Annotated in this window: 39 protein-coding genes, 1 tRNA gene and 8 pseudogenes (1 of these 48 cut by a window edge); 21 read left to right on the top strand and 27 right to left on the bottom strand. The window is 57.5% G+C overall.

Annotated features, from left to right (window positions below):
* Positions 1-99: 99 nt before the first annotated feature.
* Both MUO32_RS17555 and MUO32_RS17560 read right to left on the bottom strand, forming a co-directional pair.
* Complete coding sequence (locus MUO32_RS17555; RefSeq protein WP_257949675.1) at positions 100-5,088, bottom strand: tetratricopeptide repeat protein; 4,989 nt, start codon at positions 5,086-5,088, stop codon at positions 100-102.
* 390 nt (positions 5,089-5,478) lie between these two features.
* A pseudogene (locus MUO32_RS17560) lies at positions 5,479-5,838 on the bottom strand (transposase); the annotation flags it as partial.
* A gap of 168 nt (positions 5,839-6,006) precedes the next feature.
* Here MUO32_RS17560 and MUO32_RS17565 point away from each other — a divergent pair.
* Positions 6,007-7,902, top strand: coding sequence for a GSCFA domain-containing protein (locus tag MUO32_RS17565; protein WP_257949676.1), 1,896 nt, complete (start codon positions 6,007-6,009; stop codon positions 7,900-7,902).
* A 22-nt stretch (positions 7,903-7,924) separates the two neighbouring features.
* Here the strand turns inward: MUO32_RS17565 and MUO32_RS17570 are convergent.
* Positions 7,925-8,284 (bottom strand): annotated as a pseudogene (locus MUO32_RS17570) (transposase); the annotation flags it as partial.
* Positions 8,247-8,393 carry a hypothetical protein gene (locus tag MUO32_RS17575; RefSeq protein WP_257949981.1) on the bottom strand — a complete coding sequence of 49 codons (147 nt, stop codon included), beginning with the start codon at positions 8,391-8,393 and terminating at the stop codon, positions 8,247-8,249. The pseudogene MUO32_RS17570 and the gene MUO32_RS17575, both read right to left, overlap by 38 nt.
* 396 nt (positions 8,394-8,789) lie before the next feature.
* Here MUO32_RS17575 and MUO32_RS17580 point away from each other — a divergent pair, with 396 nt between their 5' ends.
* Positions 8,790-14,237 (top strand): tetratricopeptide repeat protein, encoded by a 5,448-nt coding sequence (locus MUO32_RS17580; RefSeq protein ID WP_257949677.1) that lies wholly within the window; start codon positions 8,790-8,792, stop codon positions 14,235-14,237.
* Between the two features lie 26 nt (positions 14,238-14,263).
* Entirely contained in the window at positions 14,264-15,421 is a 1,158-nt protein-coding gene (locus MUO32_RS17585) for a class I SAM-dependent methyltransferase (protein WP_257949678.1), read from the top strand.
* 73 nt (positions 15,422-15,494) lie between these two features.
* On the opposite strand, the gene MUO32_RS17590 is transcribed toward MUO32_RS17585, so the two are convergent.
* From MUO32_RS17590 to MUO32_RS17610, 4 genes and pseudogenes are all read right to left on the bottom strand, one after another.
* The gene (locus MUO32_RS17590) at positions 15,495-16,559 is read right to left on the bottom strand and encodes a DegT/DnrJ/EryC1/StrS aminotransferase family protein (RefSeq protein ID WP_257949679.1); all 1,065 of its coding nucleotides are present in this window, start codon (positions 16,557-16,559) and stop codon (positions 15,495-15,497) included.
* A 62-nt stretch (positions 16,560-16,621) separates the two neighbouring features.
* Positions 16,622-17,260: an acyltransferase gene (locus tag MUO32_RS29310; RefSeq protein ID WP_308311306.1), complete on the bottom strand. Its 639-nt coding sequence runs from the start codon at positions 17,258-17,260 to the stop codon at positions 16,622-16,624.
* Positions 17,253-18,332 (bottom strand): Gfo/Idh/MocA family protein, encoded by a 1,080-nt coding sequence (locus tag MUO32_RS17605; protein WP_257949680.1) that lies wholly within the window; start codon positions 18,330-18,332, stop codon positions 17,253-17,255. Before MUO32_RS17605 ends, MUO32_RS29310 begins: the two co-directional genes overlap by 8 nt.
* 243 nt (positions 18,333-18,575) lie before the next feature.
* A pseudogene (locus tag MUO32_RS17610) lies at positions 18,576-18,932 on the bottom strand (transposase); the annotation flags it as partial.
* Between the two features lie 6 nt (positions 18,933-18,938).
* Here MUO32_RS17610 and MUO32_RS17615 point away from each other — a divergent pair.
* Positions 18,939-19,175, top strand: a pseudogene (locus tag MUO32_RS17615) (IS481 family transposase); the annotation flags it as partial.
* A 337-nt stretch (positions 19,176-19,512) separates the two neighbouring features.
* The gene (locus MUO32_RS17620) at positions 19,513-21,174 is read left to right on the top strand and encodes a GSCFA domain-containing protein (RefSeq protein ID WP_257949681.1); all 1,662 of its coding nucleotides are present in this window, start codon (positions 19,513-19,515) and stop codon (positions 21,172-21,174) included.
* Positions 21,175-21,211: 37 nt separating this feature from the next.
* Here MUO32_RS17620 and MUO32_RS29375 read toward each other — a convergent pair.
* Together MUO32_RS29375 and MUO32_RS17625 are read right to left on the bottom strand one after the other, a co-directional pair.
* Positions 21,212-21,360: pseudogene (locus MUO32_RS29375) on the bottom strand (IS3 family transposase); the annotation flags it as partial.
* 236 nt (positions 21,361-21,596) lie between these two features.
* Positions 21,597-22,724 (bottom strand): annotated as a pseudogene (locus tag MUO32_RS17625) (IS3 family transposase).
* Positions 22,725-22,916: 192 nt separating this feature from the next.
* On the opposite strand from MUO32_RS17625, the gene MUO32_RS29380 reads away from it, so the two are divergent.
* Positions 22,917-23,189, top strand: a complete 273-nt coding sequence (locus MUO32_RS29380; RefSeq protein WP_374708674.1) for an N-acetyltransferase family protein — start codon at positions 22,917-22,919, stop codon at positions 23,187-23,189.
* 16 nt (positions 23,190-23,205) lie between these two features.
* Here MUO32_RS29380 and MUO32_RS17630 read toward each other — a convergent pair whose 3' ends face one another.
* Entirely contained in the window at positions 23,206-25,668 is a 2,463-nt protein-coding gene (locus tag MUO32_RS17630; protein WP_257949682.1) for a M10 family metallopeptidase C-terminal domain-containing protein, read from the bottom strand.
* A gap of 771 nt (positions 25,669-26,439) precedes the next feature.
* Here MUO32_RS17630 and MUO32_RS17635 point away from each other — a divergent pair.
* Positions 26,440-26,991: a hypothetical protein gene (locus MUO32_RS17635; protein ID WP_257949683.1), complete on the top strand. Its 552-nt coding sequence runs from the start codon at positions 26,440-26,442 to the stop codon at positions 26,989-26,991.
* A gap of 267 nt (positions 26,992-27,258) precedes the next feature.
* Here MUO32_RS17635 and MUO32_RS17640 read toward each other — a convergent pair whose 3' ends face one another.
* Positions 27,259-29,508 (bottom strand): cadherin domain-containing protein, encoded by a 2,250-nt coding sequence (locus MUO32_RS17640; protein ID WP_257949684.1) that lies wholly within the window; start codon positions 29,506-29,508, stop codon positions 27,259-27,261.
* A 569-nt stretch (positions 29,509-30,077) separates the two neighbouring features.
* On the opposite strand from MUO32_RS17640, the gene MUO32_RS17645 reads away from it, so the two are divergent.
* Positions 30,078-30,530, top strand: a complete 453-nt coding sequence (locus MUO32_RS17645) for a hypothetical protein (protein WP_257949685.1) — start codon at positions 30,078-30,080, stop codon at positions 30,528-30,530.
* 266 nt (positions 30,531-30,796) lie between these two features.
* Here the strand turns inward: MUO32_RS17645 and MUO32_RS17650 are convergent, their stop codons facing one another.
* Both MUO32_RS17650 and MUO32_RS17655 read right to left on the bottom strand, forming a co-directional pair.
* A complete protein-coding gene (locus tag MUO32_RS17650) occupies positions 30,797-33,739 on the bottom strand; it encodes a putative Ig domain-containing protein (RefSeq protein ID WP_257949686.1) in 2,943 nt (980 codons plus the stop codon).
* 100 nt (positions 33,740-33,839) lie between these two features.
* Positions 33,840-34,067 (bottom strand): hypothetical protein, encoded by a 228-nt coding sequence (locus tag MUO32_RS17655; protein WP_257949687.1) that lies wholly within the window; start codon positions 34,065-34,067, stop codon positions 33,840-33,842.
* Between the two features lie 109 nt (positions 34,068-34,176).
* Between MUO32_RS17655 and MUO32_RS17660 the strand changes: the two genes are divergently transcribed.
* Positions 34,177-34,250, top strand: a tRNA-Gly gene (locus tag MUO32_RS17660).
* 207 nt (positions 34,251-34,457) lie between these two features.
* Positions 34,458-34,568: a transposase gene (locus MUO32_RS29385; RefSeq protein WP_374708675.1), complete on the top strand. Its 111-nt coding sequence runs from the start codon at positions 34,458-34,460 to the stop codon at positions 34,566-34,568.
* A 57-nt stretch (positions 34,569-34,625) separates the two neighbouring features.
* On the opposite strand, the pseudogene MUO32_RS17670 reads toward MUO32_RS29385, so the two are convergent.
* A pseudogene (locus MUO32_RS17670) lies at positions 34,626-35,356 on the bottom strand (transposase); the annotation flags it as partial.
* A gap of 152 nt (positions 35,357-35,508) precedes the next feature.
* On the opposite strand from MUO32_RS17670, the pseudogene MUO32_RS17675 reads away from it, so the two are divergent.
* The 6 genes and pseudogenes from MUO32_RS17675 to MUO32_RS17700 all read left to right on the top strand — a co-directional run.
* Positions 35,509-35,844: pseudogene (locus tag MUO32_RS17675) on the top strand (IS481 family transposase); the annotation flags it as partial.
* A 225-nt stretch (positions 35,845-36,069) separates the two neighbouring features.
* Positions 36,070-36,381: an SAF domain-containing protein gene (locus MUO32_RS17680; RefSeq protein WP_257949689.1), complete on the top strand. Its 312-nt coding sequence runs from the start codon at positions 36,070-36,072 to the stop codon at positions 36,379-36,381.
* A gap of 222 nt (positions 36,382-36,603) precedes the next feature.
* Positions 36,604-37,350: a transporter substrate-binding domain-containing protein gene (locus MUO32_RS17685; protein ID WP_257949690.1), complete on the top strand. Its 747-nt coding sequence runs from the start codon at positions 36,604-36,606 to the stop codon at positions 37,348-37,350.
* A gap of 151 nt (positions 37,351-37,501) precedes the next feature.
* Positions 37,502-39,157: an amino acid ABC transporter permease gene (locus MUO32_RS17690; protein ID WP_257949691.1), complete on the top strand. Its 1,656-nt coding sequence runs from the start codon at positions 37,502-37,504 to the stop codon at positions 39,155-39,157.
* A 16-nt stretch (positions 39,158-39,173) separates the two neighbouring features.
* A complete protein-coding gene (locus MUO32_RS17695) occupies positions 39,174-39,821 on the top strand; it encodes an SDR family oxidoreductase (protein WP_308311310.1) in 648 nt (215 codons plus the stop codon).
* A 97-nt stretch (positions 39,822-39,918) separates the two neighbouring features.
* Positions 39,919-41,937 carry a beta-galactosidase gene (locus MUO32_RS17700; protein ID WP_257949693.1) on the top strand — a complete coding sequence of 673 codons (2,019 nt, stop codon included), beginning with the start codon at positions 39,919-39,921 and terminating at the stop codon, positions 41,935-41,937.
* Positions 41,938-41,947: 10 nt separating this feature from the next.
* Here MUO32_RS17700 and MUO32_RS17705 read toward each other — a convergent pair whose 3' ends face one another.
* Positions 41,948-43,897, bottom strand: coding sequence for a glycosyltransferase family 2 protein (locus MUO32_RS17705; protein WP_257949694.1), 1,950 nt, complete (start codon positions 43,895-43,897; stop codon positions 41,948-41,950).
* Between the two features lie 57 nt (positions 43,898-43,954).
* Here MUO32_RS17705 and MUO32_RS17710 point away from each other — a divergent pair, with 57 nt between their 5' ends.
* On the top strand, positions 43,955-44,836 hold the full coding sequence (locus MUO32_RS17710; protein ID WP_374708676.1) for a transporter substrate-binding domain-containing protein: 882 nt from the start codon (positions 43,955-43,957) through the stop codon (positions 44,834-44,836).
* Positions 44,837-44,847: 11 nt separating this feature from the next.
* On the opposite strand, the gene MUO32_RS17715 is transcribed toward MUO32_RS17710, so the two are convergent.
* Both MUO32_RS17715 and MUO32_RS17720 read right to left on the bottom strand, forming a co-directional pair.
* Positions 44,848-45,504, bottom strand: a complete 657-nt coding sequence (locus MUO32_RS17715) for a helix-turn-helix transcriptional regulator (protein WP_257949695.1) — start codon at positions 45,502-45,504, stop codon at positions 44,848-44,850.
* A 95-nt stretch (positions 45,505-45,599) separates the two neighbouring features.
* Entirely contained in the window at positions 45,600-46,505 is a 906-nt protein-coding gene (locus tag MUO32_RS17720; protein ID WP_257949696.1) for a DMT family transporter, read from the bottom strand.
* 197 nt (positions 46,506-46,702) lie between these two features.
* On the opposite strand from MUO32_RS17720, the gene MUO32_RS17725 reads away from it, so the two are divergent.
* The 4 genes from MUO32_RS17725 to MUO32_RS17740 all read left to right on the top strand — a co-directional run bounded on the left by MUO32_RS17725 (position 46,703) and on the right by MUO32_RS17740 (position 50,695).
* Positions 46,703-47,584: a DMT family transporter gene (locus tag MUO32_RS17725; protein ID WP_257949697.1), complete on the top strand. Its 882-nt coding sequence runs from the start codon at positions 46,703-46,705 to the stop codon at positions 47,582-47,584.
* Positions 47,585-47,699: 115 nt separating this feature from the next.
* Complete coding sequence (locus tag MUO32_RS17730) at positions 47,700-49,196, top strand: CHASE3 domain-containing protein (RefSeq protein ID WP_257949698.1); 1,497 nt, start codon at positions 47,700-47,702, stop codon at positions 49,194-49,196.
* Positions 49,193-49,639: a response regulator gene (locus tag MUO32_RS17735; RefSeq protein ID WP_069060116.1), complete on the top strand. Its 447-nt coding sequence runs from the start codon at positions 49,193-49,195 to the stop codon at positions 49,637-49,639. Before MUO32_RS17730 ends, MUO32_RS17735 begins: the two co-directional genes overlap by 4 nt.
* Positions 49,640-50,695 carry a sensor histidine kinase gene (locus MUO32_RS17740; RefSeq protein ID WP_257949699.1) on the top strand — a complete coding sequence of 352 codons (1,056 nt, stop codon included), beginning with the start codon at positions 49,640-49,642 and terminating at the stop codon, positions 50,693-50,695.
* 121 nt (positions 50,696-50,816) lie between these two features.
* On the opposite strand, the gene MUO32_RS17745 is transcribed toward MUO32_RS17740, so the two are convergent.
* The 9 genes from MUO32_RS17745 to MUO32_RS17785 form a co-directional block, all read right to left on the bottom strand.
* Complete coding sequence (locus MUO32_RS17745) at positions 50,817-50,993, bottom strand: hypothetical protein (protein ID WP_257949700.1); 177 nt, start codon at positions 50,991-50,993, stop codon at positions 50,817-50,819.
* Between the two features lie 160 nt (positions 50,994-51,153).
* Complete coding sequence (locus MUO32_RS17750) at positions 51,154-51,378, bottom strand: hypothetical protein (RefSeq protein ID WP_257949701.1); 225 nt, start codon at positions 51,376-51,378, stop codon at positions 51,154-51,156.
* 72 nt (positions 51,379-51,450) lie between these two features.
* Complete coding sequence (gene rpsU / locus MUO32_RS17755; protein WP_257949702.1) at positions 51,451-51,687, bottom strand: 30S ribosomal protein S21; 237 nt, start codon at positions 51,685-51,687, stop codon at positions 51,451-51,453.
* A 74-nt stretch (positions 51,688-51,761) separates the two neighbouring features.
* Positions 51,762-52,052: a cold-shock protein gene (locus MUO32_RS17760; protein ID WP_257949703.1), complete on the bottom strand. Its 291-nt coding sequence runs from the start codon at positions 52,050-52,052 to the stop codon at positions 51,762-51,764.
* A 192-nt stretch (positions 52,053-52,244) separates the two neighbouring features.
* A complete protein-coding gene (locus MUO32_RS17765) occupies positions 52,245-52,454 on the bottom strand; it encodes a cold-shock protein (protein ID WP_257949704.1) in 210 nt (69 codons plus the stop codon).
* A gap of 337 nt (positions 52,455-52,791) precedes the next feature.
* On the bottom strand, positions 52,792-55,002 hold the full coding sequence (locus MUO32_RS17770) for an FAD-dependent oxidoreductase (RefSeq protein ID WP_257949705.1): 2,211 nt from the start codon (positions 55,000-55,002) through the stop codon (positions 52,792-52,794).
* A gap of 29 nt (positions 55,003-55,031) precedes the next feature.
* Positions 55,032-55,430, bottom strand: coding sequence for a YbaY family lipoprotein (locus tag MUO32_RS17775; protein ID WP_257949706.1), 399 nt, complete (start codon positions 55,428-55,430; stop codon positions 55,032-55,034).
* A gap of 2 nt (positions 55,431-55,432) precedes the next feature.
* Positions 55,433-56,641, bottom strand: coding sequence for an acetyl-CoA C-acetyltransferase (locus MUO32_RS17780; RefSeq protein ID WP_257949707.1), 1,209 nt, complete (start codon positions 56,639-56,641; stop codon positions 55,433-55,435).
* 99 nt (positions 56,642-56,740) lie between these two features.
* Positions 56,741-57,671: the 3' portion of an acyl-CoA dehydrogenase C-terminal domain-containing protein gene (locus tag MUO32_RS17785; protein WP_257949708.1), read on the bottom strand. 866 nt of this gene lie beyond the right edge of the window; the window shows 931 of its 1,797 coding nt (coding positions 867-1,797); its start codon lies off the right edge, out of view — the gene reads right to left on this strand; the stop codon is at positions 56,741-56,743.

Here is a 57,671-nt window from a genome sequence, read left to right on the forward strand (position 1 = left end):
ATCAACAGATCAATTTCGGGACGCGCGCTGGAAATCATGCACACTGCGAGTGGCCACGGTCGTATTCGACGTCTGGCCACGACATGCCGGCGGTTGACATCAAGCCTGGTATCTATTGGGCTCGAAGCCATCCGAGTCATCATCATCGGCACGGAGATCGGCTTTGACGGCTTCGTAGACCTCTTCCAGCGAGATTTCAGCAATACAGGTGCATTGTTCCAGTTTGGTGGCGTCGAACTGGCAAGGCGAGCAGTCCTTCTGAATCTTCACGACGCGGCTGGTTGCTTTCAGCGGCCCATTCTTGACGACCGATGTTGGCGCAAAAATCGTCGTCAACGGCACCTCGAGCGCATCGGCGATGTGCATCAGCCCGCTGTCGTTGGCCACGAAATAGCCGCAAGACGCGATATTGCGCGCCGTCGTTTCCAGATCCGTCGCCGTCCAGTTCGTAGTGCCCTCGACATATTCGTCGGCGCTGCCGAAGGAGCAGACCTCAAAACCGTCACTTTGCAAACGCGCAACCAGTTCTTCGAAGTAGGGCCAGCGCTTGGCCATCCACACACCGGTCTTGCAACCCGCGTGGACGCCAATTCGGCGCTTCTCTCCCTGCATCGTAAGATTACCGAAGAAGTACTTCGCGGCATCCTCGGTTGTGTAAGGAACGCCGAGAAGTTCCTTGGCGCACATCAGATAGAATTCGGATTCATGCATGTTGCGTGTCATGTTAAAGGGGAAGCGCCGTCTCGCGACAAGCAACTTGTCGGTGTTGAAATGCGGGATCAGAGCTCCGAAGCAATCGAGCAAAAGAATCGCGTCATAATGCGCTACGGATGCGTAGCTGTCCGCCGGCATCACCGATCCGACCCATTCGGAGCCTTCGAAGATGCTCTCACAGCCAGGAAAATCCTGCCGAAGGATGATGTCGACCGGTGCGCCAAAATACTCCGCGACCCGCCGAATGACCGGCGTGCACTGAATAATATTGCCGATACCGGAGCCGACGCCAATTGCGATGCGCTTCAATGAGGTGCGCACCAATCGGTCAATTCTCGTTTTCTGCTCTGCATAGGGATAGAGGTCTGAGTTCTTCAGCGCCATCCGCGAGCGATTGTGCCAATAGGCATCATCCGAGAACAGCCGGTCAATTTCTTCGACCCAGCGATCCGTCTCTTCCGGCAGATGGATGCCGGAGGCCTCCAACAGGATCGGCACGTTGCCGCGGTCGCTCCCGATAACGGGAATACCATGGCGCTGCGCTTCGATGACGACGCGCGAGAACGTCTCAATGAAGGAATAGCTCGGAACCAGCACGACGCGTGAATTCCGGTAAAGGGTTGCCGTGTCATCCGTGAAGTCGATCACGGACACGTTGTTCAAACCTAGCTCGCTAATCTGACTCTCAACCCGTTCGGCAGAAACCTGTGACGCAACGATCTTGAAGGGGACATCGGGTAGGCGGGTGGCGGCTTGGAGCGCGATATTGAGCCCCTTGTCAGGTCGCCCGTTCATCAGCAGGACGTATTCACCAGGCTGGCTGATGTTGTCGTTTCCGGCGGCATCGAAGGGCAGCGAATAGACGATCGGCTGCGACATGCCGAAATGAGTACGGATCGCGTCGCGTGTATAGACCGAGTTGGCATAGGCCTGATCGACACGCGCGCACAGCAACCCGAATTCTCCGCGAATACGGCCGTTTATGTCGATGTTCTCGAAGGATCCATTACCATGGAACATATCACGCCAGAAATGCGTGCCGTAGATGAGGCGAGATTGAAGTCCGTTCAGCGCACCGATCATCTCATAACCGATGCCGGTCGTGGCGTGAACGATTGCCGGGTTTCGGTGCAACGCCAATTCGCGGAAGTTTGAAACGTTGCGGCGCAGATTGATAAATGGGATACCATCAACCTCACCTTCCTGCAGATGATCATCCGTCTTCTCTAAGAGCCCGACAATCACCGGCTTGAAACCGAGCGAGCGATAGACCGGCACCATACTGCGGAGAAACTGCTCGACACCGCCAAAAAGCTTGATGCCAGACGACGATATCAGCCAAGCCTCCTTACCCTGCCCGATATCGCCCGGTGATAGCGGCTGGGGCAGGTCCTGGCGGTCAAGATACCGAACCCTTAGACTTGTCAAGCTACGCGAGATCAGTTCGTCGTAGGTTTGCGGATGGAATGCGTCAATACAGCTTTCAAGGCATTCGCGCTGCCAGCAGCAGAGATCGAATTGATCGGTCGTTGTGATGATTCCAACACCGATGCCGGCACCCTTGAGGAGGTCGTCACATTTTTCCAGCCCATCCGGAGATTTGGCGATAACGACATCCTTCGCGGCGCCTGCGAGCACTTGCTGTTTCCAGTCGCCATCTCCGTGAAGCTGGATGATGTTCGGCACGCTCTCAAGCACCGCAGCATCGACGCTGCCGCAAACAATCACCTTCGCGAATTTAAGGGCTACAGTTTTGACCAAGGCAAACTGATCGACAGCTATCGGCGCAAGAATGCAAAGATCGAATTCGCGGGTTCTTGTCGGCATCGCATTACCGAGTCTGATCAGCGACAACTGGCTCTGGATGCGGGTATTTTCCGGATCCAGAGCATAAGCCGCCTCGCAAGTAACGAGGGCTTTTTCGAGATTACCCATCTCGTAGTTGATTCTAGAATCGAGGAGATAAGCCCGAGCCATTGTCTTGCTCTGCTCCAGCGCCTTTTCCGTATAAAAAAGAGCGTCTTGCAGATCTCCCGCGATCAACCTCAAATCGGCGAGATCAAGCATGGTGGCTACACGCAGGGGATTGATCTCAAGGGCTTTCCTGAAGAAGGCCTCGGCTTCCGAAAACATCGCCAAGGCTCGCATGGATTCGGCCGCAAAATGATAAGCGTCGCGGTTTTCCGGATCCAGCTGAATTACACGTTGGCTGGCGGCCAGCGCAAGCTCGGGGCGTTTTGTCTTTCGGTAGATCTTGGCGACACGCAGATGAGTACCCGCGTCATCCGGCTGCTCGGCAAGCACCGCCAAATTGTATTGCAACGCCTCTTCGTGAAGCTTTGCCTCTTCATAGGCAAGCGACTTCACCTCGTTAATCGAAATCTCCTGCTGACGTGCAAGCTCCTCGAAGATCGGCTCGACATCGTCAAGACGGTTGAGCGCTACCATCAAGGTTGCTCTCAGTCGCATTTCGCGAAGCTGGCCAGCCGGCCCGCGATCAAGAAATGCGAGAGCTTCTTCGGCATGGCCCCGCTGCCACAGCATCTGCGAGGCCTCAAGGGCTGCCGATGCCATAGCAGGATCGATATCAAGCGATCTACCGAAGGCGGACAAAGCGCTCTCGATTTCGTTGAGTTTGCGGAGGTTCCTACCAATCTCAAAATGCAGTTTCGCTGCACCTGCTCCGGCACTTTCGGAATCGGCCAAAGTGCCGAGTACCTTCAGCGAATCCTGAAACTGCTTGCTACTGTGCAGGATGCGACCGTAGTCGAGAACAATGTCGAGATCGTCGGGCGCAAGGCTGAATGCCTCGGCCAAGGCCGCTATCGCGGCCGTCGGATCGGTCGACTTCAGCGCGATGCCGCGCTCGCGCAGAATACGCGCCTTGTGCGACGCGACGGTGTGCGGCGGAGCTTCGGCTTCAACGCTGGCAAGCAGGTCCCAGGCTTCGTCGAACCGCTTTTCCCGCCGCAGGATCTTGACAGCCTCGAAAGCCGCCGGGGTGCTGGCGGCATCTAACGCCGCCGACTTGCGGAAAGCTGCAACCGCATTCTCGGCGCGCCCGAGCTTGTGGAGGTTTTTGCCAATCTCGAAATGCAGTTTCGCTGCACCTGCTCCGGTGCTTTCGGAATCGGCCAAAGTGCCGAGTACCTTCAGCGAATCCTGAAACTGCTTGCTGCTGTGCAGGATGCGACCGTAGTCGAGAACAATGTCGAGATCGTCGGGCGCAATGCTGAATGCCTCGGCCAAGGCCGCTATCGCGGCCGTCGGATCGGTCGACTTCAGCGCGATGCCGCGCTCGCGCAGAATACGCGCCTTGTGCGACGCGACGGTGTGCGGCGGAGCTTCGGCTTCAACGCTGGCAAGCAGGTCCCAGGCTTCGTCGAACCGCTTTTCCCGCCGCAGGATCTTGACAGCCTCGAAAGCCGCCGGGGTGCTGGCAGCATCGAACGCCGCCGACTTGCGGAAAGCTGCAACCGCATCCTCGGCGCGCCCGAGCTTCTGGAAGTTCCTGCCGATTTCATTATGGAGCTTTGCAGACGTCCGCTTCTTCGACTTTACTTTGGACGCGGGGAGAAGCACATCAAGAGCCGCCTGATATTGCCTAGCCTCATAAAGGATGAGCCCATAGTCCAGTGCAATCCACGAATCCCGAGGCGCCAGTTCATAGGCTTCCATTAAAGCCGAACGTGCCCCCTTTCTGTTGCTCGCTTTCATGAGCTTGGCCCGATGGCGCAGTACCCGCGCCCGCTGAAGGGACAAGACGTCGGGCGCCAGATGCTCGCCGTAACGATCCAGCACCTTTAGAGCATCTTTAATCTTGCCTCCGGTCGCAAAGGTTTCCACGAGGTCGACTATAGCGAAGATTCCGCTAGGGTGAACGTCGATGGCCTCGCGGAAATCGGCAATAGCCTTGTCATCCTGCTTCAGGGCGCGAAAGCTCATGCCACGCTCGTATCTAAGCTGGGCCAGTTTTTCCTTGGCAAATTCGACGCTGTCGGGCGGCGACAGAACCGATATCGATTGAGAGATGCTCTGACCTGACCTTAGGGCCCGACCATAGCCGAGACGGATCTGGGCACTGTTCGGATTTAGTTCGAACGCCCGCTCGTATGAAGCGAGAGCATCCTTCTTGAAGCCTTTGTCGTGCTGTCCGGCAGCAATCTTGGCATAGAGTGAGGCTGATTCACTCGCATCGCGATCAAGCTTGTCGAGCGCTGACAAGGCACTCGTATATTCCCCACGCCTGATTCGCGCCCTGACCTTTGAGACCGCATCATCGTTCTTGCTGGGGGGGCTGCCAAGCAACCCAGCTACCGTAACATAAAATTTTGATTTTTGGCGCACGCCGAAAAACAGCAGCGTTCTGAGCATGATGTTCTTCTCAGAGCGATTCTTATTGCGCTTAATCACAAACTTGTCTCCCCGGTAGGGCTTGCAGAAAGCGGATGTCCTTTTGGCATCATCCCCAAAAAGTTCCGAACAGGCCAGGCTCGATCACGGCCACAGCCGGATCGGATGCGTGAACCTCGCCTTGCGAGGGCTCATCAATACGAATTTACCTTTCATATGTCTGCCAAGACTTATCAAGCTCAAAGTGTATTTTCAGGCAGCCGCAGCCCTTGGAATTAAACCCATCTCCTAAGCCCGATGGAGAAATTCGCCAACCCAATTGCAAGGCCCTGTTTATTAGATACGGTTCGATGCTCTTTACCTCCGACCTTTGGAGTGCGGTGCAGTTACCCCTCAGTTCGCATGCCACGGTGTGCGGTCGATCATTTCTTTCCGTCCCGGCAATCCCGCCTTGCCGAGCCAACCGGACAAAAAAATCGTTCTCCAGTGTCAGTTCACCGAACTTGGCGCAAACGCAGTTTGTCGCCGGGCGTGAAGCATTTTCACATCGACCGCTGGTGTCACCGGTTCTGCCTTGGTCTCATCGCCGAAGACGCCCCCTCAGGGAGTTTTTCTTTCCATTGCTTGATCTGATTCGCATGCACTTCAAACTGCTGGGACAATTCCACCAGCGTCTGCTCGCCCCTGATCGCGGCAAGTGCTACTTTCGCCTTGAAAGCCTGTGTGGTTCCGGCGCGGTCCTCCCGTCATGCTCTCTCCTGTTTCCGGCATTCCAGTCAAAGTCAGGCGGAAATCCCACTTATCCTAGCTGTTCCAGTTTCCCGAGCTACCTTTGGGGGCGAAGTCATGGGCTTGTCCTCAATTGACTCTTTAGTAGACTGATGAGCACTAGGCGGCAGCTTGGAACACTTGCCGCGGCGATCGCGAATTGGGGGAATCATGAAAGTTGCAGTACTTGGGAATTGCCAGTCACATACGTTCGCGCGCTGCGCGGACCTCCTGGTGAGGGACACGCGATTCGATGCAAAAGAAATCCAGTCAAGCGATCAAAACGTCTCCGAAATTCTCCTCGGGTACAAAACCGCGTTCGTTCAACCCCAGTTAGTCAAAGACATCGACCCATCTCTCACGAAGAAAATTCGCATCATCCCTTTTCCAAGAATTTCCTTCGGAGGATTGCATCCTGACAACATGTACATGGACTATGATGGCGCCCGCTCATACTCTCCCACCGGACCGTACCATAGTGCCATTGCGCTTGCATGTTGGTATCATGGTGTCAGCCGAGAAACGGCCAAATCTCTTTACACTAACAAGACATTCGAGGCGCTTCGCTTTCCTCGCTTCTACGAGCATGCGAAGAAGGTTCTGATCGCAGAGGGCGCAGCGTGCGGCATCGACATCGAGCCGCTGTTCGCGAAGTGGCTCAATTCCGAACTGTTCATGTTGACACTCAACCACCCGACACTTCAACCCATGTTCGATGTAGCCAAGATACTCGTGAGCAAAGCGGGATTTGATGTCCTCGATGCCGGACTCTACCCAGAACATCACCTTCTGAAATTCCCGATTATGCCCGTTTATCCGGACATCGCTCATCGTTTTGGGCATACGGGATCGTTCTACTTCAAGAGGGATGACCGGCGCCCCGGCGGGGCTGGTGTGTTCGACCTAGGTTCCTTCGTCGACGCGTCTTATGACATCTATGACGGTATGGATCGCAGCAAGATGGCATTGGGTGTGATTTTGCGTGAGCCCTATCTGTCATACTTCTCTACGATCAAGGATAAGCCGTCCGCTACTCCGAAATCACGCAGAAAGCATCCCTACGTAGACCTGCCCGATTACAATCGCTGGAAGCAGAGTATCGCGAATGTCAAGCCGGAAGATGTCGATCCGGTCGTCAGTGGCCAGTTCAAACTAACGAAAGACGACAAGGTTGCGACAGCAGGCTCTTGCTTTGCACAGCACTTGGCGAAGGCGCTGCAGCGGAGTGGCCTGCAATACTATGTCCCCGAAACTGGCGACCCAGCTCACGGCTACGGCACGTATTCGGCTCGCTATGGCAACGTCTACACCACGGCGCAGCTCAATCAGCTGATCGACCGGGCCTATGGGCGGTTCACGCCGGTCGATGTGGCGTGGCAGAAGGATGAGACTATCTTCGTTGATCCGTTCCGCCCGGAAATGCCACTGGAAGATAGTTCATCAGTCGAGGCTCTTGTAGCATCGAGGGAAAAGTTGTTTGGCTTCGTCCGCACGATGATCGAGACCATGGACTATTTTGTGTTCACTCTAGGCCTTACTGAAGCATGGCGCTCTAAAGCCGACGGCGCAGTGTTCCCTCTGGCTCCTGGCGTTGCCGCTGGAGAAATGGACTTCGACAAATACGAGTTCGTTAACTTTACAGCCGAGGAGGTGACGCGCGATCTGCTCGAAGCAATCTCGAAAATCCGAGCGATAAATCCTCGGGTCAAATTCATTCTGACGGTTTCGCCGGTTCCCCTCGCTGCGACCTATGAGTCGCGGCATGTGCTCGTCTCAACAACCTACAGCAAGTCGGTGCTTCGGATAGCAGCGGAAGCGGCGACGAAAGCTGTTCATGACGTGTTCTATTTCCCCTCCTATGAGATAATCACAGGCAACTTCAACCGCGGCGCATACTACGAGGACGATCTGCGAGAGGTCAAAATGACTGGCGTTGATCATGTCATGCGCCTTTTCCTGCGCCATTGCACTAACGTCTCCGAAAAAAACGATGAGCTCGATGAGGCGACATTGGCGGCGATAGAGGAAAACAATGACATCCTTTGCGCAGAGGACATGCTAATCTGACTGACCTTGCCCGCAAGTTTGATCCAGTTTTGAGTTCGCTCCAGCGGTTTTGGGTTGCGGTATTCGGGGGGGTAGCGGTGGGTTGCGGTGCGGAGCCATTCCGGCTGCGCAGCACCGCATCACGTCGCGGGTTGATTGTCTGAGCGAACTCGGCAGGTGTCAGCCAGCCAAGTCCAGAGTGTGGTCTATGATCATTGTAATCGCTGCGCCAGTTTGAAAGCGCCGATCGAGCATGGGGCAGTGACGAGAAGAGCGTTTCATTCAAGAACTCGTCGCGCAGCCGACCATTGAAGCTTTCGATGAAGGCGTTCTGGATTGGCTTACCAGGCGCACTGTAATGCCAATCAATATTGACCCGATCCGTCCATTGCAGGATCGCGTTCGGCCGCCAGCGCGGCAAGGATGCGGTCAAGGACACCAAGACGGCTCCAGCAGATGAAGCGGTTGTAGAGCGTCTTATGCGGCCGGTAGTCCTTCGGCGTATCCCCCACTGCAAGCCATGCTTGGTGACGTAAATGATGGCGCTGATCACCCGACGATCGCCCACCCGTGGAACGCCATACGCCAAAGGGAAATACGGTTCGATCCGCGCAATTTGGCGCGCGCTCAACAAAAACAAATCGCGCAATCTGTCCTCCTGTCGGAAGACAGGAATCACATCTCAAACCAAATTTGCAGGTCCTGAGCCTAGGGTCTCAGGTCACTTCTTCTCGATCTTGGCCATCCGGCCCCGACTCTTATCTGTCCACATCGTAAGCGTGGATAACGGCCGAGACGCAAGGGAGAGTTGTAAAGCAGATTCTTAGATGTCAGCGCTTTTTACCGCGCAGGTTGCTGTGCATCAGAAAAGCTATATCGTGAAATCGACCGAGTGGTGATGAAGGGGCATGGATTTGGAAGCTATCGACGAGAAGTATCGGTCCGGTGACATTAACGGCGCAATCAACGAGCTTGAGGCTGCGCTCGAAAAAAGCCCGGAGAGCTCTGGCCTCTGGTTGCGCCTTGCCCGCATGCGTCGTGACATGAATAAGCACAATGAGGCCGTAGACGCCTTCGAGCGATCAGCCGCATTGTCCAAACTGGACGACCGGAACACGCTTTTGTTTGCGCGCTCCGCGCTTCGTGCGGACGCAACAGCGCGCGCGGCCGAGCTACTTGCATCATTGCCCGCCACACCCGAAGTGCAGCGCCTTCTCGCCGAGGCACTGGCCCGATCAGGCGATCTGGAGGGGGCAGCCAAAGCGATCGAGGCAGCACTCGAACATGCGCCTGAGGACGCAGACCTCTGGCTGCGCCTCGCCCGCATACGTCGCGACATGAGTGAACACAATGAGGCCGTAGACGCCTTCGAGCGATCAGCCGCATTGGCCAAACTGGACGACCGGAACACGCTTTTGTTTGCGCGCTCCGCGCTTCGTGCGGACGCAACAGCGCGCGCGGTCGAGCTACTTGCATCATTGCCCGCCACACCCGAAGTGCAGCGCCTTCTTGCCGAGGCACTGGCCCGATCTGGCGATCTGGAAGGGGCAGCCAAAGCGATCGAGGCAGTACTCGAACATGCACCTGAAGACGCAGATCTCTGGCTGCGCCTCGCCCGCATACGTCGCGACATGAGTGAACACAATGAGGCCGTAGACGCCTTTGAACGATCAGCCGCATTGGCCAAACCGGACGACCGAAACACACTTTTGTTTGCGCGCACGGCCTTGCGTGCAAACGCACCTGCACGCGCCACCGATCTGCTCCTGTCGCTGCCTTCTACGCCCGAGATACAACGTGTGCTTGTCGATGCCTTAACACGGTCAGGCGATCTTGGCGGAGCGGTTAAGACGCTTGAGGCGCTACTGGAGCAGGACCCACAAAACACGGATCTTCGCTTGCGGTTAACCCGCCTGCGTCGCGATATGCAAAAGCAAATCCAGGCAACGAAGGCTGCAACGCGACGCGAGGACGGTGTTTCCCGTATTGGTGCTGCGGACCAGTCAGCCAAGGCTGCGGAAGCACTTCATACCTCTGATGCATTGGAAGCGAAGGGCGATCTGGCCGGAGCACTTGATGCACTTTTTCAGCATCTCGATTTTCGACCGAAGGACGTCGGGAAATGGAAGAGGGCGGGTATGCTTGCGGGGAGGATTGGCGACCTCTCCGATGTTCTCCCTGCTGAGGTTTTAAGCTTATGCAAAGACGACGATACCGCGTTCGCTAAGCTCGGGATGTTCCTAGGAGGCTATGCCCAAACGAGTACGAGCAACGCACTTGTCAAATCGCCTGAGCGTGAGCTGGCCGTGGATATGTTGCTCGCCGCCCAAGAGAGGGACTGGAAGACCAACGAACCGGCGAGAATGGCCTTCGATCTCTTGCTTGGAATCGATGAACTAGACACATGCGCTCGACTTCTCGACAGGTGGGACGAGAGGCGCCCCAACGATCCGCACCGCCTTATTTCCTGTTCGCGCCTCGCGGCCGCCAGAGGTGATTTCGATTTGGCATTCGAGACTGCTCTAGAAGCGACGCACATAGCGCCGTTGATCGGCGCCACGCACAGGCGTCTAGCGAAATGCTATCAAATCAAGGCGCAATTCGGTGCTGCGCTCACTAGTTTGCGGCGTGCGTCGACACATTCTCCCAGAGACCAAGGCATTCTTAACGAGATCCGCGTTCTTGTGCAGGAAGCGAGGGCTATACGAGCCTATCCAGAAGATGGCGAGTTTGGCAGCGAAATTATTTTTTTGGCAGCGGACGCTAATAGCGAAACCCTTAGGGCTTCGGTAAAGAGTGGAAATGCTGCAGACAGCACGCAGCGCTGGCTAATCTTCTGCCATGCTGACAGGTTCGAGATGCTGCGCACCGAACTGGCCCAGCAGCGACAAGCCAAAGGAACCGCATATCACTTCGGTGGGAGCTTTGACGGGGAGCCGAACCAAGCTGATGCGGAGTGGATTGCGCTTACACCGGCAATGCTCGCAACGCTGCTTGAGCGTGGGGCCCACACCGGAGCAGAATGCCTCAACGACCTGATGGTGAATTTCCGAGGCGCATATGTGCCACTGTCAGTATCTGACGGATCAACACGTTTGTTACGCGAGCGTGTAACCGCAAAAATGCCCGTCTTGCCCGATACGCCCCGGGAAATATTCCAAACACCGGCAGCGGCTTTGCTGAGCGGCGATAGTCGGAATCCGATCAGCCTTGCTGCCGGACAGGCTACTTTAGCGCATACAACTTTCGTCGTTACCCCATCAGACTGGGCGGAGCTCCAGCGCTACCAAGATCTTAATCTCACTTATTTTGTGCTCATTCCACCAGGATTTACCGATTCATGGGATGATCTCGAAGACGAAGCAGTGAGACGGGATGTTCCCTGGGTTTCTAAAGCTTCCAGCATCATTTTTACAACTGTCGCGGATGAAGAGCGATTTGAGGATCGATTGAGGATCGCCGCCTGCGTCTACAAGAGCTTTGCAGACGGAATAGACGCATCACTCCGATCGGCGCGAACGCGTGTTTGTGTCGCAGTGGGTGCGGGAATTGGTAATATTCTTTTCACCACGCCGCTGATCCGTGCCATTGCGGAAGAAGTTGGCGGCCCAATTGATATCGCCATCAATTCGCCGGTCGGATCTGCCGTTCAGCTTTTTGGCGAAAGCCAGTATGTCAATCTTGCCTTCACCATCGATCACAAGCATGAGGTTGTGTACGATAAGGTCTTTGTCACCAGCAGTTTCGGCAATACGGTTTTCGGATATCGAGCCCACCAAAGAGTTTCCCAGCGTCCGACTTATGAGTTTCAGGTTCGTACTCGGACCATGAACGAGGGCGCCTACTGCTTTCTTGGCATTGGTGAGCTTTTCCCGGGTATCTCCTCCTCCAATGCGCTGGCTGGAAAGAGGTTCGTACGGAATTTTGACCGAATTCAGTTACGCAAGGCCAAGGAACGACCGCATGTAATAGGCGTCAGTGGCGCAAAAAAAGGAGAAATGTGGGGTAAACGCCAATGGCCCTATTTTCCCGAATTAGTTCATCGTTACGCTAGCCAGGGCTCAGACATTCGATCGTTTGGTTTGTCCGGCGAGGCAATTGAGGGATCAAAGGACTGTACGAGCAATGTCCTACGCCAATCTATCCGAAAAATGGCTGATTGCGACATTTTCATCTGCTGTGATGGCGGAATATACCATATTGCCGACGCACTCAACATAAAAGTACTTGCTATTTTTGGCCCTACATCTGCGGTTAAAGGTGCGCCAGTGAACGGACGCACAAGAATCCTTCAGGCTAACATGCCGTGCTCCCCGTGTTTTTACAATCAGTCATTTATAGACTGCAAATACGCAGCCTGCGTAAACAATATCGGCGCTGAAATGGTCTATGATGCCGCACAAGATTTACTTTATGACGATAATCAATACTCAAAAAAAATTGGGATCCCTCAAAATTCTTACAACCTACCGGAGAGTAACCCCAAATTTAGAGCAATTGAACTCGATCAATGCTTTCGCGCTGCCGACGTAGATAAGAACGATGTTCGAAAATTGTTCGATATCAGCGTAACATATAACCGACTTTCTCGTGCTGAAGACCTTCTTGACTGGAAGTTTACCACTGGCGCGGCCGAAGAAGGCGACTGGCTAAGAAAAACCAAGCTGGCGCTTCGCCGTGAGGATTATGACACTTGCCTGCAGCTATGCAGCCGCCGGGGGACTTCTCCCTCCAACAAACGCCCCAGCGAGTGGCTGGCATTGCAGCTTGAGGCGTTGCTCAAGCTACGCAATTTTCAGGGTGTTCTAGATGTTTGGAACGCCTCGCCTCTTCATGAAGACCGCTCCACCCTCCCCCCCAAGATGGTAGCGCGCGTACTGTGGCATGTGGCGCGCGCCTATCTGCACCTCGATTCCTGGCCAGAAGCTAAAACAGTTATTGAGGACATTCTCAACCTTGACCCCGATTTCTCCGCAGCAGAGAAGGCATTGCATCACTTCCAAACCAGCGCGTACAGCGACGTCGCCCAGCGCTCTATGATCGAGCCGAAAGACCGACCAAGGCTGCTGATTCTGACAGACGGGGCCACACCATCATTTCTCCGAGAGTGGCGAAATCATTTCTCGATTTATCGTAGAGCGGAGTTGCCAGGTACTGGCATAGAGCAGTTTGCGGCAGTTCTTTGGCCGGCCGCTCAGACCACCGACGTGGAAACCCAGAGCAGCTCCCCTATCAGATGGGTCGCTCAAGAAGTTATTGGTGACGAACTGGGGGCTGAAGAAGAGCCAGCGGTCGTGTTTGGTCGAATCCCTAACGATGGTGCTTTTGCCAGGCAAGTCAAACGAATCCTAGTTGTCGCCCATCACCATCTCGAAAAATGGAATCCTCGTGGCGGGGAGCGTTCAACACTGCATATCGTTGAGGAACTCAAGAAGGAAGGATATGAAGTCCTCGTTGTCGTCGAAAATAAAAAATCCGACGTTATTCTTTGTGAAACTACTGAAAGTAACAACTATGTTGTAGCCGGCAGATACGCCCTCCGAGAGACTGTTGGAGAGGTGCTGGATTCCTGGCTGCCGGATGTGGGCATCATGTATGGTGCGACCAGCCTGAGAGCGTATGAACAATTTCTAGAGCGTGATGTGCCGTATGTAATGTTTCCACGCGACTGGCTGGAAATCTGCCCGCCACCTTACACCAATCTCCTGAACAGGCGTCCGCTTGCTCCCGGATCTAGCCATCATCGGCTTTTAGCCGGAGCAGCACAGGTCATCACCAATGCCAAATATGTAGGAGACGTGATCAAGCATCTATACGACCTGGATCCAATTGTCTCGTATGTGCCGGTGGAGCCACCTAAAAATAGACACCGGTATGCACCCAACGGTCCGATCTTGCTGGTTAATCCGAGGAAGATGAACGGCGGCGAGTTGATTATGAACCTCGCACGTCTCATGCCTCATAGACACTTCCGAGTTGTCGGAGAATACGGCAGATCGTTTCCGCCCAACGTTCAGATCGAACCGTTTTTTAATGGTCAATACGAGGAGCTTTATGAGGGGAGTTCATTGTTTCTGTTCCCACTCATCGGCGAAGACCCTTGCGGAACAGGGCGAGTTGTTTTCGAATCGCTTCATTGCGGCATTCCAACGATATCGATGTCTGTCGGGGGCATGAGTGAGGTGCTGCCAAAGGACTGGCTTGTCGATGGCGAGGATCCCCAGTCATGGGCGAATTGCATTGAGGCTGTCCTTTCCGATCCGACAGCCCATCAGCGATGCCTTCCTCTCTTGTCAAAATTTGATGCCGATCAACAGTTTGCCGTAGTGAAGAATTGTATCGAAGGTCTAGTTTAGAATGCTTAGGCAGGGAAGAGGTTGTAATGCAGGAAGAAGTTGAGAAGGCGTTTAAAGAAAGAAATATTGATGAGTTAAAAAGGCTTAGCGCCCAAGCCTGGATTACTTCATCCCGTGCTCATCAGCTTTTAGGTGACCTTTATCGACAATCGAAACAGTTTCAACTTGCAGCGCGCGCCTATGAGCGGTCAGCACCTGACAATATGAGTGCCATATACGGTCAGATCGAGTGTTGGAAAAACTTGAATGAAAAAGAGCCCTTCATGAGGGCGATCGAAAAATTTCTGAGCCTCGATCGTTACAATGAGGCCTTATTTGCCCGGATTGCTCTCGCGTCCACTGAAATGGGTAATCTGAATATCGCTCGCGATCTTCTGGCGAGAATCGACCAAAGAGAGCCCCTTACGGACAACGCCTATAATGCTTTTCGATGTGCCAAGGCACTAGTTCTGCTTGGAGAGAGAGCGCGCGCAAGGGCCTACATCGACCAGGCCAAGAAAAATGCAGGAGATAACGAAAACTTACGTCTTGAGATTGCTACGCTCGACTATGATATAGATGAGTATTGGGAGATGCGGTACAACACGTCACAGGGTGAACGCACACCCGTGAGGGTCGAAGACCAATCTGACGAAGCCTATCGACAGCGTACGGAACTCGACTGCCGCTTCCTCGAGATGGTGTTCGATAAACTGTTTGGGAAAGCCATTTTTGCATTGGTGGCGGATTGCGGGTGTGGGTCCGGTCGATTAACTCCGTTCCTTGCGACCAAATCGGAAGCGCTGCATAGCTATGATGCAAGTCCCACGGCGATTGAGTTTGCTCGCAAGAACAACCCTACTCTGCCTGGAAGTACGTTCAACGCAGCCAACCTGTCAAAGGTGGCTCTCTTACCTAATTCCTATGATCTCGTTTTTGACTTTACTGCAATTCAGCATGTGTCGGATCCGGTACTCTGGGGCAAGGTGTTCGAAAACTATGTTCAGTCACTGAAGTCTCAGGCTCATCTGTTTCTCGTCGAAAGCTGCGGTGACGACATCGATCGATCTGAGGGGCATATGAACAGTGCGTCGCCGGAGACCTATATTAGGATGGCAAAATCTCTGGGTTGTACGCTTATCTATTCCGAGGCCAGGACGGGGTCCGATGACGGCACGGTGTGCATGGTCTTCCTCAAGAACTGACGTCAGACATACACACCCGCCAACTCCGCGATGCTGACGTCGCGGAGTTTCGTTTAAATTTCAGGCCCTTCCGTCACGGTACCGGCACAGCGACTCTAAGAAAATTGGAGACCACTCGCTCCATCTGCTCTTCGTTAAGTTCTGGGTAGATCGGAAGGCTGACAATCCTGTTAACGATGTCATCCGTGACCGTAAGGGGAGTGGGAATTCGGTGCTCGGCTGTCGCTAGTGCCGGCTGTGCATGGCAGGGAATCGGATAATGAATCCCCGTATCGATGCCGACCGCAGCCAGCTCTTTTTGGACGGCGTCGCGATTCGCAACCTCGACCACATAAACATGATAGACGGCATAAGCTCTCTTATCTGGTTCGATCGTCTTGAAGCCTGCAGAACGAAAGCGCTCGTTGTAGAACGCAGCGATTGCACGACGCCTTTCCGTCCATCCGGCAAGATGCGGAAGTTTCACACTTAGGACCTTCGCCTGTAGTGCGTCCAGCCGCAGATTATCGGCAATAACAGCGCATTCGTATTTGCCGCTACGGCCGTGATCGATATAGCTGCGGATGAAGGTCGCCTGCTCTAGATCCTTCACCACTGTAGCGCCCGCGTCGCCATAGGCGCCAAGGTTCTTTCCAGGGTAGAAACTGTAACCGGCCGCTGCTCCAAATGTCGAGACAGGCTTCCCATCCCAATTTGCAAGATGCGATTGAGCGCAATCTTCCACGATCTTAAGCGAATGACGATCACAAATCTGGGTAAGGCGCGTCATATCGCATGGCGTACCGAAGATATGCACTGCAATAACCGCCCGCGTTCGCTCGCTTATGCAGTCGGCCACACTGTCGGGATCAATCGTGTAGTCCGACCGACGGATGTCCGCGAAAACTGGTATCGCTCCCATGTTTACCACGGCTTCCAGCGTAGCAAAGAAAGTATGTGAAGGAAGGATGACTTCGTCGCCGGGGCCAACACCGGCAGCTCTCAGCGCTAACGCAACTGCGGAGGTCCCGTTGGAGCAACCGACGACCGTTGCGGGCTCGTATCCGAGTATGCCGGCAAACGCTGCCTCAAATGCTGCGACCGGCTGCCCCTTGATGAAGGTGGTATCCTCTATGATCCCAGCAATGGCTGCGTCCATCTCAGTTTTCAGCGTGCCGTACTGGGCCTTAAGGTCCACGAGTGGAATATGCCAATTAGTGCTCATTGTCCGTAAGCCGTATAGTTGGAAATTTCATTGATAGCTCGGATAGGCCTAGCAGGGTTGCCGGCAACGATCATTCCAGCGGGTACATCCTTGACTACAACTGAACCGGCACCGACCAGTGCACCCGCGCCAATCACGACCCCAGGCAGCAAAGTGGAATTCGCCCCAATTTTGCAGCCTTTGCGAAGAACGCATCCAATCAAATTGGCCTTCGAGTCTTTTGCTGCTGGATATTTTGAATTGGTAAGGACCACGTTAGGGCCGATCCAGACGCCATCCTCTAAAATCGTATATTCCGGGATGAATACCTGAGTATGAATTCGAACCGCGTTACCGATCGTTACATGGTGCTCGACGACCGATAGGGTGCCAATCGAAACATCGTCTCCGATGATATTGTCTTCGCGAAGATTCGCCTTGTTGCCGGTACGAAAACCTCGACCAATCCTGTTGCCACCGTAAATTATAGTACCCATACGGATCAAAGCATCGTCGCCAATTTGGGTCGCTGCACCACCATTGTGCCCGATGGCCACCCAATCCTCAACCACGGCCGCCCCGTCGAAGACGACCGAGGGATGCAAAATGGCCGTCGCCGCTATTTTCACCTGGGTGAGAGAGGCTAAATCAGCCATGCTGCGTAGTCCGGCCTAAAGGCGCCATTCGCTGTTGAAAACGCATACTTACGGGTTGTCCCGTTGCCGCAGACTCATAAATCGCCAAGATGAGTTCCAAAGACTTTCGTCCCTCAAGCCCATCGACGAGGGCTGCCCCCCCCTGAGTCAGCGCGGAAACCACTGATTCATAGTAAGTCTTATGGCCGAACCCGTACACATCGGGTGGATTGTCTGAAATCTCGGCGAATGCTTCTGGCGAGAGCTCACGCTCTCCTTCAAAACGCAAAACTTCCAGGCGATTGACAGAAAACCCACCAATGACCGCGCAGCCCTTTTCACCTAGCAAGGAGAGTGAACCTTCCAAGTCACTTGGACGGGTGGCGGTCGTCGCTTCCACAATTCCGATCGCGCCGGAGGCAAATTCGATTACAGCGACACCGGTGTCTTCACACTCGATCTTGGAGAGCGCGGTGCGCGTCGTTGCATAGACCTTCACCGGATCGCCCAAAAAATACTGGAGCAGATCAACGTGGTGACTTGCCTGATTAGCAAAGACGCCACCGTCCATCGCCCATGTACCGCGCCATGCATCTTGATCATAATATGATTGAGGCCGCGACCAACGGACACGAACGGTGCCCATGGTGATCTTGCCGAACTTACCCTCCTCAAACGCCTTGCGTACGGCGACCACCGGGCGGTTGAAACGGTTCTGCTTAACAAGGAAAAGCCGCACCCCTGCCTCGTCACAAAGCCGGATCATATCGTCGGCATCGGGCAGCGTTAGGGCCATCGGCTTCTCAACCAAAACATGTTTTTTCCATTGCACAACTTGGCGTAGGTGCTCGGCATGATTCCCGCTTTCAGTAAGGACAGAAACCAAATCGACCTCTTCAGCGTGGACCGCCATCAATTCGTCAAGCGATTTGTAGGCAGGAATACCGTACTTTTCTCCGCAGGCCTCTGCGCGATTACCCTGCGGATCACACACGGCGACAAGGCGCGCGCCGGCGATTCCGTTATGCGCCAGCAATCCAGCATGTCGAGCTGCAATGCGTCCGCATCCCATCAACGCGATACCAATAGACATCCGTACCCCTTATTAAAGGAATGATATTCTAGCCGGAACATATAAGTCCTAACCAGTAAAATTTACTGCAACGCCGATAGCAAAAAGTACATCCCGCTACAGGGCCCGTTTTCTTACCTACGTCTTCCGGGATTAGCAAGTGTCGGTTGCCCTATTTGAGGCATTGAGTGGTGCAGCGCTCAGCGCGCTTTCCCAAAGCGACTGGAGTAGGAAATGCACGCCGTTTCCTAGAGAACGTCCGTTTTAATCCGGTTCATATCCGGCGGCCTTGAAGTAGTTTGCACATTCAGCGGGCGTGAAGAGTTTGATGAGGGAACTTGCGGCGTTCCAGAGGCCAGTGATGGTCCGCTCGGCCTTTGCCCGCATCATCACCTTTAGCCTGGCGAAGGCGTTCTCGATGGGATTGAAGTCTGGGCTGTAAGGCGGCAGGCAGAGCAGGGTTGCGCCAACTGCGTTGATCGCTTCGCGGACACCAGCGGCCTTGCGGGCGTGCAAGTTATCCATGGTGACGACATCGCCAGCGGCAAGCGTGGGAACCAGCACCTGCTCGACATAGGCGCGGAACACGTTGCCCTTCATTGCACCGTCGTAGACGAAGGGCGTGCCCAAGCTGAGCGAATGGTCAGGATGATCAAAGACGCGGCCTTTAAGCCCTTCCACTATGCCTCCATCACCGACCTGCGTCCTCAGGTCAGTGAGTGGCTGCCGGCACACAACTGTGCCAAGCAGCTCAAAGCTCTGCGATTCAAAACACCCTTCGAAGCCATCCGACAACTCAGTGATAAAAAGCCGAAAATTTTCACTCGAACCCCAAGCCATGACATGCTGGGACCAAACACGTAGGTCACATCGCTGCCGCTCTAACGGCGACCGTAAAGACGAATCTTATCCAAGAGGCTTTGTCAATATGGCCAGACCACAGGCGTACTGCGGTTCCGTAACAGGTCGCACGTCACACGATTGAATTTGAAACAGGAACAAAAACGACTTTCTAAAATTTGTTTTGTCTATATGTTTCCGTCATTGACCATCTCTACTTATCTCTGGATAAAGCTGGCTAGGCAAGATGTTGAATTCATAGATCGAATTTCTCAGCGCTTGAGGTTTTCAGCTGGTTTGTGAGGCGGGCGGAATCTTCGCTTGGGCGGGCCGTAACGCAAGATACTACGGGAGGCAAAATATGACGAATGACACTAGACCTGACCTCATCGACTTAAATGGGAAGGATTTGGTTTGGCGGGATGTTGAAGAAGCCATTTCCGCAAGTACGAACCCCTATTCCGCAATGGCAAAAGCCACCGAAAGGGTTAGGCCAAAGGTATGGCCGCATGTTTATGCGGAATTTCCAATTTCTCCAGGAAGCAGTATATTCACTATCGGAAGTTGCTTTGCGCGAAATGTCGAGGATAATTTGGCGTCACTTGGCTACCGCCTGCCGACATTGGATTTCGTTGTCCCACAGGAAGAACAGCCTGGGCGTTCAACAAATTTACTTAACAAATATACGCCCGCATCAATCTATCAAGAAATTGCATTCGCCTATAAGATCTATAAACGCGACGGCATCGTTACTCGGGATGATATAGAATGGCTCGTCTTCGAGGAGAAGCCGGGGCATTTCCTGGATCTAGGCCTCTCAACACTTAAAGCAGTAACTTTTGAACGCCTCCTCGAACGGCGACAGTTGGTGTATGAAATCTTTAAGAGCCTTTTCAAAGCCGAACTCGTAACTATCACATTAGGCTTGGTGGAAGCTTGGTTTGATCAGAAACATGGGGCGTTCATTCAGTTTGCCCCTACGCGTGAAATGCGGAAGGAAAAAGGGCGGTTTAGGTTCTGCCAGATGACCTACCCGCTCTGCCTTGATTACGTTCGAAAGTCGATTGAAATTATTCGCGAAGAGAACGAGTGCAAATTTCTAATTACAACATCCCCAGTATCGCTTGCCAGAACATTTACAGGCATGGATGTTATCACAGCCAATACGGAATCAAAATCAATACTTCGAGCCGTCTGCGGACAAATTGACCGAGATTTCGATTTTGCTGGATATTTCCCAAGTTTCGAAAGTGCGGTATTGACGAAATCTCCAGATGTATACCTTGGTGACAATATTCATGTGTCTCCAGAATTTGTCGGCGAGATTGTTGGAAGCTTAGTGTCTTCATATTTTTCGGAAACTTCGCAATTGATGGTAGCCATTCAAAAAGCAAGGACATTGCATTTGGCGAATAATTCCGAAGGGGTAATCAAGGAACTAGAGAAATACTCAAGCGACCCCTCGTTTCCGATGGATGGAGCGACTCTGCTACTTCAGGCATACGCGCGTACACAAGAGTTCGAAAGGGCGGTGGCTTTTGGACGCAACTGTGAAAAATCCGGTATAAGTGAGGCTCGCGCTGATGTGGCATCCCGCTTTTATTCTGCCCTTCGTAATGCCTATTTGAAAGTTGGAGAGGTGAACGAAGCCCTTCGTTGTGCTCAGCAAGCACGTGCGAGAGAGCCAAATTTGCCAGTTTGGGCGTTCGAACATGCCAATACTCTGCTACGAGCTGAGCGTTCGGAGGAAGCCGAGAGCATTTTTCGAGCCCATGAAAAATGGATTGATAGCCCGGCCCGTCGTTTGCAATTTGCTCAAATTCTCAAGGAAAATGGTAGAAACGAGGAAGCGCGCGATTGGCTATACCCTGTTTCGAGCTATGATATGGGTGCAAATCTGTACCTGGAGTATACAAAAATCCTGCTATCTATGATGTTTAAGGTAGAGGCGGCCGACGTACTGGATAATGGATTGCTTATGCATCCGGGAGATATAAAACTGTCGCAACTCGGCATCAAATGAAGTGGCCAGCGCCAGCTTTTATCTGGTTTTAAGTTATCTAAAGCGGCTTTTTAGTTGATGTGTTTGAGATGGTGGCGGCAGATTGCGATGCGGGCCATTTCGGCTGCGCATCGCTTCAAGTCGCGGGGTGATGGTCTGGGCGGGTTCGGCTGGTGTCAGCCAACCAAGGCCTGAGTGTGATCGTTGTAGTCTTGGCGCTGGCCCGCCATGTGCGGCAAGGCAGTCAGCGGTTGGGACTGGTGTCATGGCCGCCGCCGTTGCGCTTAGCGCACCGATCGGGCCGGGATAGGCCTATCCTTTGGCACCCCCAGCCTAAACTTCAGCCAGTTCAGCGCACAATATGGATTGCTGATCATCGCGTCGTTTGGCGAAGCCATGACGATGCTGGTTGAATAGCCCCGAGTTTCGTAGACACCCTCGGTTCAGATTTTCTGCTGCTTTTCGAACTCGACGGGCGACAGCATCCCGTTTCTGAGGTGTTTGCGTTTCGGGTTGTAGAACATCTCGATGTAATCGAACACGTCCTGACGCGCTTCATCTCGTGAACGGTAGACCTTGCGGCGTATCCGCTCTCGCTTCAGAAGATTGAAGAAGCTCTCGCGTCCACCGCATTGTCATGGCAGTTACCGCGTCGGCTCATCGAGTGGACCAGATTGTGGTGCCCGAGGAACGAAGCCCAGTCCATGCTGGTGAACTGCGAGGCCTGATCCGAGTGGATCAGCACTTTGTCCTTCGGTTTGCGTCGCCACACCGCCATGAGCAGCGCCTGCAATACGACGTCCGTGGTTTGGCGGCTCTGCAGTGCCCAGCCGATGACCCGGCGGGAATAGAGGTCGATGACAACGGCGAGATAAGCGAAGCCCTCGCAGGTCCGGATGTAGGTGATGTCCGTGACCCAGGCCTTGTCCGGAGCCGCTACGTCAAATTGCCGGTCGAGCGTGTTGTCGATAGCGACGGCAGGCCAGCCGCCATAGATGCCGGGACGGCATTTGTAGCCAATCTGCGCCTTGATCCCGGCAAGACGGGTCAGACGCGCAACCCTGTTCGAGCAGCACATCTCGCCCTGGTCGAGAAGGTCGTCGTGCAGCTTGCGATAACCGTAGACCTTGCCGCTCTCTTCCCACGCCGTCAGGAGCAGATCGGTCTGCCGCTTGTCCTCGTTGGCCCGCCTGCTCAGCGGGTTCTTCAGCCAGGTGTAAAATCCGCTGGGATGAACCCGCAGAAGTCGGCACATCGTCAGCACCGAAAACCGCAAGCGATACAGGGCAATGAACGCGTACTTCACTTTGCATCCCTGGCGAAATACGCGGCCGCTTTTTTAGGATGTCTCGCTCCTCGGTGACGCGAGCCAGTTCCTTCTTCAGCCGCCTGATCTCCTCGGCCTCGTCGTTGCCCTTGGCGTTCGACGCTGCAAACTTCTTCTTCCATTCGTAGAGCGAATGCTGGCTGACGCCGAGACGCTGCGAAACCTCCGCAACCGGATAGCCTCGCTGCGTGATCCGGCGCACCGCGGCACGCTTGAACTCTTCGCTGAAATTCGATTTGCTCATGATGCTCTTCTTGCCTCAAAATTAGGAAAGAAGGCGTCTACAAATCTAGGGGGGCTATTCAGCATCAACTCCGGCAGTAGCGATCAGAACTTCAGTATGCGCTAATATTAAACCCAGATCAGCCGATCGGGCAGGCCATCGACGTGTTCTTGCCATTCTCAGACGTTGCTGTCGCAGGTGGTGAGATCGTCGGTGTGGTTGCCGTGGCTGACGGCGGGGTATTTTTCACTGTTCGTTGCTAAACGATTCCGAGGCAATCGGATCGGGACATGCCTATTGCATAACGCGGTGCTTGCCGGTGGTCGTCGGTTTGAGGTCGCTGTGCTCAATGTCCGAGCGATCGCTTTTTACAAGGCCTGCGGGTGGAGGAGGGCAGGCGAGAGCTTTGAGGATATCGGTGGGATGCGGTCGAAACTTTCCGGATGTAGAAGCCGCGCCGTTTCCAGCGCTACAGGTTGCTTATAGATGGCTTCGTGATCGCCTACAGTAGGAAGTCGGCGTTTGTCAGTTTAAGAGCGTCGTCAAAGTGGAGGACGAAATTCGCCTTCCCATTTCCATCGGTGTCGCCGTAGACATATGTGTCCGCTGCCTTCTTCTCGTAGCGAAGCTCACCCGCCTTGCCGTGGAATCCGTCGGACTTGATGAACGTGAAAGTTTGATTTCCGCTCTTCGTCGTGTTGGTGTCGATAGCAGACAGGTCGATGATGTCCTTCTCGGATTGTGAGAAGTCGAAGATCGTATCGGTTGCTGTTTTGGAGGTGGTTAAGTCGGCTTTCGATTTGAACACAAAGGCGTCCTGGCCGCTGCCACCATAGAGATCGTCTGCGCCACTGCCTCCATACAGCTTGTCGTTACCCTTGTCCCCTTTGAGCTTGTCATTGCCCGATCCGCCAGCCAGAACATTTTTGCCGCTATCGCCATAAAGCTTATCGGCATATTTCGAGCCGGTGAGGTTTTCGATCGACTTGTACGTATCGCCCTTGGCATCATTGGTGTTGAGTGAGGAATTCGCGAGATTTGCGGTTACGCCTTTATTTGCGTGAGTATAAGAGACCGTATCCTTGCCTGCGTCGCCCACCAGCCGGTCTGCGCCACCACGGCCAATGAGGATATCGTTTCCAGAGCCACCCCAGAGCGCATTTGCTTTGCTGTTGCCCACTAAAACATCAGAGCCGGCACCGCCAAAAACGTTCTCAATCGAGATCAGTCTATCTTTATTGATGTCCTTACCCGACGCCGTCCCCTCGTTGAGGTCAACGGCAACCGCGCGAGATGCACTTTCGTAGCTGACCGTATCGGTTCCGGGCCCTCCATCATAAAGGTCGTTACCCTTACCTGAGCCGCCCTTGAACACATCATTGCCTCCCAGCCCTTTGGCCGAGTCGTCTCCTCCTCGCATATAAAAATAGTCTGGACCTGCTGTCCCGGTAGCGTTGTCGTTGCTGTCTCCATAACGGTTCCAAGAATTCAGAAAGGTTTTAGCGACTTGCTGAACGGCCCTTTCAATCTGATTTGTCACATGGATATAAGCGAGCTCACCAAGTTTGATGGCGCTGCCAGCTCCGGGGATAAAAATCTTGGCCATGGCAATGGAGTAGTCAGCCGCAAATTCACTGGTATTTTTATAACCTCCGGAATATGCCTTGGCCAAAACAGGAATGGCTTCGTCGTTGAACTCCTTGAGTTTGAGGAAGATGTTAAGTGTTCTTCCGACACCTTGAAGGACGGCAGGGAGCAACTCTTTGAGACCTTGCTCAAGCTGAATATCAAGGCTGCGCTCCAGGAGTTCTCCTGATGCGTCCTTTAGGATTTCCTTATTTAAATTGAATATGGACTGCGCCAGCTTTTCGTCTCGAGCGCGAGCCGCGGTCGGGTCGAACGCGTATTTTTCGCGCGGGTCGGTTGACGGATTAGATGTGTCTTTGCGCCACAGGGCGATGCTCGATCCTGCAGAGGTGTTAGTAACATCGGCTCCAAGGAGGGTCGAGCTGATCCCCTCGGTTATGCGAACGGTTTCCTTGGTTTTTAGATCATCATTGAATATTTCTATAGTGGTTTCCTTTCCATTAAAGGATACAAGAATCCCATCAATGTGGTTTTTTGAGAGAAAATATAATACATCTTTCGATTCTAGGCGATCAACGCTGTCATGATTATCGACGTAGTAGTTATCCGATCCGGCTCCTCCAAAGAGTTCGTCGGATGTATTCTTGATGCCTTTAATGTAGTCAAGCCCATCCAGATCGTCATTGCCATACCCACCGATCAGCGTGTCGTTTCCGGCATTGCCAATAAGCGTATCGTTACCATTTTCCCCATAAATAATATCATTAAGATTTCCGCCATATACTTTGTCACTGCCTCCTCCTGCGTTAAACGAATACATATTTTGAGAGGACAATATCCCCCAAGCCTGCCATTTGGCGGCAGTTTCGGGTAGGTGAACGGTATCTGAACCACTCAAAGACGAGTTCGCAGAGTCGAATTCGAAGTCAGACGGATTAAGCGTGTTGAGATTTCGGATATCACCATTTTCGGTGAACAAGGCCTCGCCATACACATATGCCCAAGCCCAGAAATATGTGACTAGCTTGCTTGTGTAGCTCTGATCGCCAGCGTGAATAACGTAGGTGATTGTTGGGGGTTCATAAGACATTTCCTCCGGTGGTTGTGCATCAACCTCAAGAATATAGTCTTCGAGGATATTCATATGCGCGACAAACGCTTCTGTGAAGCCTTCCCCGCTTCCGCCGCCAACTCCGTAGTTATTTGGAACGTAGATTGTGGAAAATGGATAGTTTTTATCCCATCCGGCTAGATCGACACCGCCGTATGTTACCGGCTCATAATTGAAATGGTTCCAAAAGTCGTCCGGTTGCTGTCCTTCGCCCCACGAAAATCGTTCAAGATCGATACCGATCTTTAGGTAGGCAATTTTAGTCACGACAGCCGATCTCCATATATATTTCAATGAGGGAATATTCCCGATGGTTGCCGCTATCGCATCACCCGTTTGGGGGGCATTGATCCTAAGGCTTTTTTGAAGGGCTTAGTGGGCGTTTTCAAATACCTGTCATGCACCCGCTTCGCGCTGTTTCCGTGGTTGCAGCTGTCTTAACGCCCTGCCGCCGACATTCTACACGCATTCCCCTCCGCTTGACACAGCCCGCGAACTGTTGAACGACTGCTGCCTCGGCGCTGCCATGCGGGTATGATGTAATGGTAGCCTGTCAGCTTCCCAAGGGATGCTCGCAATGCTTGTGTAAGCTGGTTGTAATCACATATTTACAAATATAATCAGTGATTTAAGAACGTTCCTGCTCGCGAATTTCCTCGGAATTTTTGACAGCGAGCAGCACAGAAATCGCACCAGTCTCGAAAGGAACGGACCTTTTGTAAGCCGATGTTTACGAAATGGTCTTGCGAATGGTCGTGATGAGTTGCGGTGCACCCGAGTGGCACCAGGAATCGCCCACCTCGTTCCCGGATGGTCTTCCAGAGGAACAGTCGTCATTCGAGACCAATTCCAGCCGAGGGTGCTGACCAATTTCCTCAATTCTCCAAAACGATTTAAATCGCGCTTTTTTAAAATGCCTGCGGTCGTGTTCAAGTGGGGTCTGATTTCAGAGCTATTCATCGGTTCCTGCAAATCTATCCGCGTTGTCTAACCCGGTGACAAAATGGACCCTCGCCTCACCGAACAAGGAGAGGCGACATGAGCAAGGCAAAACCGACCGCAACCGTTCCGACCGACAAGGCTGTCATCGCAGTAGCGGTCGCGGAAGGACGGAAAATGATCGAGGCTGGAAAATCCAAAATCGATACCGCCCTGGCGATCTACGAAAAGCTTGAGGGCACGGAGCAGGACGTCATCGTCAAAGCGTTCATCGAGGGCGCGACACTGACGGAAAAAGATGCACTTACCTACTGGTACAATTGTCGTCGACGGATTGCGAACCCTTCTGCGGACACGGATGAAACGCGCGTCGACATGATCCTTTTGAATCTAGGGATTGAGGGCGTTCCTCCATCGGAGACGAATGCGTTCGGCAAATGTCGCTATGACAACCCTTTTCAAGGAGTGCCAGCAAAGGTGCGCTGTAACGGCACCATGGAGGATGGCGCACCGTTTGAAGCTCTGTTTGTGACGGACGGGAGTGGGCCTCGAATGCTTACGGACCTTGAACTTTCTGATCTTCCGTCGGCCGTTGTGGAGACGTTGAAGCCGGGTTTGTCTGGTGATCCAAAGTCGGCAGGTCAACAGTGAAGTTCGTCGGTTACGTCTAGGGAGGCGCTTGATTTCGAGACAGTCGGTTTGGGACATGTCTTCTGCGCAACGCGATGCTTGGTGGCGTCGCAGGCTTGAGGTTGCTGCGTTTAATGGGCAGTGATAGCTGTTTACGAGGACTGTGGATGGAAGAGTGCAGGCGAGAGCTTTGAGGATGTCGGTGGGATGCGGGTCGAAACTTTCCGGATGGGGATGTAGCGCTGTTTCCAGCGCTGCCACCCATCTCATAGGTCGCCTCCTGTTCGCCTACAGCAGGAAATCGGCTTTTGTCAGCCTAAGAGCATCGTCAAAATGCAGTACAAAATTCGCCTTCCCATTTCCATCGGTGTCACCGTAGACATAGGTGTCAGACGCCTTCTCCTCATAGCGAAGCTCACCTGCCTTACCGGTGAAGGCATCCGATTTGATAAAAGTGAAGGCCTGATTTCCGCTCTTCGCCATATTGGCGTCGATGGCAGACAGGTCGATGACGTCCTTCTGGGGTTGAGAGAAGTCGAAGATCGTATCGGTTACGTTGATTGATGTTGTCAGGTCGGTCTGTGATTTGAACACAAAGATGTCCCGACCATTGCCACCGGAAAGATCGTCGGCGCCGCTCCCCCCATACAGCTTGTCGCTGCCGCCCGCACCCTTGAGAATATCACGACCAGCACCACCAAAGAGGGTGTCGTTGCCAGCTCGGCCTTCTAGAATATCCGACCCGCTACCGCCCTTGATCACCCCGCCATCAGTTGGTGCCCGAATCTCCGCGATATCTTTGATATTAATTGAGAAAATCTTCGTTGTGTACAGGCCGTTTTCATCTTTCGCCTGAATCTGAATAGTGTCCGAATGAGTTTTTTCGTAATCGAGTGCCTTGGCGACGATCAGTTTGTCGCCGACGATCTTGAAAAATCCACCGCCATCGTCTGTTAATTTGTAGGTCAACTTGCCGCCTTCGGGATCCTCGGCCGAAAACGTGCCGACGATCGTGCCGACAGTCGCATTTTCAGCGACTGCCGTGCCCTTAAGAGTAACGTTATTCGGCGCCTCATTGACGTCATCGACCTTGATCTTGATGGCCTGACTGCCGCTTGGCCAGCCATCGCTGGCCCAGACCTTCACGACATAGATGCCGTCCTTTCCTGCGTCTCGGCGCGTTTCGTAGTCAGGAGCTGCCTTGAAGGAAAGGGCTCCGGTCTTTGCGTCGATATTGAAAAGAGCCCAATCGGCACCGGAGATTGAATAGGTCACCGGCTTCCGCTCGGGGTCTGCTGCAACAACCTTGGTAACAGCTCTCGTGTTTTCATCGACGGTGATTGATGCTGTTGATCCACCGCCGTTGGATGAAATAACGGGTGCCTCATCCATGTCGAGCACATCGAATACGAAGCTCGCAGATGTACTTGCGCCCTTGGTATCCGTTGCAACGATCGTGATGCTGTAGCTTTTTGTCGTCTCATAATCGAGCGGGGCATTGAGCCGAACTTCACTGCCGACGATCTTGAATTTGCCGCCGGGATTGGACGACAGGCTGTATGTTATACGATCGCCCTCCGGGTCAAAAGCACTGATAAACCCCAGGAGAGTGTTGACAGACATCTTTTCGGAAATTTGTTGATTGCCGAATTCGAGGTCATAAGGAGCACGATTGGTGGCGATGTCGCTTATAATAAATTGTCCATCATCGAATTTGACGTTTTCGACGTTGACGAGTTTGTCCGTCCCGAGGTTTACCTTGCCCGATCGCAGGTCCCTGATATAGGCGGTGCCGTCTCCGTTGAGTGTGATGAGGAAGTTTGCGCGCAAGCCCGAATAAATGGCCAGATCTCCACCTTTGCCACCATCGATCTCGTCGTTTCCAGTGCCGCCAATCAGGGTGTCAGCGCCATTTTTTCCTCTGAGTTGGTCTTTACCCGCTCCGCCGCTAAGTGTGTCTGAACCGTCGGTGCCCGAAAGTGTATCGCCGCCGGAGCCACCTGTTGCCGTGATGGCGGTGAGCTGACCGGCAGGGAACTGGATATTGATGTCATCTTCGTTTGTCCAAACGCCCCCTCCGTAAATGGTAACGTGTCGATCGAAGAGGGAAAAATCAGCGTTGAGGATCTCGGCGTTGTAGATAACTGCGGTCCCCCTTGTCGCCGATGAAATGAAAACCGTATCCTTGCCTGCAGACAGATCGAAAGAGCTATCTGGAGTATTCCACTCATCAAAGGCATAGGTTTTCAGGGTGAAATTTCGCAAATCCAGCGTATCTGCGCCACTTCCCGTAGTCAGGTTGAATGTCTCAAAGCCCTGTATGTATGTATTCGCGCCAAGATGAAGTTTGGAGAGCTCTTGATCTGCCAATCGTATCGAAATCGGAGTCGTAAAGGAGGATAGGTTAAGCTCCAGATAGTCGGTTCCCGAGCTGCCGACCATCGTTTCGCCAACCGAGCCGAGGACATAGGTGCCGATTGCATTATCGCTGCTGGAGAGCATCTTGATTGCTGTATCAAGCGCAGTTCTGTCACTCATTCTCACAAAATCCCCCGCCATGAGAAGTTGAAAGCTATATGGAGTTTGTCGTGTATCTGCAACCTTAGATGCTTTCAATGCTCCTAGGCTGGAGAGTCGCTTCTGCCTGACAGTAAAGCCAGAAGTTTGGTGTAGGAGCACAGTTGGGGGCAAAGCCCAAGGTGCCTATTGGCCGAAGGAGGAATATTGGTGAGCCTGAAAAGCAAGATACTGGATGTTGCAGGTTTTCCTCTCTCAATTAGGGCAGAAGACGACGTGGTTGAGGTCTGTTCTCGCATATTGCTAGACGGCTAGCGTGCATCGGACGTCCGTTCGTGGGAAAGAAAACCAAAGCTGGAACGACCGAAATGGCGGCGCTTTGCTCGCGTTTGGAATCCTTGCTTTTGCGCCATCGGACGCTCACGATATCTTGCTATCTCAAAGCATCAAAATAATCTGATGAGACATCGACAATGCCTCGACTAAAAATTTGCGCAATTGCGGTGGCGTTTGCGTGCTTCCTGGGTAATGGAGCGACTTCGTATTCCGCAGAGCGTGTGTACGTCGGCATACTGACAGGCAAATGCAGCGTGCTCATTGCATCCGCCCGCGACTTTTCAAATATCTGCGAAGGCAAGCTATTGAATTCGGGCCACGCGAATGGTCGCGTCGGGTTCTATTTCTTCATCAGCTATAAAGCCGTGCTGACCATCAGCGGAGAAGATCTTCCGAACCCTTCTGCTGACACGGATGAAACACGCGTCGACATGATCCTTTTGAATCTAGGGATCGAGGGCGTTCCTCCGTCGAGGACGAAGGCGTTCGGAAGATGTCGTTATGAAAATCCTTTTCAAGGAGTGCCAGCAAAGGTGCGCTGTAACGGTACCATGGAGGATGGCTCACCGTATGAAGCTCAGTTCCTTTCTGACGGGAGTGAGCCTCGAATGCTTTCGGACCTCGAACTTGCTGATCTTCCGCCGACGGTTTTGGAGGCGTTGAAGCCGGGTTTGGCTGGCGATCCAAAATTGGAAGGTCAAAAGTGAAGTTCCTCGGTTACGTCTAGGGAGACGCTCGATTTCGAGGCAATCGGATAGGGCCATGCCTTCTGCATAATGCAGTGCTTGCCGGTCGTCGTCGGCTGGAGGCCGTTGAGCTGGACGATCAAGCGATAGCTTTTTACGAGGCCTGCGGGTGGAGGAGGGCAGGAGCGAGCTTTGAGGATGTCGGTTGCGCGGGTCGAAACTTTCCGGATGGAGAAGTAGCGCCGTTTCCAGCGCTACAGTTCGCTTTTGCGATCGTATGCGGAGCCTTACAGCAGGAAATCAGCTTTTGTCAGTTTAAGAGCGTCGTCAAAGTGGAGGACGAAGTTTGCCTTCCCATTTCCATCGGTATCGCCGTAGATATAAGTGTCCGATGCCTTCTTCTCGTAGCGAAGCTCGCCCGCCTTGTCGTGGAATCCGTCGGACTTGATGAACGTGAAAGCCTGATTTCCGCCCTTCCTCGTGTTGGCGTCGATCGCAGAGAGGTCGATGATGTCCTTCTGCGATTGCGAGAAGTCGAAGATCGTATCGGTTGCTGTTTTGGAGGTGTTCAAATTGGTCTTTGATTTGAACACAAAGGTGTCTTTGCCGCTGCCGCCATAGAGATCGTCGGCCCCACTGCCTCCGTATAGCGTGTCGTTACCCTTGTACCCCTTGAGCTTGTCGTTGCCGCCTCCGCCGGAAAGCGTGTTGATGCCAGCGTTGCCGAGGATGGTATTGTTCAGGGTATTCCCCGTGCCATTGATCTTGCTGCTACCCGTCAGCGTCAGGTTTTCGACATTGGCGGCAAGGGCGAAGGAAACTGAAGCCTTGACGAGATCGGCGCCCTCGCCCGCTTTTTCGACCACTTCGTCCTTGACGCTGCCGATCACATACGTGTCGTTGCCCTTGCCGCCGATCATTCGATCTGCGCCCGCCTTACCGTCGAGCGTGTTGTCGGCTCTATTGCCGGTCAGGATATTGGCGGAGCCGTTTCCGGTGCCGCTGATTGCAGTGCCGGTTAATCTCAAATTCTCGACATTGGAGACGAGTGTATAGCTGAGCGAGGATTTGACCAGATCAGTGCCTTCGCCCGCCCGCTCCACGACAGTGTCTCCGGTATGATCAACCACATAGGTATCGTCGCCCGCGCCGCCGCGCATTTTGTCGGCGCCGGTCTTGCCATCGAGCGTGTCCTTGCCGGCATAACCGTAGAGTATGTCGTCGTGGGTGCTGCCGTTCAATACGTCGTTGCCCGAGGTTCCCTTGAAGATGTCCGGAGAAATACCGTTGACCGTCATCGTCACATAGGCCGTCTTGGTGCCGCCGTTGCCATCCGAGACGGTGTAGCGGATGAGGACCGTGCGTGTTTCGCCAGCTGCGATATTCTGGTTCGGCGCGGTCGTCGGGTCGTAGAGGAGCCTGCCGTCGTCATCGATGAAAACGGAGCCGAAACCGGTACGGACCGAGGCGGCAGTGACAGCCAGTGTGTCGCCAACATCCACGTCTTGTGCGGTGGAGAGCACGTCGATGAGAACCGACGCGTTCTCGAAGGTCGATACGGTCGTGTTCACCGGTATGGTCGGGGTATCGTTGGTGTTGGTGACGGTTAGCGTGAAGGTGGAGCTGGCCGATAGGCCGCCTGCGTCGGTTGCCGTCACCACGACGCTGATCTCGCCGACATCACCGTTGGCAGGCGTGCCCCAGAAGGTGCGGGTCGCGGGATCGAAGGTCAGCCAGCCCGGCAGCGCATCTCCGTCTTCGAGCGTGGCGCTGTAGGTCAGCGTGTCGAGCGTGTTTGCATCGGCAAAGGTAGAGGCCGGAACGGTGAACGAGAACGATTTGTCTTCGGTTGCCGGCTGGTCGGCAATGCGACTCTCAACCGTCGGACCGTCGTTCAGCCAAAACGTGCGCTGATAGACACCCAATTGGCTCCCGTCCTGACGATTGGACGTCCAAGTGACGACCCAGCCGCCGTTCGACAGTGCTGTGATTCGCGGATCGTACTGAATACCCGCCGTATAGGAATTAACCTGCGTTTCACTGCCGTGCGGTGTGCCGTCGGCTTGGTAGGCCTGCTGGTAAACGCCGGAGCCGGATCCGTCCTGACCATAGGACACCCATGTAACGACCCATCCGCCGTCCGACAGTGCTGTGATCTGCGGATCGGCCTGATTGTGCGTTGTATAGGAATTAACCTGCGTTTCACCGCCTTGCGGCGAGCCGTCGGCTTGGTAGGCCTGCTGGTAAACGCCATAGCCGGATCCGTCCTGACCATTGGACGTCCAAGTGACGACCCAGCCGCCGTCCGACAGTGCTGTGATCCGCGGACGGTACTGATTACCGGACGTATAGGAATTGACCTGCGTTTCGCAGCCTTGCGGTGTGCCGTCGGCGTGGTAGGCCTGCTGGTAAACGCCATAGCCGGATCCGTCCTGACCATTGGATTCCCATGTAACGACCCATCCGCCGTCCGACAGTGCTGTGATCTCCGGGTGATACTGACCACTGAACGCAGGGGAGTTAACCCGCGTTTCACCGCCTTGCGGTGTGCCGTCGGCGTGGTAGGCCTGCTGGTAAACGCCGGAGCCGGATCCGTCCTGACCGATGGACACCCATGTAACGACCCAGCCGCCGTCCGACAGTGCTGTGATCCGCGGATCGTACTGATCACCGGACGTATAGGAATTAACCTGCGTTTCACCGCCTTGCGGTGTGCCATCGGCTTGGTAGGCCTGCTGGTAAACGCCAGAGCTGGGTCCGTCCTGACCGATGGACACCCATGTAACGACCCATCCGCCGTCCGACAGTGCTGTGATCTGCGGATCGTACTGACTATACAGCGTATAAGAATTAACCTGCGTTTCGCTGCCTCGCGGTGTGCCGTCGGCGTGGTAGGCCTGCTGGTAAACGCCAGGGCCGGATCCGTCCTGGCTGGATCCTTCCAGGCCGGCGTCCACCCATGTAACGACCCATCCGCCGTCCGACAGTGCTGTGATCCGCGGACGGTACTGATTACCGGACGTATAGGAATTGACCTGCGTTTCACTGCCTTGCGGTGTGCCGTCGGCTTGGTAGGCCTGCTGATAGACACCCCAGCTGGGTCCGTCCGGAACATTGGACATCCACGCAACAACCCAGCCGCCGTCCGACAGTGCTGTGATTCGCGGGCTGGACTGCTCAGACACTGTATAGGAATTGACTCGGGTCTCTAGCCCGCTTGCGATTGCCATCGCGGCTCCCCCTGAATGAAACCCGATGTCATGCGTGACTGCGGGGTCTTGTGTCTAATGCCTCATGACGAGCATTCTTCCAGCTTTCGCTTTGCAAGCATCACTCAATGACGTGGCAGGAAATCAAAAGCAAAGCGGAAGCACAGCCATATAGTAATCGCCCATTCTTCTTCCCTTTCCATACTGCAATCTCTTCTTTGCAGAAAGTACCCGACGCGATTTTCTTCGCCTCTTCCCATTTGGTGTGTTCCCAAAAAACGCGACGACCCGCATCGATCTGGCGGACGAGGAAATCAAGCGAGTAGAGGCCGCCTGCTGTTTCTGGCATTCACGACAGGTGTCCTGAAAGAGTGACTATCGCTTGAAGCCGCCCGCACACGCCTCCGCCTTGACTCACTCGGCGAACTGTTGAATGACTGCGGCCTCGGCGCTGCGCTGCGGGTATGATGTAATGGTAGCCTGTCAGCTTCCCAAGCTGAACGCGCGGGTTCGATTCCCGCTACCCGCTCCAACCGGTTCAAGGTGTTTGGCCGTATTCTCTGTTCTTTTCTGGTGTGGGCGTCCGGTGAGCCGGTTTTGGTTGAGTGCGGATTTGGCGCAAGTTACGATACAGATGATTCATTTGTGACGTAACGGGCGAGGTATGAATGGCGAGGTTGATATCCTTGCGGGTGCCAAGCGATAGCGCCGATGGTCCACGGAACTGAAGCTTTTTGTATTGCAAGAAGCGTTCCGCGCGGAAGGTGGCGTTTCGGATGTAGCGCGCCGGCACGACGTTCTTCCGCAGCAGATTTACGCCTGGCGAAAGAAGCTCTTGCCCCCGAATTGAAATCTTCAGAGACCGCATCGTTCATACGGCAGCGTCCAGCGAACGCATTTCGCGTGATCGAGCGACCGCCGCAATATGTGCCCTGATCAGCAGGAAGAGCGGCGCAAGCAGAACGGACACGCGGCCGACCCAGTCCGTCATGATGGAGCGGGAGATGTCTATTCCCAGCCGGTCGTACATCTCGGATAGGCGGCAGAGCGGGATGTGATCGTCGGATTTGGCGGCCATGATATGCGCCAGGCAACCCCGGTCCCGGCTTGCCGCGCTCGATCGGCAGGATCGGCATTGCGCCTGCCGCTGTCGCATCGCAGTCACTGTAGATCATGCGTTTTTCAACATGGCGGACAATCTTGACGGGCACCGGCACGTGCCCCATCACCTGGGCCATCTTGTCAGCCGGCTTCAGGAACGATGTGCCACCACAGGTCGGATAAGTGCAAGGCGCCGCATAGACCCGCTCTTCGGTTGGAGGACTATCGGGCAATGGTTTGCGCTTCGGCTTGTCCGATGCGTCGTCCAACTCCGGCAAAGGAGCTTTCCTGGAGCGCATCTCAGCCTCGGTGCGGGAGGCCTCGATCTCCTCCGGCATCAGTTCAAATTGCTCGATCTTCCAGTCGATCTTTTCCGAAGAAGCGCCGTGCTGCCGATGTCGGAGCAGTTCCAGTTGCGCGCGCAGGAGCCCTAGAATGGAGTCGCGCTTGTTGACTTCTGCTTCCTGGCCCTCATGTTGCGCGACAAGCGCGCAAAACAGATAGCTCATCCTGACTGTCCAGCGGTGTTGTTTCAATACCCGCATGCATAGCCGATTTGCGTCCGAAGACTACGTGTTTAGTCCCGGAGTGTAATGGCTTATTGTTGCCGCGATCACAGGGGGAAGCCCTATGTATTTGATCCCACGGTTTGATGGTGCGATCCTGTCGAAGGACTGGAAGGTAGCGCTATGGGACAAGTTCGTCATGGCAGCGCCACGACCACGCGCGCCGTTAGAGCAGCAATACAGCGATCGCAAGCTTCGCCCGCGCAGCTGAGCCGGGAACTGGGCATCAATCCCAAGACGGTGGCAAAGTGGCGGAAATGTGCAACGGTCGAGGATATGAAGACCGGGCCAACGGAACCGCGCTCGACGGTTCTGACGCGGGCCGAGGAAACGACGGTCGTTGCGTTCCGGCGGCACATGTTGCTGCCGCTGGATGACTGCCTCTACGCGTTGCAGCCGTCGATCCCGCATCTGACACGCTCTACGCCGCACCGTTGGCTGCAACGACATAGAATCTCTTGGCGGCTGTCGTGCTTCCGCGTCCAGGATACCCGGCACCGGCGGAAGACTACAATCTCGCCATGATACCCGACATGATCCGCCGGTTCGGCTTGGGCACCGGTCTTTCCGATCATATGCTGGACAACACGACGGCAACCGCCAGCGTGGCGCTGGGCGCTTGCGTGATCGGAAAAGCATTTCACGATAGACCGGTCTCACGGCGGGCTGGACGACAGTTTTTCGTTGGAACCGGCGGAATTCACCGCGCTTTGTCAGGGAGCGAAGACTGTCTGGCATACGCTCGGCCGTGTAGATTGCGGACGCAAGTCGAGCGAGATGGGCAACGTCAAATTCAGGCGGTCACTCTATTTCGTAAGGGATCTGAAGGTGGGGGACATCGTGACGCCTGACGCCGTCAGAAGCGTGGGGCCGGATGCGGGCTTGCCCCCCAAGCACCATTCCGCCGTCGTGGGCAATCCTGTCGCGATTACCGTCTCCGCCGACACGCCGGCATCCTGGCAAGTCCTCGGGATCGAGCCGCGTTCAACGGCCTGAGCCGCCTCTGTTGCAATGCCGCGCAGGCCAACCTCCATATCCGGCAAGTTTCGGGTCAAATTTCCGGCGTTTTCGAAATAAAAACGTTTTTATTTTTCTTGAAAACGTTTTTATTCCTTGTTACGCTCCTTGCAGGATGGGGTGGAGCTTTTCGCGCGCTGCCCCAGGGATTTGTCGAGTGCCGGCCATTTGGGGGCGGTGCCGATGGTTGAGGAGGAAGAGATGAGGAAATTCGTTGCGACTTTGGCGCTGGCCGTTCTTGCGGCCGGAGGCGTCCATGCGGCCGATCTTGGCGGCAAGCTGCTGAAGGTCGGGTCCGACACGACGTCGCCGCCGATGGAGAGTATCGACCCGGCAAGCGGGCAGATCGTCGGCTTCGATGTCGATGTGGTCAATGCCATCTGCGCCAAGATCAACTGCCAGGCGGAATTCGTCACGACGGGCTGGGACGGCATCTTCGCTGCACTCGACCAGGGCAATTTCGATCTCGTTGCTTCCGGCGTCTCGATCACCGATGAGCGCAAGAAGGCGATGGATTTCTCCGAGCCCTACATCATCAACAGCCAGGCCGTGCTGACGCGCGCCGAAGACCAGGGCATCACGCTCGAAAAATTCAAGGCCGAGGGCAGGAGGCTTTCCGCCCAGGCCAATACGACGGATGCGCAGGTCGCCGAAGGCGTCGTCGGCAAGGAAAACGTCGCTGCCTATGACAGTTTCAGCGCTGCGATCATCGCGCTCAAGAACAAGGACGTCGATGGCGTCGTGATCAATGGCGCGAATGCCGCCGCCTATGAGCGGGAGTTCGCCGGCGAGCTCGTCGCCTCCATCAAGAATCTCGAATCCGATCCTCTCGGTCTCGTGTTTCGCAAGAGCGACGAGAATGTCGCGGCCTTCAACGAAGGGCTGAAGGCGATCAAGGACGACGGCACGCTCGACCAGATCATCGCCAAATACTGGGGCCTGAAGTAAGGTTCTTCCGCCGGAGGGGCCATAGGCGCTTCCGGCGGTTCTTTCCAATCCCGAGATGGTTTCCGATGGCGCAGATTTTGCCCCGGAACGTGAAAAAGCAAGAAGAGGGCCTCGACGCCGCGTGGCGCGACGCCTTGCGCCGGAGGCCGGAATGTCGTTTGTCAGAAGCGTGAGACCCAGCAATCTGGTGATCCTCGCCGCGCTGCCCTTCATTGTCTATCTGTTTGCCTCCTCGCCGGATTACCAGCGCTCGCTGCGGGCGATCCTGGGCGTCGAACTCGGGTCGGGCGTCCTGGTCCCGGGCTTCCTGCTGCTGGCCGTCGCCTTTTCCGCCGGCTTTGCCGTTCTTCTCCTTTCGCGCCGGAAGGCGGCCCGACCTCGGCTGACGCTCGCCGCAGGGCTCATCGGGCTTTTGGCGACGGCGGCGATCCTCGCCGGCGATCTCGTTCATCCCTTCATCGCGTCGGTGGTCGCCAACGGCGTCGATCCGTTCAAATCCGATCTCGTCGTCAAGGGCGCGACGCCCCGTCAGCTGACGGACGCCGCCGACCTCCTGGTGCGCGGTGTCGAGGCCTGGATCTGGCCCCTCTATGCGGTGCTGCTGCTGGCCGGTCTGGGCCTCACCTTTGCCGGCAGCCGCGCGCCGGTTCCGTCCGAAAGCGTTGCACGCCGGGCAGGGGCGTGGATCCTCGGTGCGGTCAATGGCGCCGGCCTGGTCTTCGTTTTCCTCTTTGCCCATCTCGCTTTCGCCTCGGGTCTCGCCACTACCATCCGCGCGGCGATCGCCGCCTATATCCTGGCGGCCATTCTCGGTCTCGTCTGGGTGGGACTCTTGAAGCTGCGTTATTCAAGGCAGAGCCTTCTGCTCTTCATCGGCATGACAGCGCTCTTCGCGGCGTTGTCGGCATGGTTCCTTATGCAGCCGCGCGACAACTACGTGCTCGCCGGCACGCTGGACGGCAAGATCGGCATCGTCACCAACACGCCCGCCAGCCTGATCAGCGCCGTGCGCTTTGGCCGCTATGACGGCGGGCCGACGACGGAAACGCCGGTGCGCACCTTCGTCACCCCCGAGCAGGCGGTCGAGACCGTCGCGAAGAAGGAGGATGTCAGCGGCGCGCTGCTGCCGGCCGCAGCGGTTCCCGCCGACTGGCCGCGCCTCTGGCAGGTCGAGGCACTGAACGACCGAGACCGGGCGGCTGGCATCACCTTCGCCGTCGTTGCCATCGCGCTCGGCCTCCTGACACTCGGCGGCTTCCTGCATCATCGCCATCCCCTGTCGATCGGTTCGGAATTCATCGTCGATACGATCCGCGGCATCCCCATGCTCGTCATCGTGCTCTATGTCGGCCTGCCGCTGTCGGGTGCCTTGAAGGACGCGACGGCGGGTGTGTTCGATCCGCCGAACCTGGTGCGCGGCATCGTCGCCATGGCGATCGCCTATTCCGCCTATCTCGCCGAGATTTTCAGATCGGGCATCAATGCCATTCCGGCCGGCCAGATCGAGGCCGCATCCAGCCTTGGGCTCAACCGCTGGCAGACGGCGCGGCTCGTCATCCTGCCGCAGGCCTTCCGTATCGTCATTCCGCCGCTCGGCAACGAGCTTATCGCCATCCTGAAGGACACGTCGCTGCTGTCGATCCTGTCGATCCGCGACATCACGCAGCGTATGCGCGAGTTCCAGTCGGCGAGCTTCCTGCCCTTCGCCCCCTATAATTCGGCGGCCATCCTCTACATCCTGCTGACGCTGGCGGCCGCGAGCCTCGTCAGCCTGATCGAGAAGAAATATGATGTCAAACACCGCTGAGAAGGATGCCGGAACGGTGCTTGTCACCGGCGCCGGGCGCGGTCTCGGCCGAACGCTCGCCGCGCTCTATGCGGCGGCTGGCTTCCGTGTCATCGCCTGCATGCGGCAAGCGACGGAGGGCGCGATGCCACTCGACGTGGCGGATGCCGGTTCCATCGCAATGCTCGGCGAAAAGCTCGCCGGCCAGCCGATCGACATCGTCATCAACAATGCCGCGATCCGCGGCGATACCGGTGGCCTTTCTTCGCTGGAGGAGGGGGATTTCCTGGAAGTCATGCGCATCAACGCGCTCGCCCCGCTGCTTGTCGCCCGCGCGCTTCGGCCGAACCTCTTGGCCGGCAGGCGCAAGGTGCTCGTCAACATCGGTAGCCGCGCCGGCTCGCTTGAGGAAGGCACGCTCGACGATGACGACGGCGATTATGCCTATCGCTGCTCCAAGGCGGCGCTGAACATGGCGACGGTCAAGCTCGCCCAGGATTTCCGCGGCGACGGCATCGCCGTCATCTCGCTGCATCCCGGTTGGGTGCGCACCGATATGGGCGGCGAGGAAGCGGCCATCGATGTCGGCGTCAGCGCCGCGGGTCTGAAGATGCTGATCGACGGGACGACGCTGGCGCAGACCGGAAGCTTCCGGGCTTACGACGGCCGGGCCGTGGCGTGGTGACGGCGTCGATCGAGAATTAAATACGCGAGACCAAGGTTCAATCGCGATCGTAACGATGGCGGCGTCCCAAGCGCCGTTGATGACAAGGATACTGCACGTGCATAAGCCGCTGACCAGACAGAACCGTTTCGACGCCGGTCGACAGACGACCGGAATGCTGGAGCTTGGTGTCTGCTATTATCCGGAACAGTGGCCGCGCGAAAAATGGGACGAGGACGCCCGCCGCATGGTGGACCTCGGCCTTGCCTGGGTGCGCATCGGTGAATTCGCCTGGTCGCATATCGAGCCGCAGTCCGGCACCTTCCAGTGGGAATGGATGGACGAGGCGATCGAGGTGCTCGGCTGCGCCGGCCTCAAGGTCATTCTCGGCACACCGACCGCCGCGCCGCCGAAATGGCTGGTCGATCGTTACCCGGATATCCTGGCCGTTGACGCGCGCGGCGTGGTGCGCAAGTTCGGCGCACGCCGGCACTATTGTTTTTCCAGCCGCCGCTACCGCGTGGAAGCCGCCCGCATCACCGAAGCGATGGTGCGCCGCTATGGCGAAAACCCCTTCGTGCACGCCTGGCAGACCGACAATGAATATGGCGATCACGATACGATCCACAGCTACTCCGACGAGGCGAAGCACGGCTTCCGCGAATGGCTCGCCGCCCGCTACGGCACGATCGAGGAGATGAACCGCGCCTGGGGCACGCAGTTCTGGAGCATGCACTACAACGGTTTTGACGCGGTGGACCTGCCCAACAACCTCGTCGAGGAGCCGACCCCGACGCATCTCGTCGATTACTTCCGCTTCTCGTCGGACCAGGTGAAAAGCTTCAACAAGGCGCAGGTGGATATCATTCGCCGGCATTCGCCGGGCCGCCCGGTCACGCACAATTTCATGAACCAGAATACCGACTTCGACCATTACACGGTCGGCGAAGACATCGATATCGCCTCCTGGGATGTCTATCCGCTGGGCGGGCTGATCAACGGCCGGCTCAGCGCGGAAGACAAGGCGCGCTATCTGCGCGTCGGCGATCCGGACCAGACGGCTTTCAATCACGATCTCTACCGCGCCGTCGGCCGTGGTCGGGTCTGGGTCATGGAGCAGCAGCCGGGGCCGGTGAACTGGGCCGCCCACAACCAGTCGCCCGCCGATGGCATGGTGCGGCTGTGGACCTGGCTTGCCTATGCGCATGGCGTCGACATGGTCTCCTACTTCCGCTGGCGCCAGGCACCGTTCGCGCAGGAGCAGTTCCATGCGGGGCTGCTGTTACCGAACAGCGAGGTGGATCAGGGTTATCTCGAAGTCGCGCAGGTAGCCGAGGAGATGATGTGCCTGCCTGAGGGCGAAATGCGTGAAAAAGCCGAAGTCGCCATCCTTCTCGACTACGAGTCGCGATTTGCCACCCGTGCCCTGCCGCAGGGCCAGGGTTACATCGCCTCGGCGATCGCTCTCGATTGGTATTCCGCCGTCGCCCGTCTCGGCGTGGATGTGGATTTCATCGGCCAGCATTCCGATCTCTCCGGCTACAGGCTGGTACTCGCGCCCGATCTCGTCATTCCCGATGCGTCGTTCGTTGCTCGCCTCAAGGCCTCCGGCGCCAAGGCGCTGTTTGGCCCGCGCAGCGGCAGCAAGACGCGCGACATGCACATCCCCGCCGACCTGCCGCCCGGCCCACTTGCCGATCTCATCGATTTCCGCGTGACACGCGTCGAATCCCTGCCCGAATATCACAGCGAGCCCGTTCTCTACGGTAATACCAGCCATCCGGTGACGGGTTGGCGCGAGCTGATCCGGACGAGCGAGACGGTGCTGGCGACCTTCGAGGGAGAACATCGCCAGGGCATGCCCGCCATCATCGGCAACGAGCGCACGCGCTATGTCGGCACGTTGCCGCGCGGCGAGTTCCTGTCCAAGCTGATGGGCGATACGCTCGGCTGGGCGGATATCAAGAGCTTGCCCGATCTCGGCGATCTCCGCCTGGCCCGGCGCGGCAATCTGCATTTCGCCTTCAACTATGGCAATGCGTCGGCTCTCGTGCCGGCGTCGGCAACGGCCGAATTCCTTGTCGGCGGGCGGGAACTTGCGCCCGTCGGAGTGGCGATCTGGACGGAGAAGCCCTGATCCGAGCCCTCTATCCGGCGTCCGCCACCGGCTCGGCGCGTAATGGCGTCTGCGCCGGGCGGTGCGCGGTCTTGTTCCAAAAGAACGGATTGCTGCGCAATTCCCGCACCGCACGCCAGGCGGCAAGCGACATCAGCAGCCAGTAGAAGGGCGTCAGTGCCCAGCAACGGCCTGCCGCATCGCGTTCGCCGGGTGTCATTCCAGCGCGGCCGAGCGCCACGAAGATCGCATAGCTGCCGAAGATGTTGACGATATCGACGGCGATGAGGGTGATTTCGAAGGGGCCCGCGACATGGGCGGATTGCCCGAAAAGCTGCCAGGCGATCACGCCGACATAAACGAAGAGCAGCGGATGGGCGAGCGAGGAGAGGATCAGCCCGCCGATCAGCACCTGGAAGACGATGCACGGCCAGAGGCCCATGTCGCGCATGAGCTGCGAAGGCCGCCGCATCAGCACCAGCCAGGTCTGCAACCAGCCCTTGAACCAGCGTGTGCGCTGTCCGAGCCATGCCGACGTCGTCGTGGGTGCTTCCTCATAGGTCGGCCGTTCGATCGTGCCACAGCGGTAGCCGAGCCGGTAGAGCCGCATGCCGAGATCGGCGTCCTCGGTAACATTGTACGGATCCCATCCGCCCACCTCCTGCAGCACGCGGGTGCGAAAATGGTTCGACGTGCCGCCGAGCGGCATCGGCAGCCGGGCGGCGGCGAGCCGCGGCAGCAGCACGCGGAACAATCCGGCATATTCGAAGGCGAAGAGAGCGCTCAGCCAGCTTTCGCGCGCATTGGTGATGACGAGCGGCGCTTGCAGGCACACGATGTCGGACGGCCCGGCCTCGAAGGTTCGCCAGGCTTCGTCGAGTTGCAGCGGATCGATCCGGTCTTCCGCATCGTAGATGACAAGATATGCGCCGCGCGCGGCGCCAAGCGCATAGGAGAGCGCCTTCGGCTTGGTGCGCGGATGGCCCGGCGGCACGGCCACGATCTCGTATTGCCGGCCGAGACGGATAGCGGCGAGCGCCGAAAGCGTCGCTTCGTCGTCCGCCTCGCAGATCAGTTTGATGTCGAGGCAGGCGGCGGGCCAGGCGAGCCGGTTCAGCGTTTCGACAAGCTGCGGCACAACCGCCGCCTCGCGGTAGAGCGCCACGAATACCGAGTAGACCGGTCGCGGTCCGGTCGATGGAATGCCGAGGGCCTGGTCCTGTTGTTGTCTGCGCTTTGCAAGCAGGGCGAGGAAGCGGATGAGGAAGGACGCGAGGAAGAGGAGGCTGAGCACGATGTGCAGGAGAAGCGAGGCGATGACGGGCTCTGTGATGGCGAGCGCCAGAAGGGTGGTGAGAATCGTGCCCATGTAGAAACCCTGCCGCCCCCACAGGGTGATGCGGGCGCTCGCCTCCGGCAGGGTGGCGAACAGTCGATCGACGGTCTCGCGCAGGCGTCGCGTGCGACCTGCCTGCCAGAGCGCCGTCCGCAGCGCCGAGGGGGTGGTCGCCGCCAGCATGGTGCGCAGCATGGGGGAAAGATCGAGCCGCTCATTGAGGGATTCGATCCGGTCGGCGCTGGGTACGATCGCGGTGATCGGCGGGCGCGCCGGATGGTGGATCCTGACGATGCTCGGTTCGACCAACTGGCTGTCCGCGCCGGGCAGGTCCTCCACCTGTGCCGGATCCAACCGGGACAGGAAGGGCAGGTGCAGGATTTCGGCAAGCGCCTCGTAGTAGGTGTCCTCCTTCAGGACACCGCTTGCCAGCAGCTCCGCCTCCAGCGTCGTGCCATGCCTGCTGGCGCGCACCAGCATGCCGGAAATCAGCGACTTGGACAGTCCGAGCCGGCGGAAAAGCCGCGCTTCCGCCATCAGGCGTGGGGGAATTTGCGGCTCGTCGCCTGGGCGGACAGGGCCGGTCGGCAGGATGCCGATTGCGGTGGCGAAAGCGATGTCGTCGGGATATTCTGCCAGTCGCATGCAGCCGTCGCTGCCGCGTGAGCGGCTGCGCCCCCTTTAAACCCCAAGTTGATTGTAATGTGGCACAGAGCAATTTCATCCCTTAAATCCTATGGGTTTTTCGCACTCTGCCTGTTGATGGGGGCAACAAATCCGCCGGTTGCGTTTGCGCAGGAGAAACCCTCGGTCGATCTGCCGATCCTGTTCGACACGCGCGAACGCATCGCAAAGCCCGATCTATCGGGTATCGTGCGCCTGCGGTTCCTCACGACCGTGGACTTCCCGCCCTTCAATTTCATCGACCAGACCGGCAAACTCGCCGGCTTCCATGTCGATCTGGTGCGCGAAATCTGCCGGGAACTCGCGCTGATGGAAAAGTGCCAGATTCAGGCTGTGACCTTTCCGGAACTGGAAAAGGCACTCGTCGACGGGAATGGCGAGGCCGTTGCGGCGGGCGTCGCCGTCACGGCGGAACTACGCGAGCGTTTTGCTTTTTCGCGCCCCTTCATGCGCCTGCCGGCACGCTTTGCCGTGGCGAGAAAGGCTCCACCATCCGGCGAGACCGCGGCCGCGCTCGAGGGCAAACGTGTTGGCGTCGTGACGGGAAGCGCGCATGAAGCGATACTGAAAGCCTTTTTCCCGGGCCTGCGGGCGGAAGTCTTTGCGGACCGTGCAGCGCTGCTGACCGCCCTCAGGGACGGCAAGCTGGACGCGGTCTTTTCCGACGGCATGCAGCTCGCCTTCTGGACGAACGGCACCGAATCGGCGGGCTGCTGCCGGCTCTTCGACGGTCCCTATCTGTCGGAGCCGTTCCTCGGCGAGGGGCTGACGATCATGCTGCGCAAGCAGGATTCAGCCCTTGCGACCGCCATCGACCACGCGCTGTTGGCGCTGTCGCGCAATGGCCGCCTGCAGGAAATCTACCTCCGCTACTTCCCGGTCAACCTCTACGGCGGCTGACCGGCCGCCGCTTACTGGCTTGCCCAGATGATGCGGGCGATCCAGTCGATTTCGTCGATGTCGAAGCTGCGGTTGGGGTGCTCGGGATTGAGCGAGACGAGATCGATCGTGCGCGGTGTCTGGCGATGCAGCACCTTCGCCATGACCTCTCCCTCGCGGGTCTTGACCACGACGCGGTCGCCACGGCGTACCTGGGCGCCTGGCTCGACGATCAGCACGTCGCCGTCGCGGTAGAGCGGCATCATGCTGTCGCCCTGCACCTCAAGCGCATAGACGCCGGCCTTGCGATCGGGCGAGGCGGGAAATTCCACCACGTCCCAGCCCTGGCCCGCCGGAAAGCCCCCATCGTCGAAGAAGCCGCCCGCGCCCGCCTGCGCGAAGCCGAGAAGCGGAATGGTGCCCGCCTGTGGCGGAAAGGCGCCCTGCGGCAGGGCGGCATCGCGTATCGTACTGGCCAGGAATTCGTCGATCGAGGCGCCCGTCGCGTCGAGCACCTTGGCGATCGATTCCGTCGAGGGCCAGCGCTGGCGGCCGTCCACCCCCTGGCGTTTGGATTTGTTGAAGGACGTCGGGTCGAGCCCCGCGCGGCGCGCAAGGCCGGAGGGCGAGAGCTGGTTGCGCTCGGCAAGGGCGTCGATCGCTGCCCAGATCCGGTCGTGGGAGAACATGCTTGAGAAACCCTGCCAAGGCGGCGGACCGGCTTCTGCCGGTCCGATAGACCGGAAGCATATCGGAGGAGATGGGTCGAGTAAAGAAAAAAGGATTATTTTCCTTTTTTGTCGATATCTGCCTTTTCGGCGGCGCGCCGGCGGGCGACCACGCTTTCGCGCCAGATGGTGAACATGCCGGCGGCGACGACGATGATCGAACCAGCGATCATGTTGATGTTCAGCGTTTCGCCGAAGATGCTGACGCCGATGATCGCCGCCAGCACGACCTGGAGATAGGTCAGTGGCTGGACGGCGGCCGCGTCGAGCAGATCGTAGGCCCGGATCAGGAAATAGTGGCTCGACATGCCGGTGATGCAGAGCAGCCCCATCCACAGCCAGTCGACAGGGGCAAGATTGGTCCAGAAGAAAGGCCCGACGAGGGAGATCGCCGCAGCACCCGCCACGCCGGTGTAGAAGAAGCTTGTCGAGGCCGTATCATCCCGGCTGACAAGGCGCGTTGCGATCACATAGAGCGCAAATATCAACGCGGATGCGAGCGGCAGCAGCACGGAGAGGTCGAAGTCGGTGCCGGCGGGGTTGAGGATGACCAGCACGCCACACAGGCCGACGCCGATCGCCGTCCAGCGCCGCCAGCCGACGCGCTCGCCGAGCAGCGGCATCGACAGCAGCGCGACGAAGATCGGCCCCGATGCCAGGAGCGCCTGCGAATGGGCGAGGCCAACGGTGGTGAAGGCGGTGATGGTGATGACGATCTGGACGGCGAGAAGAATGCCGCGCAGGATTTGCAGGATCGGCCGCTTCGTCGCCGCGGCGACTTTCAAACCACCCGGACTGCGTGCGCCCAACGCCATGGCGAAGGCGGCAAAAGCCCAGAAGCGCAGCATCGCGATAAAGACAGGCGGATAGGCGCTGCCGAGATGTTTCGAAATGGCGTCCTGCAGGCTGAAGATCAGGATCGCAAGCAGGGTGAAGCCGTAGCCGAGTCGTTTGGAATCCATGGTCCGCGCATATACCCGTCCCGCCGTGCTTGCACGTGTAAACTTGTGCGTCTCCGGACTTTTCGCGGTGGTTTGCGAGACAGGATACAGCGGGTGGGAAAAATTTCCTCCCCCGTGATTTCCTGCCACTTTCGCGGCGTCGAGCGGCGCGCTATCAAGGACGAGGCGCGCCTTCGCCGTGCCTCGAGGTTCCTTCCGTGCAAAAGACCGTCTCTTCCGGCATTCTGCTGACGTCATTCGCCTATTTCCTGTTTTCCGTGCAGGACGCCTCCGTCAAATGGCTCGTGGTGGCTCTGCCGGTCTGGCAGATCCTTTTTGTGCGCAGCGTCACGATCTTTTTGCTCTGTTTCGCCTTTGGCGGGCGCCCGATCCTTCGGGCCGCGCGTCATTCGCCCGTGCTGAAGCCGCTCTTCCTGCGCAATCTCCTGCTATTGGCCGCCTGGCTTTCCTACTATACGGCGGCGCGCGATCTCGGGCTCGCCGAATTGACGACGCTCTATTATGCCTCGCCGATCGTCATGACGATCCTTTCGGTGCCGATCCTCGGCGAGAAGGTGCCGGGCTACCGCTGGCTTGCCGTCGCGACCGGCTTCGTCGGTGTGGTGATCGCCTGCGGGGTCGCGGTCAAGGGGATCGAGCTGTCGCTGCCCGTCTATCTCGCCTTGCAGGCCGCCATCTTCTGGGCGATCGCGACGGTGCTTCTGCGCAAGACGGCGCTGCAGGAGCGCACACAGGTGCAAATGGTCATATCGAGCGGCCTGTTCGTCCTCTACACAGCGATGGTCGTGCCCTTTGTCTGGCAGCCGATATCGGCCCTCGACCTCGCGCTGATGGCTGGAACGGGCGTGCTTGCCGGCATCGGCCAGTTTGCACTGTTCGAGGGCATGCGCCGCGCGCCGGTTTCCGTGCTGGCGCCCTTTGAGTACACCTCGCTGGTCTGGGCTTTCGCGCTCGGCTATCTCATCTGGAGCGACGTGCCCGGCTCGAACGTCTTCGTCGGCGCGGTTCTGATCTTTTCCGCCGGCTTGATCATCATTGCCACTGAGCGGTTCGGAGGGCGTTTCCGGGTTCGCACATGAGCGTTAAGGGGTGAAACAACCAAAAGATTCCCTGCTTTTCCGGCTTCGCCGGTTGCAAGCAGGCACTGTAACGATATTGTCGCCGTCCTGTAGACGGCGCTAACCGGGGGGTGGAATGCCGATATCGAACGCCGCATTCGTGCGCTCGACTATCATCCTGTTGATTGCAGGCATGATCTCGTTGCTCGGCATTGTCGGCACGTCGCTTTGGCTCGTCAGCAAGGTGCAGACCTATTTTGCCGAGCTGGTCGATGTGCGCGAAGTGCGCAGCTCCGCCGCCGATCTGTTGTCCACGCTGAAAGACGCCGAGACGGGACAGCGCGGTTTCGTCATCACCGGAGAGGTGAGTTTCCGCGAGCCCTATGACGACGCATTGAAGGCCGTGGCCGAACGGCAGCGGCTGCTTGGCGAAAAGGCTACCAGCTTCCCCGCCTATGCCGAGCGTATCCCCGAGATAAACCGCCTCGTTGCCGACAAACTCGCAGAGCTTGCCGAAACGGTTTTGGCTGTCGAAAGCGGGCAGGCGGCGAATGCCGTCACGCTCGTCAAGACCGACCGCGGCCGCCAGCTGATGGATCAGCTCCGTGACCAGATCGGTGACATCATGGCCGATGCGGATCGTCGTCTGGAAGCGGGCGTGATCGATACGCTGTGGTCGGCCGGCGCGCTCCGATGGACGACGATTATCGGGGCGATTGCCATCATCGGCGTCATGGGTGGAGCAGCCATGGTCGTTGCGCAATATACCCGTGATGTTCTTGTCGCCCGTCGCGAGGTCGAGACGCTGAACGCCACGCTGGAAAAGCGCGTCGATGAGCGGACGGAGGAGCTGATCCGCGCCAACCAGGAAGTCCAGCGCTTCGCCTATATCGTCACCCACGACCTGCGCGCGCCCCTCGTCAACATCATGGGCTTTACCAGCGAGCTGCAAGCCTCGCTCTCCGCCATCCAGGGCTACGTGCTGGCCGATGAAAAGCCGCCGAGCGTGGACGATATCCTCGAGGCACGCCGTGCCGTTTCCGAGGACCTGCCGGAGGCGATCGGCTTCATCCGCTCCTCCACCAAGAAGATGGACGGGCTGATCAACGCCATCCTGAAGATCTCGCGCGACGGGCGACGCGAACTCAAGATCGAACGCGTGGATATCAAGGCGCTCGTCGAGACAGGGGCTGCCGCGCTCACCCATCAGGTCAGCGAATCCGATGGCGAGATCACCATCGACGAAAAACTGCCGACCGTCATTTCCGACCGGCTGTCGCTCGAGCAGGTGTTCGGCAACCTGTTCGACAATGCCATCAAGTATCAAGCGCCGGATCGGCCGCTGCGCATTTCCGTCAAGGCGCGCAATGCGGGCCGGGCCGGCTTCACTATCGAGTTCACCGACAATGGCCGCGGCATCGCGCCGGAGGACCACGAGCGGGTCTTTGAACTGTTCCGCCGCTCCGGTGCACAGGACATGCCCGGCGAAGGTATCGGCCTGGCACATGTGCGTTCACTGATGCGCAATCTTGGCGGTGATATTGTCGTTAGATCCGAACTCGGGCAGGGGACGACCTTCGTGCTTCGTCTGCCGCCCGACCTCAGCAAAGTTGTCAGGAGTATGCAGGCATGAACGGACTGGGCAAGGAAGTCACAATAGTCATGATCGAGGACGATGAGGGCCATGCGCGCCTCATCGAAAAGAACATTCGCCGCGCCGGCGTGCACAACGAGGTCGTACCCTTCACCAACGGCACGGAAGCGCTCGATTTCGTGCTCGGCAAGGATCGCTCGGGTCTCGCCAGCGCCGGCAGGTTCCTGCTGATCCTGCTCGATCTCAACCTGCCGGACATGTCGGGCATCGACATCCTGCAGAAGATCAAGACCAACACCCACACCAAGCGCCTGCCGGTGGTCATCCTGACGACGACGGATGACGAGCGGGAAATCCAGCGCTGCTACGATCTCGGCGCCAATGTCTACATCACCAAGCCGGTCGAATACGAAAGCTTTGCGCATGCGATCCGCCAGCTCGGCCTGTTCTTCTCCGTGATCCAGATTCCCGAGACGCAGTAAATGAAGGAAGGCCCCGTCCGCATCCTCTATATCGACGACGACCCGATTCTTGCCCGGCTTGCGGAGCGCGCGCTCGGCCGCCTCGGTTATGAGGTGTCGCATGCGGAGGATGTGGAACGCGGCCGCACGCTTTTTGCAGAGGGCGGTTTCGATACCGTTGTGCTCGACCATTTCCTGAAATCCGGTACCGGCCTTGCCTTTCTTCGGGAGCTTGCCGATGCGCCGGGTGCGGTTCCTGTCGTCTATGTGACGGGATCGAGCGATGCGCAGGTCGCCGTCGAGGCCCTGAAGGCCGGTGCGGCGGATTATGTCATCAAGTCTGTCGGCGACGACTTCATGCCGCTGCTCGCCAACGCGCTCGGCCAGGCACTGGAGAATGCGGAACTGAAGCGTGCGAAGCTGAGGGCCGAGCAGGAAATCCGCGACGCCAAGGAGCGGGCCGAAGTGCTGCTCACCGAAGTGAACCACCGTGTCGGCAATTCGCTGGCGCTCGTCGCCGCCCTGATCCGGTTGCAGATGTCGAGCGCGTCCAACGAGGCGGTGAAGGGGGCGCTCGCTGAAACGCAGGCCCGTATCACCGCGATCGCCGGCATCCATCGGCGACTCTACACGTCCGAAGATGTGCGCAATGTCGATATGGGCGCCTATCTCGGCACGCTGCTGTCCGAACTCGACACCTCCCTGCAGGGGCAGGGCCGCAATGTGCGCCTCAACCGTGTGCTGGAGCCGCTGCACGTGCCGACCGACCGCGCCGTCTCGCTCGGGGTCATCGTGACGGAGCTCGTCACCAACGCCTTCAAATACGCCTATGGCGAGGCCGGCGGCGAGGTGCGCGTCGGCTTTACCCGTCTCGATCCTGACAGCGCACTGCTCTTCGTGGAGGACGACGGCATCGGCTGGCGCGGTGAAGGCCCCGTACGGGGCACGGGCCTCGGCACCAAGATCATCGGCGCGATGGCCTCCAGCCTCGGTGCCAAGCTTGATTATGCCAGCCGTGTCGCGGGTACGCGGGCGGAACTGCTGGTGCGGATGACAGACGCAGCGCGGCTGGCGTAAGCGCACACCATTCCGCAGCTTATCCATCTCACACCATCGCAACCCGCACAGCGTAGCGAAGCGACAAAAAACCCGGACGCAGGGACATCCGGGTCTTCGGGGAGGTCGATGAAGCCAGGGATCAGCGGCAGACCTTGATGCGCTTGATGATCACATTGCCGTAGTAGTCGTAGGACTTGATCTTCTTGATGAAGCAATAGGGCTGATAATCGTCGCTGTAGTAGCCGGCCTGCGAGGGGGCGGCGAAGGAGACGGCGGCGACGAGGGCGACAGTGGCGGAAACGATGATCTTGCGCATGGGTCTCTCCTGATCGATTTAGGATGAGTCTCTCTCATCCAGCGATCGGAAGGTCGCATATCCTCTCACGGTCTCGCTGTTCCCGATGGAACAGGAAACGGCAAAAGGGGGGGCATGTTCGGGGATATCGTCCGTATCGCGAGCCATCAGGCCCGGATGGTCACGCCTTTTTGGCGGCCGGGGTACGTTTGGTTTTGGCAGCCGGCCGGGCCGGTTCTTCGGCAGGCTCCTGCTGGAGGCGCAGTTCGCGCAGCCGTGCAGTCTTCTTTTCGCGTGCAGTGGCTTCCGAAGCGATGATGGTACGGGCCGTCTCATCCGTCGCTGCAGCCTTGTCACGGGCCGAAAGCTTGACGGGGTTGAAGAATTCTTCCTTGGTCGCGGTCATGATCTCTCCTTTCATGGAGCGATAGCCGGATAGGCGGGCCGGGCAGCATCATGCCGCCCGGCGCCGAAAACCCTACCGAGTGCGCACGGCCTTCTTGGGGGCCGGCAGCAGGCCTTCGCGCTGCATCTGCTTGCGTGCAAGCTTGCGCTGGCGACGAATGGCCTCGGCCTTCTCGCGGACCCGCTTTTCCGACGGCTTTTCGAACGCGCTGCGCGCCTTCATTTCGCGGAAAACGCCTTCGCGCTGCAATTTCTTCTTCAGGACGCGCAGCGCCTGATCGACATTGTTATCTCTGACGAGAACCTGCAAGTGATGTCCTTTCTCTCGCGGCCTATGCCGCATTCAGGGGCAAAAATTCGAATTCATGATCTGGCTAGGCCGCATCACTTCCCATTACGGGTGGTCAGCGGTTTTAGCCAGGGGCTTCCATTTCCGGGAACGGAAGCCGCTACGGTCTTGCGTGACGATGGTGCGGCGGTCTCATCGGCGTCGATATCGCTTTGCACGATCCGCCGCTCGAAGTTCTCGCCTTCAAGCCGCACGCGATACTGCACCTCGCCATGGTCCGCCGGCAAAACGCCAACGATACGGCAGGTGCGTTCGCCTGAAGCCTGACGCAACAGGCCAGCCTTTATCACGACACGATCGCCAATGGCATAGGTTTTTCGGCTCATGGCATTCTCCTTTGCGGAGTTTCCGCCAAGCTAACGCTTTGTCTTACGCAATTCCGAACCCAACCACGCTCAAGCATCGTTGCTGGAATTGTTTACCGGAAACAAAAAGGCCGGGCGTTACCCCGACCTCTCCCTGTCATTCGAACTCGACGCTGCCAGTACATCCGTGGTCAGCGAGGAGGAACGACAATCTTATGCGGCGCGAAGGTTGTCGGCCGAGTTCTTGCCGGACTTGCGGTCGCGGACGATCTCGTAGCTGATCTTCTGGCCTTCGTTCAGCGAGCCCATGCCCGAGCGTTCGACAGCCGAGATGTGCACGAAAACGTCGGTCGAACCGTCGTCAGGCTGAATGAAGCCGAAGCCCTTGGTGCTGTTGAACCACTTTACGACGCCTGTGTTCATAACGATATCCTTTCCATCACTAGTTTAAGCGGACGATGTTTTGTCCGTTATTGATCGATCTTGAAAGGAAATCTGACGGAGCCTAGTGGCTCATAGACAAAGGTCGCAAGCAATTTTCGATAGGCTCTATATAAAGTTTATTTTGAAAAACGCAATGGTTGGCGAAAAATTTTCTGAAAACGCTCGGTGGAAGTGCCCGAAAATACGAGGTTCTACCGGTTTTCATCCCGTTTGATTTGTCGCTCCGGGTATTTCTATTTTTCACGCCGCAGCTTGAATTGAAACCGAAAAGGGCGGCCCGAAGACCGCCCCTTGCCTGTATCTGCGATGCGCCGGTTCAGGCCGCCTTCTTGGTCTCGGGGGCGAAGCGGCCGTAGAAGGTCTCACCCTTCGCGGCCATGTCCTTCAGAAGGGCCGTCGGCTGGAAGTGGCTGCCGTATTTGGCGGCGAGCTTTTCGCAGAGCGCCACGAAGGTTTTGACACCCATGCCGTCGATATAGGACAGCGTGCCGCCGGTGTAGGGCGCGAAGCCGAAGCCGAGGATGGAGCCGACATCGGCCTCACGCGGATCGGTGACGATGCCCTCTTCCATGGTGCGGGCGGCTTCCAGCGCGATGGTGACGAGCAGGCGCTCCTTGATCACCTTGATATCGACATCGTCCGCCTTCTGCTGCGGGTAGAGGTCCTTCAGGCCCGGCCACAGCTTTTTCTTGGCCGGCTTCGGCGGGTAGTCGTAAAAACCCTTGCCGGCCTTGCGGCCAAGGCGACCTTCGCCTTCCACCAGCCTGGTCACCAGCTCCATGTGGCGCGGATCGACGGACTGCGGACCAAGGTCCGCGATGGAGGCCTTGAAGATCTTGTAGGACAGATCGACGGCGACCTCGTCGTTGAGCGACAGCGGGCCGACCGGCATGCCGGCCATCTTGGCGGCATTCTCGATCATCGCCGGCGGCACGCCCTCGATCAGCATGTCATAGGCTTCGGCCATGTAGCGGAAGACGCAGCGGTTGACGTAGAAGCCGCGCGTGTCGTTGACAACGATCGGCGTCTTCTTGATGGCGGCGACATAGTCGAGCGCGGTGGCAAGCGCCTTGTCGCCCGTCTCCTTGCCGAGAATGACTTCCACCAGCATCATCTTGTCGACCGGCGAGAAGAAGTGGATGCCGATGAACTGGTTCGGACGCTTCGAGTTCTTGGCAAGGCCGGTGATCGGCAGCGTCGAGGTGTTGGAGGCGAAGATGGCGTCTTCGCGCAGCACGGCCTCGATCTTCTCGGTGACCTCCTTCTTGACATTGCGGTCCTCGAAGACGGCCTCGATGACGAGATCGGCATCGGCGAGGTTGGCATAATCCGGCGTCGGCGTGATCAGGGAGAGCAGCTTCTCGCCGTCCTCTTTCGACAGACGGCCCTTGCCGATGGCGCCGGTGACGAGGCCCTCGGAATGGGCCTTGCCCTTGTCGGCGGCCTCCTGGTCGCGGTCAACAAGCACGACCGGAATGCCGGCAGCGGCAGTGACATAGGCGATGGAGGCGCCCATGAAGCCGGCGCCGACAACGGCGACCTTCCTGATCTCCGACTTCGGAACGCCGGCCGGGCGGCGCGCACCCTTGCCGAGCTCCTGCATGGAGATGAACAGCGACCGGATCATCGAGAAGGCTTCGGTCGTCTGGAGGATGTGCGTGAAGTAGCGCTGCTCGATCTTCAGGCCCGTCTCGAAGGGCACCTGAAGGCCTTCATAGACGCATTTGAGGATGGCGAGCGCGCCCGGATAATTGCCGGCGGTTTCGCGGCGCAAGATGGCGGGGGCAGCCGGCCAGAGCTGGGCGGAAGCGGGCGTCCAGATGCCGCCGCCGGGGGCTTTGAAACCCTTTTCGTCCCATGGCTGGACGGGCTTCAGGCCGTCCTTGATGAGCTGCTTGGCAGCCGGGATGAGCTGGTCGGGCTCGACCACCTGATGCAGGAGGTTCATTGCCTTGGCGCGGGCGGCCGTCAGCGACGAGCCGGTCGTCATCATCTGGAGAGCGTCCTGCGCATTGGCAAGGCGCGGCACGCGCTGGGTACCGCCAGCGCCCGGGAAGATGCCGACCTTGACTTCCGGAAGCGCGATCTTGACGGACTTGGCATTCGAAGCGACGCGGCCGTGGCAGGCGAGCGACATTTCGAAGGCGCCGCCCATGCAGGTGCCGTTGATGGCGGAAACCCACGGCTTGCCGCAGGTTTCGAGCTTGCGGAACAGCCAGGTCATGCGGCCGGTGGCTTCAAACAGCTTTTCGACGGCGGTCGACGGGTCGGTCGCCTTCGCGTCCTTCAGGAGGTCGAAGCTCGCTTTGATCATGGAGAGATCGGCACCGCCGGAGAAGGAGGATTTTCCAGAGGTGATGACCACGCCCTTGACGGTGCTGTCTGCCACCACCTGGTCGATGATCTTGTCCAGTTCGTCCATCACCTCGATGGTGAAGACGTTCATCGACTTGTCGGGCATGTCCCAGGTGACCAGCGCAATGCCGTCGGCGTCGGTCTCGATGGTGAAATTCTTGTATGCGCTCATGGTTTTCTCCCCCTCGGTAGAGAATGGGCTCAGTAGAGAATGGGTTCAATGTCCAGCGAGGCCTTGCCTCTGCCGCCATACGCCTGTTTCGTCGTGTTGATCGCAATGAGACGGCCGTCGCGCTCGAGGCGGATGGTGAAGCCCGGTGCGACCGCCTTGCGGAGCGCCGAGCGCTTCACCCGCATCGAAAAGCGGATGGAATGCCGGTTGCCCTTGCTGATGACCGTGGTCTGGGCGATGCGCCGTGCGACCACATCCATGATGCCCTGCTCCTCGAGCCGGATCGTCAGCCGGCCGACCGGAACCGGACCGCTCGCCACATTGGTGACGGTGCCCGACAGGACGAAGCTGTCACTTGCCTCGGCGGAGGAAGCGACGAGGCCTGCCCCGATGAAGGCGAGGAAGCTGCGGCGGGTCGGGTTCGTCATGCTCAGACCCGCTCGATGATCGTCGCGGTGCCCATGCCGGCGCCAATGCAGAGCGTGACGACGGCGGTGTTGAGGTCGCGGCGTTCCAGTTCGTCGAGCACCGTGCCGAGGATCATGGCACCCGTAGCGCCGAGCGGATGGCCCATGGCGATGGCACCGCCGTTGACGTTGATCTTGTCGTGCGGGATGTCGAAGGCCTGCATGTAGCGCAGGACGACGGCGGCGAAGGCTTCGTTGAGCTCGAAGAGGTCGATGTCGGAAAGCGTCATGCCAGCGCGGGCGAGCAGCTTTTCCGTGACGTCGACCGGGCCGGTGAGCATGAGGGCCGGATCGGAGCCGATATTGGCGAAGGCCTTGATGCGGCCACGCGCCTTTTTGCCGAGGATGTTGCCACCCTCCTTCGAGCCGAGCAGCACGGCGGCAGCGCCATCGACGATGCCGGACGAGTTGCCGGCGTGGTGGACGTAGTTGATGCCTTCGATTTCAGGATGGGCCTGGATGGCGACGGCTTCGAAGCCGCCCATCTCGCCGGGCATCTGGAAGGAGGGGTTGAGCGAGGCGAGCGCCTGCATGTCGGTGCCGGGGCGCATGTGCTCGTCATGGGCAAGGATCGTCAGGCCGTTGATGTCCTTCACCGGCACGACGGCGTTCTTGAAGTAGCCTTTCTCCCAGGCGTGCGCCGCCCGCTTCTGGCTCTCGACGGCATAGGCGTCGACGTCGTCACGGGAAAAACCGTACTTCGTGGCGATGAGGTCGGCCGAGACACCCTGCGGCATGAAATAAGCCGGGAAGTTGACCGAGGGGTCCATGAACCACGAGCCGCCCGACATGCCGAGGCCGACGCGGGACATGCTTTCCACGCCGCCGGCGATCACGATGTCATCGGCACCCTGGGCGATCTTCGCCGCACCAAGGTTGACGGCGTCGAGGCCGGAGGCGCAGAAACGCGACAGCTGAATGCCCGGCGCCTTGGTCGAATAGCCGGCCTCGAAGGCGGCAGCCTTCGGGATGACGGAGCCCGCATCCATGACGGGATCGACGCAGCCCATGACGATATCGTCGACCTTGGCCGTATCGAGCCCGTTGCGGTCACGCACCGCTTCCAGAACCTTGGCAGCGAGGCGGACGGACGGCACTTCGTGCAGCGAACCGTCCTTCTTGCCGCGCCCGCGCGGGGTGCGCACATGATCGTAGATGAAGACGTCGGTCATTGATTTCTTCTCCCTAGCGGCGCGAAGCGCCTTAGAATTCGTGGCTCGCGGCTTGCGACTTTAGCCCCTCGCCCCGCAATGGGGGAGAGGGGCGAAGCATCAGAATGCTTCGGCAGCCAGTTCCATCGTCGTGTCTGCGCCGGCCTCGATGCGGGTCTTGCGCAGTGTCGTTTCCGGCATCAGGCGCTCCATGAAGAACTTTGCCGTGATCAGCTTGTTCTTCAGGAAATCCTCGCGCTCGCCAGCACCATTGGCAAGGCCTTCTTCGGCAGCCTTGGCGATCTTCGCCCACATGTAGCCGACGACGACGAGGCCGAAGAGGTGCATGTAGTCGGTCGAGCCGGCACCGGCATTGTCGGGCTTGGCCATGGCATTCTGCATGAACCACATGGTTCCGGCCTGCAGGTCGTTCAAGCCCTTCTTGAGGCTCTTTGTGAACGTTGCGAGCTTCTCGTCATTGCGATTCTCCTCACAGAAATCGCCGATTTCCTTGAAGAGGGCCATGACGGCGCGGCCGCCATTCATGCCGAGCTTGCGGCCGACGAGGTCGAGTGCCTGGATACCGTTAGCGCCCTCGTAGATCATGGCGATGCGCGCATCGCGCACATACTGGCTCATGCCGTGTTCTTCGATATAGCCGTGGCCGCCAAAGACCTGCTGGGCCATGACGGCGTGGTCAAAGCCCTTGTCGGTGAGTACGCCCTTGAGGATCGGGGTCATCAGGCCGAGGATGTCGTCGGCGGCCTGGCGTTCCGTCTCGTCGGCGGAGCGGTGGGCGATGTCGGATTTCAGCGCGGTCCACAGCGTGAAGGCGCGGCCGCCCTCGGTCCAGGCCTTGATGGTCATCAGCGTGCGGCGGATGTCCGGGTGCACGATGAGAGGATCGGCCTTGCCGTTCGGGTTCTTCACGCCGGAGAGCGAGCGGCCCTGCAGGCGTTCGCGGGCATAGCTCGCGGCGTTCTGGTAGGCGACTTCGGCAATCGACAGGCCTTGCAGGCCGACGCCGAGGCGGGCCTCGTTCATCATCACG

It is taken from the genome of Shinella sp. CPCC 101442 (assembly GCF_024704725.1).
In the GTDB taxonomy this organism is placed as follows: Bacteria; Pseudomonadota; Alphaproteobacteria; order Rhizobiales; family Rhizobiaceae; genus Shinella.

What these genes read in the sequence shown, in the direction of transcription:
- MUO32_RS17555 (WP_257949675.1), bottom strand. Translation starts at nt 5,088, where the DNA reads ATGCTCAGAACGCTGCTGTTTTTCGGCGTGCGCCAAAAATCAAAATTT.
- MUO32_RS17565 (WP_257949676.1), top strand. Translation starts at nt 6,007, where the DNA reads ATGAAAGTTGCAGTACTTGGGAATTGCCAGTCACATACGTTCGCGCGC.
- MUO32_RS17580 (WP_257949677.1), top strand. Translation starts at nt 8,790, where the DNA reads ATGGATTTGGAAGCTATCGACGAGAAGTATCGGTCCGGTGACATTAAC.
- MUO32_RS17585 (WP_257949678.1), top strand. Translation starts at nt 14,264, where the DNA reads ATGCAGGAAGAAGTTGAGAAGGCGTTTAAAGAAAGAAATATTGATGAG.
- MUO32_RS17590 (WP_257949679.1), bottom strand. Translation starts at nt 16,559, where the DNA reads ATGGACGCAGCCATTGCTGGGATCATAGAGGATACCACCTTCATCAAG.
- MUO32_RS29310 (WP_308311306.1), bottom strand. Translation starts at nt 17,260, where the DNA reads ATGGCTGATTTAGCCTCTCTCACCCAGGTGAAAATAGCGGCGACGGCC.
- MUO32_RS17605 (WP_257949680.1), bottom strand. Translation starts at nt 18,332, where the DNA reads ATGTCTATTGGTATCGCGTTGATGGGATGCGGACGCATTGCAGCTCGA.
- MUO32_RS17620 (WP_257949681.1), top strand. Translation starts at nt 19,513, where the DNA reads ATGACGAATGACACTAGACCTGACCTCATCGACTTAAATGGGAAGGAT.
- MUO32_RS17635 (WP_257949683.1), top strand. Translation starts at nt 26,440, where the DNA reads ATGAGCAAGGCAAAACCGACCGCAACCGTTCCGACCGACAAGGCTGTC.
- MUO32_RS17640 (WP_257949684.1), bottom strand. Translation starts at nt 29,508, where the DNA reads ATGAGTGACAGAACTGCGCTTGATACAGCAATCAAGATGCTCTCCAGC.
- MUO32_RS17650 (WP_257949686.1), bottom strand. Translation starts at nt 33,739, where the DNA reads ATGGCAATCGCAAGCGGGCTAGAGACCCGAGTCAATTCCTATACAGTG.
- MUO32_RS17655 (WP_257949687.1), bottom strand. Translation starts at nt 34,067, where the DNA reads ATGCCAGAAACAGCAGGCGGCCTCTACTCGCTTGATTTCCTCGTCCGC.
- MUO32_RS17685 (WP_257949690.1), top strand. Translation starts at nt 36,604, where the DNA reads ATGAGGAAATTCGTTGCGACTTTGGCGCTGGCCGTTCTTGCGGCCGGA.
- MUO32_RS17690 (WP_257949691.1), top strand. Translation starts at nt 37,502, where the DNA reads ATGTCGTTTGTCAGAAGCGTGAGACCCAGCAATCTGGTGATCCTCGCC.
- MUO32_RS17705 (WP_257949694.1), bottom strand. Translation starts at nt 43,897, where the DNA reads ATGCGACTGGCAGAATATCCCGACGACATCGCTTTCGCCACCGCAATC.
- MUO32_RS17710 (WP_374708676.1), top strand. Translation starts at nt 43,955, where the DNA reads ATGTGGCACAGAGCAATTTCATCCCTTAAATCCTATGGGTTTTTCGCA.
- MUO32_RS17715 (WP_257949695.1), bottom strand. Translation starts at nt 45,504, where the DNA reads ATGTTCTCCCACGACCGGATCTGGGCAGCGATCGACGCCCTTGCCGAG.
- MUO32_RS17720 (WP_257949696.1), bottom strand. Translation starts at nt 46,505, where the DNA reads ATGGATTCCAAACGACTCGGCTACGGCTTCACCCTGCTTGCGATCCTG.
- MUO32_RS17730 (WP_257949698.1), top strand. Translation starts at nt 47,700, where the DNA reads ATGCCGATATCGAACGCCGCATTCGTGCGCTCGACTATCATCCTGTTG.
- MUO32_RS17735 (WP_069060116.1), top strand. Translation starts at nt 49,193, where the DNA reads ATGAACGGACTGGGCAAGGAAGTCACAATAGTCATGATCGAGGACGAT.
- MUO32_RS17740 (WP_257949699.1), top strand. Translation starts at nt 49,640, where the DNA reads ATGAAGGAAGGCCCCGTCCGCATCCTCTATATCGACGACGACCCGATT.
- MUO32_RS17745 (WP_257949700.1), bottom strand. Translation starts at nt 50,993, where the DNA reads ATGCGCAAGATCATCGTTTCCGCCACTGTCGCCCTCGTCGCCGCCGTC.
- MUO32_RS17750 (WP_257949701.1), bottom strand. Translation starts at nt 51,378, where the DNA reads ATGACCGCGACCAAGGAAGAATTCTTCAACCCCGTCAAGCTTTCGGCC.
- MUO32_RS17760 (WP_257949703.1), bottom strand. Translation starts at nt 52,052, where the DNA reads ATGAGCCGAAAAACCTATGCCATTGGCGATCGTGTCGTGATAAAGGCT.
- MUO32_RS17765 (WP_257949704.1), bottom strand. Translation starts at nt 52,454, where the DNA reads ATGAACACAGGCGTCGTAAAGTGGTTCAACAGCACCAAGGGCTTCGGC.
- MUO32_RS17770 (WP_257949705.1), bottom strand. Translation starts at nt 55,002, where the DNA reads ATGAGCGCATACAAGAATTTCACCATCGAGACCGACGCCGACGGCATT.
- MUO32_RS17775 (WP_257949706.1), bottom strand. Translation starts at nt 55,430, where the DNA reads ATGACGAACCCGACCCGCCGCAGCTTCCTCGCCTTCATCGGGGCAGGC.
- MUO32_RS17780 (WP_257949707.1), bottom strand. Translation starts at nt 56,641, where the DNA reads ATGACCGACGTCTTCATCTACGATCATGTGCGCACCCCGCGCGGGCGC.